Raw genomic sequence first — 57,671 nt, 5'->3', positions numbered from 1 at the left:
GCACTTACCTTAACTTTTCGTTGTTTTTTCCCACTTTTCTTCTTTTTAATATACCCTTGCTCTTGTAATTCCAGTTTGATCTCTTGAATATCAGCGGGAGCAGCTAATTTAATCTGATTCTCAATATTTTCAAAGTATTTGATTTCATCGTTTGTCAATTTTAGCTGTTCCCTTACATATTCGACAGAGGTTTTGAGCTTATTATACTTAGTAAAGTATTTTTGGGCGTTACGCGATGGTGATAATTCCGGAGCAAGTTTGATTTTCAGTGGTTTATTATCATCATAAAAGTTGGGAAGTTCGATTTCTTTCATTCCTGGCGTTAATTTACTAAGATAGGTAGTAAGGATTTCACCACAAATTCGGTACTGATCTGCAGTTGCTGCATCTTGTAATTGTTGTTGCAGTTTCTTTACTTTTCGCCGATCTTTTTTTAGCTCATTCTTCAGAACTTTTAACACTTGCCCAGCTAATTCTTTGGAACGATCTTGCTCTGCTTTATTAGCGTAAAAGGCATCAAGAAGAGCAGAGAGGGAGTCGAAATGTTGCAACTCACCATCAGTATTTAATGGAGGGAATACAGCAAATTGAGTCTTTCCATTAGAGTGGGTGATTAATACTGGCTCTGGATTTTCAAAGTGCTTAAGAAAGTGTTGATAGGTGGCTGGTAAATTATCACTTTGCAATAATTTATCAGCTAATTCCCGCGCGGAGTCTTTACCAAATCCTTGATATTGCTGCTGTAACTGATGACTTAACTCTACTGCATCATCGGTTTGTCTTACAAGATCAGAGTAGATTTGGTTTGGCAAATAAGGATTAACTTTATCTTGCTTTGGTGGCATGACAAAGGTTGCACCTGGTAATAACAGGCGAACCCGGTTTTGGTCTGAGCCAACATGCCTAATGGTGTCAATGATTTTACCCGTCTTAAGATTGATTAGTGAGATATTACTATGACGAGCCATAATCTCACTCACAAGAACTAATTGTTGACTATCTCCTAATTCATCACGAGTGTCAAAGATAATTTTGATAATCCGATCATTATCAACTTGTTCAATTTTGTTGATGATTGCGCCTTCAAGGTATTTCCGCATCGTCATTGTAAAATTAGTTGGAACCGCTGGATTTTTGTATGGAATCTCAGTAATTTGGATTCGTGGGTATGTTGGATTAGCAGAAATAAGTAATGGATAATTGTGCCGGTGAGCACGGATAGTAATAATTAATTCTGCAGGGTAAGGTTGACTAACTTTGGCTACCCGACCAGTAGTTAATTTTTGATCTAGCTCATGGACAATTGCATGAGTAAACAAGCCGTCAAAAGACATTAGTGTAGCCTCCTAAATATTATAATTACAAACGAAAATAGCACTATTAATTATACAGTTTTACATCATTAATGAAAAGTAATGTTACTTTAGTGGACATATTTTTGGTTGGTTTAGGGCCGTCAATGTGGTATGCTTTTTGTATTATGTGGGTGAAATCCGCGTAAAAACGCAATTATTTTTAATTATACAAATTTAGAACATGGAGTTGATAAGATGAAAATTGCTGTTGTTACTGACAGCACTGCCTACCTTTCTCCTGAAGAGGCGGCGGCTAATAATATTCATGTTGTCCCAATCCCAGTGACATTGGATGGTCAAACATACCGTGAAGGTGTCGATATTTCCACCAGTGATTTTTATGAAAAGATGGCAAATTCAAGCTCTTTTCCAACGACTTCTCAAACGCCGATCGGTCAATTGATGGAAGTTTACCAAGGATTAGCCGATGGTGGGTATGATGCTGTGATTAGCATTCATTTAACACGGGCGATTACAGGATATTTGGATACTGTTGAGCAACTTGCTGAACAAATGAAGGATACAATCAAGATCGTGCCAATTGATTCCCACTTAACAGTTAAGATGATGGGATACTTAGCCTTAGAAGCAGCTAAATTAGCTAGTGAAGACGATGATTTAGATGACATTGTTAAAAAGGTAAAGGAATATCGTGATACCTTTAATAATGTATTTGTGGTAGATGACTTGCAAAACCTTGTTCGTGGTGGTCGTTTATCAAACGCCTCTGCCTTTGTAGGCTCAATTTTAAAAATCAAACCTCTCTTGACTATGCATACTCCAACGCATGCCATTGAAGCGTTTGAAAAGGTGCGGTCGATGAAAAAGGCTAAACTTCGCTGTGAGCAAATCTTTGATGAGGATATTGCTAAACTTGACTATCCAGTTAGAGCAATGGTTATTCATGCCAATGTTCCAGAAGAAGGGCAAAAGTGGCTTGATAAACTTCAAGCAGATCATCCTGATATTTCGTTTGAGTTAAGTTACTTTGGTCCGGTAATTGGCTCCCACTTAGGAAAAGGTGCGCTGGCCTTAGCATGGATGCAAGATACAGCAAAGAAGCCTTTAGCATGAAAAAACAAACTTTAATTAAAATCCTTTTGGCAATTGCTGCAGGTATTTTAATGATATTAATATCATTTACTGGCTTTCAAACAATTTTACCGACCGGTGAGGCGTTTATGCCCTTAGCTGGTGTGATTGCAGTTGGAACGGCGGTCGCATTAGGAATTAATATTGCATTTATTGTAACGCTTGTTAGTGCCATAATTATGATTGTTCTTGGAACTGCCGACTGGGTAATATTAGTCGATTTTATCGTTATTTTGATTGTGGTTGGTTTGATTTTACGCAAACAGGTTCCGTTATCTATTGATCTCAATCATTCACAATTACTATGGCTTGCTATTTTTACCGGTCTAGTTCAATTATTCTTTATTTCAATCTTTTATGGACTAATTGGACTAGCTTTAACGGGGACGCCAACAGGTGGATTAACATTCGTTCAACTAATTATTCCTAATGCATTACTGACAGGATTATTATATGGCTTCCTAGTAGCACCAATCTCATTAATTTTTCGGTGGGTAGCGCGCAAAGCATTGCATATTGATAATAATCATCATAATGATTCAGGTAACTCTGCAGGCGATAAGCAGGGTGGTTCGATTATTGTCGACTTAAGAAGTGCTAAAAATAAAAAAGATGATAAGTAAGCAAAGAGAGTGGAAAATAACCTCCTCGACAAGGCGGTTGGCGAAGCTAGTTCCACGTTATCTTTCTATTGTTCATAAAAGTAGTTGAGGCTGAGAGAAAACAAAAGTTTTCTCCCAGCCTCTTTACTATTTCTCTAAATAATTTACATCTTTGCATCCCATTCGGCATGAAACTCGTCAAGAAAGTCGAGCATTACTTGTTGACGGTGATTTGCAATTTTCTTGGCAGTTTCAGTGTTCATCATGTCCTTTAAGTGTAAGAGCTTTTCATCAAAGTGATTAATGATAGTTTCATTTGCTAAATTACGATATTCTTCCCGGGACATATTATGACGAGGTTTAATAGCCGGATCGTATATTTTTTCATGATGACCACCCCCATAATAGATTGCGCGGGTGATGCCAATTGCGCCGATCGCATCTAACCAGTCTGCATCGCGTACTATTTGCCCGATGATTGAGAGTTTTACTTCCTCTTTGTCTAATGTATGAGCAAAAGAAATATTATTGATGACATCCATAATTGTTTTGACTTGTTCATCACTAAAGTCATTTTGCTTTAAGTAATTAATCAACTCTTGTTTAGCTGTTTCAACATTATCAACTAATTTCTCATCAATTGTATCGTGAAGGTAAGCCGCCACAATGGGTAGAAATGGGTCAACTTTTTCGCCCATAGCTAACCGTTTACTCATTTTTACTACGCGGTTAATATGGTCCATCCCATGCCCGGTCTTATCCTGACCTAATTTTTGAATGGTGTACTCTTTAATGGCAGCTAATTGTTCCGCTTGTTTCATCAAAAAACCTCTATTCTTGATTGATTCTTTAATAATATTAAATACTGAATCGCAATCCACGTCAACGTTTTGTAAAATAAGATGTAAGGAGTGTAATGAAATGAATTTATTATTTTCAATTAACGACAAATTTGTTACGCAATTAGCGACCGTTTTATTATCAATTAAACTAAATACGCAAGCACAAGAATTTAACGTATATGTCTTACAAGAGGACAAATTGAAACGAACTGATGACTTGGAAAGAGTTTGTGAGCAATTAGGAATGAACTATTTTCCGATCAAAGTTAATAATCAATTATTTAGCAAAGCACCAGTTACAGACCGCTACCCGACAACAATATATTATCGTTTACTAGCACACCGTCTTTTACCTCAAGATTTGCATAAGATTTTGTATTTAGATGCTGATGTATTGTGTATTAATGATCTTTCAAGTCTGTATGAGACTTCATTAGATGGATACCTATATGCTTCCGCCATCCATACAAATCTTACGAATACAACAGAGGTTATTAATAAGATTCGTCTGCAAAACTTTGATGCTGACGGGTATTATAATTCTGGCGTTCTCCTAATGAACCTTGATACTATCCGTAAAACAGTAAAGGATACGGACATTTTTAACTATATCCGTACCCATACACTTTTACTCCCTGATCAAGACGTCTTGAACGCCTTATATGGGCGCTATATTAAGTCTGTCCCTGATCAATTATATAATTTTGATACTCGTAAAGGTGGTATTTACGAAACGATTTCTTTTGGTGAATGGACAACCGATTGGGTAATGCGTAATACCGTGATTCTTCATTATTGCGGACGAGACAAGCCCTGGCTACCAACTAAAAATAGTGGACGCTACACTGCTTTATACAAAAACTACTTTCAAATGACTAATAAGCTTATTAGCGCAGCATTATTACTTTCTCCAGAAAAAACTGATTAAGATTTTATTGACTTGCGGATTATGATGAAGTAATTCGTGTTTAGCATTTGGTCCAGTAATCTTAACTTCGCGGTATGAACGTGCGCGGTTGTTAATAAGGTACTTAAGAGAAAGACAGGAAGCGTTTGAAACTTGGCTATCGTTGCTATCTTTTAAGTCACCGTAAATATTCATTAATTTAATTTGCTTTGGATAACGGTGACGTAATGGGAGTAACTTTTGATAGGAATCATTCATTGCGGAAGGTTTTCCCGTCTTTTTATTCACTGTTAGATTAGCAGGTTCATTCCAGCCAATTGCACCATCAAATGTTCCAGCCATCGCAACTTGTTTTTGAATTTGCGGAAGGTTATGGTTGCCGGCATTAGCAAGGAGAAAATACATAACTGCCATGTTTCCCATGGAGTGCGCTTCAATATTTACCTTTTTAAAATGATATTTAGCTTGTAGTTCTTCAAGAACGTTCTTAACCCATTGACCTTGTAATTCATAATTTGTACTATGGTTATCATTGAAATTGACCATTACGAGCGGATTAACAGCGTTATGAGGGATATTTCCTTTAAGAGTAACGGTCCCATCACCAGCAACATCTGCAGTGATAACCGTTTTTGACACGCCTGCCTTCATAATTCCATTTACCATATACTCTTCTGCATGGGCGCCGCTTCCGTAGCCATGGAAAAAGAGGGTGGGGGTAGTAGAATGAATATATTTATTGGAAAGGTCTGCATGAACTGGATTTGCTGCTAGTCCATAAATAAATGTTAGGAGAAATGCAATAAATATTGTTAAAGTAAATTTAATAAATTTGGTCATATAGAAGCCTTCTTTTTCTTTTTAGTGCTATCATAGCATATTGAAGGGGTAACTTTTAATAGTTAACAGTTGTATTTAAAACGTAAAATATGTTACAGTATTAGGGTTGTTAAACGAATAACACATCTAATTAATGTAATGAGAAGGGAAGGTAATACGATGCAAATCAAACAAGCTAAAATGGATGATTTAAATCAAATTATGGAAATTCTGCGAGATGGTCGAAACCAATTAGCTGAACAAGGGATCGATCAATGGCAAGGAGATTACCCGAACGAAGAACATATCAAAGAAGATATTGAAAAAGGATTTGCATACCTTGTACAATCACAAGATGATGAAACTGTTGGTGCATTATCAATTGTTGAAGCACCAGATCACTCATATGATGAACTTGACGGTGATTGGTTAATTGACACTGATCATTATGTTGTTATTCACCGTGTGGCAATTCACTCTAATCATGCTGGAAAAGGGTATGCCTCAGCATTATTCACTAGTGTAATTGATTACATTAAGAATAATCGGAAGGATATTAAGACTATTCGGATTGATACCCATGAAGATAACAAGATCATGCAACACTTGATCGACAAGAATGGCTTTACTAAAGTTGGTGAACTTCACGGGGTTTACCGTCCAGAAGAAAATTCATATGTTTACGCCTTATTAACAGGTAATTAAACACTAAGATAGCGGGAGACTAGGGATTCCTAATCTCTCGCTATTCTTTTAAAATTAATTTTTGAAACTATGAATTGGGGCGGGAATAAGTCCACCACGGTTAATCATGGCGGTACTTGTGGCTTTGTTGACCGCCATTACCGGGGCATATCCTAACAAACCGCCGAATTCAACCGTATCACCAACTTTTTTACCAGGTGCGGGAATCACGCGGACAGCAGTGGTTTTATTATTAATCATTCCAATCGCCGCTTCATCAGCAATCATTGCGCTAATGGTTTCTTTTGGTGTATCACCAGGGATGGCAATCATATCAAGACCAACGGAACAAACTGCAGTCATTGCTTCTAATTTAGAGATATTTAGCGTTCCAGCGTTAACTGCCTTAATCATGCCAGCATCTTCAGAGACGGGGATGAATGCGCCTGATAAACCACCAACATGACTGCAGGCCATAATCCCACCTTTTTTCACGGCATCGTTTAACATAGCTAGAGCAGCGGTGGTTCCGTGAGTTCCAACCTGGGCGACTCCAATTTCCTCTAAAACTTCCGCAACTGAATCACCAGCGGCAGCAGTTGGTGCGAGAGAAAGGTCCACGATCCCAAATTGAACGCCCAGTCTTTCCGCGGCAACAGTTCCTACTAATTGACCCATTCGTGTAACCTTAAAGGCAGTTTTTTTGATCGTTTCAGCAACGACGTCCATTGATTCACCTTTAACTTTTTCTAGGGCGGTTTTGATAACTCCAGGACCTGAAACACCAACATTTATTACTACATCTGGTTCACCAACACCATGAAATCCGCCCGCCATGAAGGGATTATCTTCAACAGCATTACAAAAGATAACTAATTTAGCATTTGTCATCATATCAAGCTTTGAGCCAGCAACGACTACTTCACCCATTTGCGCAACGGCATCCATATTGATTCCGCTACGAGTAGAACCAACATTTACTGATGCACAAACAAAATCAGTTTCCGCCAATGCTTCAGGGAGGGAAGCGATTAACGTGCGGTCACCAGTCTGATATCCCTTTTGAACGAGGGCACTGTAACCACCAATAAAGTCAATCCCTAATGTTTTAGCAGCTCTGTCCAAGGTTTTAGCATATTTAACATAGTCGTGGTCTTGAGAGGCAGCGACAATGAGGGAAATAGGGGTAACAGTTACTCGCTTGTTAGCAATCGGAATCCCATATTCAGCTTCAATTTGTTGGCCGACTTTAACAAGGTCCTTTGCTTTTGTCGTAATTTTGTCATAGATCTTTTGACATGCAACCGTACTATCACTATCGATACAATCAAGTAAAGAAATTCCCATCGTGATTGTCCTCACGTCGAGGTTTTCATTAGAAATCATGTGGCTAGTTTCATAAATTTGTTGTGAATTCATTAAGGGATATTCCTCCTGTACATATTAAAGATTATGCATGGCATCGTAAATTTTGGCATTTCTAAGGTTAATTTCAACGCCAATCTCTTTACCGAGTTCTGTAAATTCATTAGTTAATTGATAACTATCAAGGTTTTCAGGAATCATCACAGACATCATCATTACGAAATTGCCATCCATAATTGTTTGGGAAACATCTAGAATATTAATTTGTTTTTGAGCAAGAAGGGCACTTACCTTAGCGATAATTCCAACTTGGTCTTCACCTAGAACAGATACAACAGCTTTCATTAAAGAATCCTCTCTTTCTTTTAATGATTTTAATTGTAGTATAATAATATGAACATTTCTAGAAAATTTTGGATAATAAAAAGGGCATCACTTATTTAGAGGTGCCCTTTATGGTAAAAAAATATGAAATTGGTTGGATCTAAAATGCGCCCGGCTTACCAATATAGTCATCTACACCGTCAGGATTTCCTGACCACTTAAACTTATCATACCAGATAGAATGCTTTTCTTGATCTAACTTGTCGATTTGCTTCATTTCATCTGGTGATAGGGTAAAGTCAAAAATTTCTGCATTTTCTTGCATACGTTGAGGATGAGTAGTCTTGGTAAGAACTATAAAGCCTTGCTGAATTTCCCAGCGCAGAATAACTTGGGCAGGACTCTTTTGGTGCTCGTCTGCGATTGGCTTAATAACGTCATTAGAAAGAAGACGACCATTACCTAGTGGTGACCAGGCTTCAAGCTGAATATCATTTTCTCGACAAAATTTTACAATCTTAGATTGGTGAATTAGGGGATTGAATTCAATTTGATTAATTGCGGGTTTAATTTTGGCATGGTTGAGCAAATCAGTCATTCGTTCAACATTAAAATTGCAAACACCAATTGATTTTGCTTGACCATCAGCATAAATATCTTCGAGTGCCCGCCAACTTTCATTATATTTATCATTGACTGGCCAATGAAGAAGAAGGAGGTCGACATAATCAGTTTGAAGCCTCCTAAGTTGTGCTTCTACTGCTTGCCGAAGTTTATTATAATCTCCTTGATCACCATTGAAAATTTTAGTAGTAAGGAAAATACTGTCACGCTTACGACCAGTTGCTGCAAGACCGTCCTGTATACCTTGGCCGACAGCAGTTTCGTTACCATACTGTTTAGCAGTATCGATCAAGACATAATCATTAATAATAGCTTCTTTAACCATTTTCCGTGTTTCCACAAGTGAGGCTTTCCAGACCCCTAAGCCAAGTTGGGGGATGAGGTGACCATTATTTAATTTTATCTTTGGTTGTAGATTTTGGTTCATTTATATCACCTTTATTGTTCTAACTAACTTTATGCACACGTTAATCATAACACTATATAAGATAATTTGTATACTGAAATGTATTAAATAATTGACATGGTAAGTCAAAATTATATAAAATTGATTTATTATAAAATTTTGGAGATATATGAGAATGAACGATAAAGTAACAATAAAAACAATTGCAAAGATGGCAAATGTTTCCCATACAACTGTATCAAGAGCATTAAATAATAGTCCGTTAGTTAAAGAAAAAACCAAAAAAGAAATTAGAGAACTCGCAGAACGATTAAATTATTCGCCTAATTTAAATGCTAAAGCTCTTGTTGAGCATCGTTCATTTATTATTGCCGTTTATTTTACTGATTTAAATAGTGGAACCTCTCCTAGTTTTATGTCAGAAATGCTCCACCAAATAAAAGAAATGCTCCCAGCTGGTTATGAAATAGCGGTCGACAGTTTTGCTGGCCTGCGTCGGGCAAATCAGTCAATCAATTTACGGTTTGATGGGGCGCTAGTTGTTAGTCAATCTTCAAGCGATGATGTGTACATTGATCAATTGGCTAAAACAGGTAAGCCCGTTGTAGTTTTAAATAGGGAGATTGAGCGTGATGATCTCTTTAATTATGCTTCTGATGATTATTCTGGAACTGTAACTGCAATTGAATATCTCTTACGAATGGGGCACAAAAAAATTGGAATTATTTCGGGAAAAGAGGAGTTTGCATCATCTCAAAATCGGTTGAATGCTTTTGTTGATGTTTTGAATAAGCATAATATTAATTTAAATGATAATTGGATGGTAACTGGAGACTACAGTGTTAAATCGGGATATAATGCTATGGAAAAAATCTTAAATGCAGGCGAGCTTCCTACTTGTATTTTCGCCTCTAACGATGACATGGCGATGGGAGCTATTCGAGCATGTCAAGATTATGGATTTAATGTTCCGGATCAAATCTCGTTTGTGGGATTTGATGGCAGTGCATATTCTAATTATTTTATTCCGCGATTAACAACGATTAAAAAGCCAATGCGTGAAATTACTAACAAAGGGCTAAAAACGTTAAATAATCTTATTAATAATAAGAATATTACACCTATTGAATTTATGAATATAAAACCATCACTAGTAGTCCGTGAATCAGTCAAAAAAATAAATTAGTTATTTTTTTCACAAAAATTGTTAACGTTTTCAAAAATGTGTGGTATTATACAATCGTTAAGGAAATCGCTTATAGTTTTATAAGGCATCCTTAGCGATTGCAATCATTCACAGTAATTACTGTTAAAAAAGTTGCGTTATAACGCAGCTATTAATTTTATAGATAAATGTTCACGTGTGTTTTTTGCTCTTGAATATTAAGGGAGGTCATACCGTTGGATACTACATCTGCTAAAACTCCAAATGACACTAGTTCAGTAGGAGAGAAAACAGTAACGAAAACGGATAACTTTAATAAACAAATTCCTACTCATCAGAAAATCTTTTATGGTTTTGGGGACTTCGGAAATGGTTTTATGTTTGATTTAGGTCAAGCATATTTAACAAAATTCTGGATTGATGCTGCAGGAATAGGTGCGGGTGCCGTTGCTGGAATCTTTGCTTTTACTAAAATATTCGATGCTTTTATGGACCCTATTGCTGGTTCTTTTGTCGATGGGAGAAAAAATATTGGTAAAAGGGGTAAGTTCCGCCCCGTTATGATTGTTTCAGCAATTATTTTAGGTATTATGACTGTAATTACTTTCACAATGCCAATGGGGTTATCAACCACACAAAAGATTATTTACGCTTATGCTGTTTACATGATTTGGGGTGTTGTTTATTCATTTACTAATGATCCGTATGGGTCGCTAGCGTCTGTTATGTCGCGGAATCCGCAAGACCGAAGCTTTATGGCAACAACTCGTCAAGTAGGATCAGTCGGTGCTCAGTTTATTGCGGGAGTTGCCTTCATTCCATTGATGGAAATGGTCGGCGGCGGAATGAGCAGTAAAGATCAGTTACACGGATATTTTGTAGCTGCTGCCGTATTTGCCGTTATTGGTGTTGCAATGTTTGCGGTTTGTTATTTCGGAACCAAGGAAAATGTTAAGGTACACCGTGATAAGAATGCTAAACGTGAAGGGTTCAAAGACTATATTAAAGTAGTCTTCACTAATGGTCCTTTGGGTGCATTGATTTTAATGACATTATTTACTATTTCTGCCATGAATACTAATAATCAAATGATGGTATTTTATGCTCAATATAACTTAGGTAACATTGGATTACAGCCAGTTATTAACGCTGTTATGATGGGGTGCTCAATTGTTGGGGTCTTCATGATTCCAGCATTAACAAAAAAGTTTGGTCAAAAGCGGACAGCAATGTGGTCATTTGTTGTTGGTGCTGTTGCTAACATCTTAAATTTCTTCCTCCCTACTAACGTCATTACTTTTATTGTTTTGGTCACGATTGGGTATACTGCTCTAGCAATTCCAAATGGTATTACTTGGGCGATGGTTTCTAATGCAATTGATTATGGAGAATGGCATACCGGGATGCGGAAGGAAGGTATTACTTATGCTGCCTTTAACTTCTCACGAAAAATTGCTCAATCTCTTGCGGCGTTAGTTAGTGCAGGGGTGCTAGCTGTAACAGGTTATGTTGCTAATGCTCACCAATCTGCTCGTACTTTACAAGGGATTAAAGCTGCAATGACGCTTTACCCTGGCTTCTGCTTAATTATGGCTGCTGTTATTATTGGATTCTTATACAAGATTAGTGATAAGAAATTCAAACAGATTGCTACTGACCTTGATAATGGTAAGTGGGAACATGGTGTTATTGGTGATGAAGATGTTAAAGCTGATAAGTAGGTTGGTTGTATTATGAAACTATAAGGAGGAATTATCATGACGTTACTTGGTAAAGATTTTTTGTTAACAAATGAATGGGGTAAAAAGTTATTCTTTAATTATGCTAAGGATATGCCAATCATTGACTTTCACTGTCATTTGAATCCAAAAGAAATTTATGAGAATAAGAACTACGCTAATATTACTCGGGTTTGGATCAATGAAGAACATTATGGAGATCACTACAAGTGGCGTTTAATGCGTGCTAACGGTGTTCCTGAAGACTTAATCACTGGTGATGGTGATGATTATGAAAAATTCTTAGCTTGGGCTGGAACGATTGAAAAAGCTGTTGGTAATCCGGTATATGAATGGACACACCTTGAATTACGGCGATTCTTTGGGATTGATGAGCCTTTAACGCGAAAGAATGCTCCAGAAGTTTGGAAGAAGGCTAATGAGTTGCTGCAAACTGAAGACTTCAAGCCTCGTAACCTTATCAAATTGTCAAATGTTAAGGCCGTCTGCACTACTGATGATCCTGCCTCTGACCTTCATTATCATAAACTTTTGAAGAAGGATGAACGGGAAAATGGCTTCCGGACACTTCCAGCTATGCGACCAGACAATTTAATTCAAATTAATAAGCCAACATTTGCTGAATATATCAAGAAACTTAGCGAGATTTCTGGTGTCGAAATTAATTCATTCCGTGACTTGATCAAAGCAATGGATCAACGTTTCCAATTCTTCAGCAAAATGGGTGGACGGTTATCCGACCATTCATTGTTGACTTACCATTATGCCGAAGCTACTGATGATGAATTGGACGCTATCATGAAGAAGGCTGAAGCTAATGAAGAAGTAACCGGTGTCGAATATGATAAATGGCTTACAATGTTCCTCGAAGAAATGATGAAACTTAATACTAAGTATAATTGGACTATGCAATTCCATATCAATTCTATTCGTGATCTTAACCATCCTATGTTTAAACAACTTGGTCAAGATACTGGTTACGATGCAATGGGAACTCAACCAGATATTGTTGCTCACATGCAAAAGCTTTACACTAAGATGCGTGATACAAATGATATTCCTAAGACAATCTTCTACTCCCTTAATCCAAATGATTGGATGCAATTAGTAACATTAATGGGTTGCTTCCTTGAAGGTGGAAAGCAACGAATGCAATTGGGTGCTGCATGGTGGTTTAATGATACTGCTGAAGGGATGACTACCCAATTACGTGATTTTGCTCAACAAAGTCTTTTGCCAAATTTTGTCGGAATGCTAACTGATTCACGGAGCTTTCTTTCATATCCACGGCATGAATATTTCCGTCGTGTATTATGTAACTTCATTGGTAGTTTAGTTGAACAAGAACGAGCACCTGAAGATGAAGAATACCTTGGTAAGATCGTTCAAGATATTGCCTATAACAATGCTTACAATTACTTTGGATTTTTTGACGATGCTACACCTGCAGAATTATTTGCAAAGCATGAAAATCCATTTCAATATTAATGATTAATTATTGAGCGACGACAAGAGGGTCATCGCTCTTTTTTATCAAAAGGAGAAGAATAATGAATTACACAGGTGAGCCACTAAATATTTTGCATACGATTGGCCTTAAAGAACTTTATCCCCTTATTCGAATTAGTTTTGTTGTAAGTAATGATTTTGATCTTACACATTTTAAGCAAGCAATTTTGCTTTGTAGTAAGACTGTCCCAGAACTTTTTTGCAAATATGTGCTAAATAATAACTCTTTCGTTCCAGTAACGGATGATCTATCGGACATTTTATTTACTGATCAAGATCCTGATAATGCTATTGGACAATGGGACTTATTTTCTGATCCTCAACTGCGAATATTTCTCAATAAGGTTATAAATGGGTATAGGATAACAATTTATTTAAGTCATATTTTAACTGATGGCGCAGGTGGCAAGCAGTTCTTGTATTTATTATCTAAAGCATATAATACGGGTGAATTTACCGAGAAAAATCACCAAGAGATTACCTGGATTCGTAAATTACTTAAGAAACACCCAGTAAAATCGGATCCGCACGTTGATCATCCAGGTAAGCCATTGTCTATGCCGGTATTAGCAAATAGTAAAAATAAAAGGCGTCGAACGGTAACTTATCGTTTAAGTAAAGTAGAGACAAATAAGTTGCGTTATGCTGCTCACCAAGCAAAGGTGACCTTAAATGATCTTTTTATGGCAGCTTTCGGGTGGGCGGTTCAACGTTATTCTGATACAGATGAAATATCGTTAGCTTGCCCCACTGATATGCGTCAATTTATACCGGGAAAAAAGGAGTTACGAATTGCTAACCATACTTCCCGATATAACATTTCGGTTAAATCAAGCTTAGATCAACCATTTGAAAAAGTAATAAATACTGTCCATCAAGCGATGAATAGAAACAAAGAACAATTTCAATGTTTTCAATCAATTCAAGAATTAGTTGCTAATTATGATAATTATTCATTATCGGATCTTCAGAAAATAGTTGAAGAGAACTATCACGTTCGCAATATTTCTTACACTAATTTTGGTATTATTGATAATCAAAAATTTTCTTTTAAAGGCAGTAAAATTAATAATTTTGCAATGCTCGGTACGTATCGTAAGTATCCGATGTTTCAAGTAGCCGTTAGTACTTATAGTGGGCAAATTAATTTTTCGTTTGCAATGCTTGGTAATGATGAAGAGGAAAGGATGGGAAAGACTGTTATTCTAACCATAATGGACCTATTGCGCAATTTTCTTCAAAAAGCAGCATAATTGAATAACTATTGACATTATTAATGAAAGCGATTACGGTATATAATATACTAATATATCAGTTGGAAAATAAAACAAACCTCTTGCATAACAATATTGATGTAGTAAAATACAGAATGTCGATTCACTGTTCACGTGAACATAAAATGTGAGAGGAGAGAATTTGATGAGTCTTATAAAGAGTTTAATTGTTGTAATCGTTGCTAGTATCTTATTAGCAGGTGGAGTAAGTGCGAGTTCGATTTATGCTGCCCATCAAAATGTAAATAGTCATAGTTTAAGTTACCAAATGACTAATGTTGTTACTAAGAACAAAGAAACAATTGATTATCAATTAAACAAATAGAAAGCATATATTATAAGGCCAGCGGTATTGAGTTGGTCTTTTATTTCAAAGTAATTTGATCAATCCTAAACAATCTTAGAGATGCTATTGAAATTTTCACGTTAACATTTTATAATGAAAGAAAGTTGAGAGCGCATTCATACGTTGCCGTTATCATCATAATGAGTACGCGTTCAATCTTTTGGCTTGATTTGCGAGAAATTACACATCAACCTTTCACTGGTGTAGCTGAATTTAGCAAATTGAACTGATAACGTAAAATAGCTAGTTAAATTTGGAGGGTTTTAGGATGGAAAGTCTTAACAATAGTTTTCGTAAATTATCACAGTATCCCAATAAGGTTATTCAATTTGGTGAAGGAAACTTTTTGCGTGCATTTATTGATTGGCAAATTCAACAAATGAATAAACAGGGATTGTTTAAAGGTGGAGTACAGATTGTTCAACCACTTCCTACTGGGCGTGTTAAAGAATTAGATGTACAGGATGATCTTTATACTGTATTACTTGAAGGTATTTTAGATGGTGAAAAGATCCAAAGCCATGAAATCATTGAATCAGTAAATGGAACTGTTAATCCATATACTGATTACGATAAGTATCTAGCACTTGCTGAAGATGACAACATTGAAGTTATCTTTTCGAATACTACTGAAGCAGGAATTGCGTTTGATAAGAATGATACCCTTGAAAAAATTGAAAATGGTAAAAAGAGTTCATATCCTGCTAAATTAACCGCTTTACTTTACCATCGATTCAAACTCGGTAAGAAAGGTTTCTATATTATTCCATGCGAGTTGATAAATCACAACGGTGACGCATTGAAGAAGACTATTTTACAATATGCTGATTTATGGAATCTCGGCCAAGACTTTATTGATTGGATTAATAATGATAATGAATTTTACTCTACATTAGTTGATCGGATTGTTCCTGGCTATCCACGTGATCGTGCTGCTGACTTAGAAAAAGAGTGGGGTTATAAAGATCAAAATATGGTTAAGACTGAGCCATTTTTAATTTTCGTTATTGAAGGTAATAAAGATATTGAAAAAGTATTACCCCTAAAGGAAGCAGGTATTAATCTTATCGTTACTGACGACATGCAACCATATCGTAATCGGAAAGTCTCCATCCTTAATGGACCTCATACAACAATGTCACCAATTGGTCGTTTAGCAGGTTTACAAACTGTTGGTCAGGTAATGTCTGATAAGGATTTCTATAAGTTTATTGATGATGAAATGCATAAAGAAATTATTCCAGTTGTTCCATTGCCAAAAGAAGAATTAGAGAGCTATGCCAAGGGAATTCAAGAACGTTTTGAAAATCCGTATGTCAAACACCAACTAAGTGCTTTAGCGTTAAATAGTATTTCTAAGTATCGTGCACGGCTTCTTCCAAACTATAAACGCTATTACGAAAAGTATGGTGAACTACCAAAACGGATGACATTAGCTTTAGCAGCTTATCTTTGGATTTATAACGGTAAATCTGAGTTTGAAATTAATGACACAGCAGACATTGTCGAAGGTTTTGCCAAGATTAAGGGAACTGATGGTTATATTCATGCTGCTCTTTCTAATCCAGACTTTTGGGGTGAGGACTTAACAAAGATTCCTGGCCTCGAAGAATTAGTTACTAAGTATTATAACGAGATTGGTAAAAATGGAACCCGTGAAATTGTTCAAGAAATTAATGCAGAGGAGTAATTTTATGGAAAAGCTACTTATCCTAAATCCTAACGATAATGTGGCCCTTGCTACTGTTGATATTCCTGCACAAACAATAGTAAAAGTTAATAATAAAAAAATTACGGTACAAGATGATATTCCTGTTGGTAATAAGGTTGCCTTAAACGATTTACAAAAGGACGCCAATATTATTAAATTTGGTCAATCAATTGGTCTTTTAACAGCTAATGTGGCTACAGGGGCTTTGATTAATAAGCAAAATCTTGTAACAAATCAAAGTGACAATGTAGTTAATAATGTAGAGATAAAGGTTGATCTTCCTGATATTGATCGGAAGACTTTTATGGGATATCGCCGTAAAAATGGTAAAGTTGGAATTCGCAATGATCTTTATATCGTGCCGACAGTCGGTTGTATCACGCCATTGATGGATGTAATGGTTCAACAATTTAAGGCAAAACATCCTGATAATGGGTCATTTGACAATATTATTCTTCTGAAGCATCCATATGGTTGTTCACAGTTGGGAGATGACTTTGAGCAAACCCGCCATATCCTTTGTGATGCTGTCTTACATCCTAATGCTGGTGGTGTATTAGTATTTGGCCTTGGTTGTGAAAATAACCAGATGGACGGGATGAAGGCTGAAATTGAGCAAATGAAAGGCATTGATAAAGATCGGATGAAATTCTTAGTTGCGCAAGAAGTCAAGGATGAATTTGCTAATGCTCAGCAAATGTTAGAAGAATTAAATGAAGCAGCGGCTAATGACAAGCGCACACCAGTCCCGTTAAGTGAATTAAAGGTCGGCTTGCAAAGCGTTCGTCCTGATGGATTAAGTACAATCACTGCTGACCGCTTAATTGCCGACGCGGCAAGTTATTTAACTGCCAATAATGGAACGGTCGCATTAACTGGAATACCGGTATTATCAGGTGCTGAGCAAGAAATTGTTAAGCGCACACCAGATAATGACACGGCTGCTAAAGTAATGACAATTTTTGATAACTTTAAGCAGTATTATGAACATTTTGATTCAGCTATGCATAAAGTACCAAGTGCAGTAGAGGATAAAATTGGCATTTCAACAGCAGAAGAACGAGCCTTAACGCTTCTTCGACTTGCTGGTAACGGTGAAGTTAATGATGTTTTGCCATATGGACATAAATTAACAAAGAGTGGAATTAATATTATTGAAAGTCCAAATAATGACCTAATTAATTCTTCAGCCGAAGCATCAGCAGATTGTCAAATGGTTATTGTCAGTACCGGTAAAGGGACTCCATACTCCACCTATGTTCCAACTATTAAGGTTGCCTCTAATTCTGCTTTAGCTGAGAAGAAAAAACGCTGGATTGACTTTGACGGTGAAAAGGTTGCGCAAAGTTTACATGGTAGTGAAGAACTTATTAACTTTATCTTGGATGTTGCTAATGGTGAAAAAACTAGCAATGAGAAATCGGGTCTTCATGGCTTAGCGATCTTTAAGATTGGTGTTACCGAATAGGGGAAGATTAAAATGCAAATTATTGAAAATAAGGAGTTTCGTGCTGAAATTGATGAACATGGAGTGCAATTAACTCACCTCTATAATAAAAAAGCCGGTTTTGATTATATTTGGAATGGCAAAGAATGGGGTAAGCATGCTCCCGTTTTATTTCCATCAATCGGACGGTCAAATGAAGATGAGTATGTGTTAAACGGACAGACATATTCTATGCCTCAACATGGATTTGTTGCAGGTGAAGACTTTACGGTTAGTTCTCATGAACCTAATATTCTTACTCTAAGTCTTCGGGCCAATGATCGAACTAAAGGGATGTATCCTTTTGATTTTGAACTAAAAATTACGTTTACGCTTTTAAGTACTGGTCTTTCACTTAGTTTTAATGTTATTAATCATTCGTCAGGAATAATGCCATTTTCACTCGGCTCACATCCAGCATTTAATGTTCCAATTAATGGCATTGGGAAGTTTGATGATTATTGCGTGGATTTTGTAGGTGCTCAGGAATCACTAAATGTCTATGAGATTATTAAGACACCGGCACCTTACCGGACAGGAAAACAGGAATCATTGACAGGTTCAGATGGATCATTACTTCATTTGAATTATGAAACGTTTAAACCAGGATTACGGATTGTAACTAGTCATGATATTAAGAGTATGCGTTTGTTCTCACCATTAACGAGTCATCAAATTCAACTGGATGTTGCACAATTTAATAATATTTGTTTATGGACAAAAGAAGATGAAGATTGTTCATTCCTTTGTATTGAACCATTTAACGGTCTGCCTGACGTGTTAGGTGAACCAATTGATTGGGAAGATAAGGAAGGAAATCTGTTCTTGAAGCCAAATAGTTCACAAGTTTATCAATATGAAATGCATCTTTCATAAAAAGGAGATTAATTAATTATGTTACCTAAATTTGAAGCATTAGAAGCAGTAAAAAATGCTGGTGTTGTTGCTGTTGTTCGCGGTCGGAGTGAAGAAAACTCTTATAAAATTTCAAAAGCAAGTATTGAAGGGGGCGTAAAGGCAATTGAATTAGCATTTACATCACCAAATGCGGACGTTACAATTAAACGCTTAAGTGAAGAATATGCTGATGATCCATCAGTAGTTGTTGGGGCGGGAACTGTTCTTGATCCTTCAACTGCCCGGATGGCGATGATTGCTGGTGCTAATTTTATTGTTAGTCCTTCTTACAATGCTGAAGTTGCAGAAATTTGTAACCTATATTGTGTTCCTTACATGCCCGGTTGCTTTACACCAAGCGAAGTACAAAAAGCTTTGGAAACTGGTGCTGATGTTATAAAGATCTTCCCTGGAGCAATTGCTACACAAAAGATGATCCCAGAACTACAAGGACCATTCCCACAAGCTAATATTATGCCTAGTGGTGGAGTTTCCCTCGATAATATGGCTGGATGGTTTAAAGCTGGTGCATTCGTTGTGGGTGCTGGAGGTAGTTTGGTTGGTCCTGGTGCTGATGGTAATTATGATCAAGTGAAGGATAACGCTCAAAAGTTCCATGCAGAATTTGAACGGATTCGTAAAGAAGTAAAGTAATCGCTGAATTTTACTTCAATCATAAGAAGGAGTTTGATACTATTGAACAATTTCATTATTCTAGACGATCATGATATTGTTGCCGTTGCCCTTCAAGATATCAAAAAGGGGTCAGTTCTAAAGACTAAGGATCATGGGGATGTTGCGATTTTAGAGGACATCACTCGTGGACACAAGATTGCTCTTGAAGATATTGCTGAGGGAGAAGATATCATTAAATATGGGTATCCGATTGGTCATGCAACAAAGCCGATTAAGCGTGGTGATCATGTTCACGTTAACAATATTACAACTAATTTATCTGGTGAATTACAGTATCATTATGACCCAATTAAGATAGAGTCAAAAGTCCAAAAGGATCAACGAACTTTTATGGGATATAAGCGTCCTAATGGGAAAGTCGGTATTCGTAATGATTTATATATTATTCCAGTAATAGGTTCAGTTAGTGAAATGCTGGACCCGTTAGTAGAACAATTTAAGGCTTTACATCCTGATGCTGGAAATTTCGATAATGTAATTCCGTTAAAGCATACATACGGTTTTGATACGCCAGAGGATAACTATGAACATGCCCGTAAAATTCTTATTGATGCTGCCTTGCAACCTAATGCAGGTGCTGTCTTAATTTGCGGACTTGACTGTGCTGATGATAGTGAGCTTGAAAAGATGAAACAAGCATTGATCGAAGCAGGTGGTTCGATCAACACTGACCGAATTAAGTTTCTTTCATCAGCTGATAGTGATGATGAACTGGCAGACGGTCTAGATATGTTAGAAGAACTAAATCAGGCAGTTGCTGAAGATCAACGGACGCCACAACCATTGAGTGAATTAAAGATTGGTTTAAAGTGTGGTGGGTCAGATGGGTTATCTGGGGTCACTGCTAACCCATTACTTGGTCGTCTTTCTGACTTTGTTGATGTCCAGGGAGGTACCACAGTCTTATCCGAAGTTCCAGAAATGTTTGGTGCAGAACAAATTCTAATGTCACGGGCGCGTGATAAAGCAACTTTTGATAAAATTGTCAACTTGATTAATAACTTTAAGGCTTATTTTGAAAGCTTTCATCAACCAATCTATGAGAATCCTTCACCAGGTAATAAGGCGGGTGGGATTTCCACTCTTGAAGATAAATCATTAGGGTGTACCCAAAAATCAGGATCTTCAGCTGTTAATGACGTTTTGCAATATGGTGACAAGTTGAAGACAAAGGGATTGAACTTATTGCAAGCACCAGGAAATGATTTAGTTTCCTCTTCAGCAGAGGCATCGGCTGATTGTCAGATGGTATTATTTACGACTGGTCGTGGGACACCATTTGCGACGTATGTTCCAACGGTGAAAGTATCGTCAAATTCTTATATTGCTAACTTAAAACCAAGGTGGATTGATTTCGATGCGGGTCGCTTAATGAATGAATCAATGGATGACTTAGCAGACGAGTTTATCCAATTCATTATTGATGTGGCAAGTGGTAAAAAGACCAATAATGAAAAATATAATGTTCATGGTATCGCAATTTTCAAAACAGGAGTCACTGAATAGTAAAAGGGGTGGCATAAAATGAATAAAATTGTAACATTTGGTGAAATGATGATGCGGTTGAAGCCAACTGATAAGAAACGCATGCTTCAGGCTGATCAATTTGATGCTAATTATGGTGGCTCAGAAGCAAACGTTGCTGTATCGCTAAGTCTCTTTGGCGATCAGGCAGCTTTCGTTTCAAAATTTCCTAAAAATATCTTAGGGCAAGCAGCAACTGATAAACTTCGTGAGTACGGTGTTGATACATCATTACTCCAGTATGGTGGTCCGCGTCTTGGAATATACTTTTTTGAAAAAGGTGTCAGTGTCCGTTCAACGAAAGTAACATATGATCGGGCCGGAAGTTCATTTGCACTGTCAAAGAGTGAAGAATATGATTGGCCAACTCTGCTTAAAGGTGCGGACTATTTCTATTTCAGCGGTATTACGGCGGCTCTTTCTGATGAAATGCGTAAGACAATTTTAGCAGCATGTGAGTATTGTAAAGAAAACGGAATTAAAGTTGCTTGCGATTTAAACTTCCGCGGAAAACTCTGGACACCTGAAGAAGCACAATTCTATATGAAGAAGATCATGCCATATTTAACGGTTTGCTTGGTTAATGATGAGGATTTTGAGCAAAGCCTTGGCATTTATGCTTTTGATGGGGATATGTCGCGTGGAATTGAGCAGAAAGATACCTTTATTAACGGGATGAGGGAAATTGTCAAACAGTATCCGAATATAAAAGTTGTAGCGAGTGTATTGCGGAACATTCAGTCTGTTGATAAATCGACCTGGATGGCATTAATGCTTAAAGACAGCAAGATTTATGAAAGTCCTGCATATAATATTGATGTTCTTGAAGGCGTTGCCGGGGGAGATGCCTTTGGAGCCGGACTAATGCATGGGATCTTAAACGGTAATGCTCCACAAGAAATCATTGATTACGCGATTGCTGCGAGTGTTCTCAAACTAACAGTCCTCGGTGATCTAAACGTTTCAACAAAAGAAGATGTTGAAGCAGTTATGCAAGGCGGAGCCGGAACACGAGTTGCACGGTAGAAAAATAATCCATTCAATGAATATTTCTTCACTGAATGGATTATTTTTTTATTCAATATTTGAGAAATAATTAGGGAAAGTCTTAATTAGTGAATCTTCCTCATCAAGCATCCGGTGCATGTGATTGGCAGTCAGTCGATCTGCTTCATTGACATCATTTGCTTTAATTGCTTCGTAAATAGCAATGTGTTCTTCAATTAAGCCTTGCCAAGAAAGCTTTTGCACTTTTAAACGCAAGAAACGAAAACGATTGAACTGGATGTTTATTTTTTTAAGCCAGTCCCAGACACGTTGATGATTAGTAATTTTATAGAAGTATTCATGAAAAATATCATCACTTTCTAAAAAGGCTGGGAAATCATCATTTTCACGGGTTATTTTTTCGTTTTGAATGATTTGATCAAGGTTTGTGATTTGTTCTTCGTTTAGGTTAATTGTTGCTGCTTCTCGCATAATACGACGCTCGACACTCGCCCGGGCAAATCGCGCGTCTAAAACATCTTTTAAGTCAATCCTTGAAATATAGGTTCCAGACTGCGGGATTACATTAATAAGACTTTCCTGTCGTAGCTGTAATAGTGCTTCTCTAACAGGGGTACGACCAATTTGTAAATCTTCTTCAATCTTTTTTTCAGAAATTTTCTGACCAGGTTCGTATTCGGCATCAATAATCTTTTTTAAGATGAGATCATAAGCTTGCCCAGTTAAGTCATTTCGTGAATAATTTGGCATTGTAATAACGTCCTTTCTAGTGATTTAATTATAACTCTTTTTATTTCTGAAAATACAATTTCTGGAAAATCATTGACAAAAGCTTTGAAAGCGTTTACTATAAAGGTAACTGATATATTAGTATATTACTTGGAAGGGAGAGATAATTTAATGGTGAAATTAACTGATGACTATCTCAATAACCCAGCACCATTTGAAAATACGGGAATTAAGCTACCGCAGTTTAATCAAAATGAAATGGTCAAGCATACGAATGAAGCGCCTGTTTGGGTTCACTTTGGCGGTGGTAATCTTTTTCGGTGCTTCCATTCTGTTATTGCACAAGACCTAATTAATAAAGGGGAGTTAGATAGCGGAATTGTTGTTGCTGACACTTATGATGATGAAGTAATTAATAAGGTATACAAACCATATAATAACCGGTTCTTAACAGTTGTTATGAAAAAGAATGGCTTTGATAAAGAGCTGGTCGCAAGTGTGGCTAATAGTATTTATGCTAACAGTAAAAATAAGGCTGGCTTAGACGAACTTAAACAAATATTTGAAAAGCCTTCACTTCAATTTGCAACATTTTCAATCACTGAAAAGGGATATGCGCTAAAAGATATTGACGGAAACCTAACTAAGGAAGCTGAACACGATATTAACAGTGATCCTGATGAAGCAGTTACAAATATGGGAATTATTACCAACCTCTTGTTAACTCGATATAAGGCCGGTAAATTCCCAATTGCGATGGTTAGCACTGATAACTTCTCACAAAATGGGAAGCGGCTTGAAGAAGCAGTATTATTAATTGCTAATGGCTGGCTGAAAAACGGGATTGTGGATCAAGGATTCGTTGATTATCTAAGCGATTCTCAGCAAGTTTCATTTCCATGGAGTATGATTGATCGAATCACGCCAAATCCCTCTGAAGTAGTTGTTAGACAGTTAGCAAATGATGGAATTGAGGATGCGGTAATTATTCACACTGATAAGCATACAAATATTGCACCGTTTGGTAATACCGAAGAAACTCATTATTTGGTAATTGAAGATAGTTTCCCCAACGGCCGACCTAAGCTTGAAGATGCTGACGTTCTAATGACTGACCGAGAGACGGTTAATGACGCTGACCAAATGAAAGTAACAGCTTGTCTTAATCCACTGCATACGTCTTTAGCAATTTTTGGTTGTTTACTTGGCTTCAATTCAATTGCTGATGAAGCGGTCGATGAAGATTTATTCAAGATGATTAAAAATCTTGGCTATGGAGAAGACCTGCCGGTTGTTAAAGACCCCGGTATTATCAATCCAAAAGAGTTTATTGATACTCTGATCGAGAAACGGTTACCGAATAAAAATATTCCTGATACTCCGCAACGAATTGCTTCTGACACTTCCCAAAAGGTTGGTATTCGATATGGGGTAACTCTTCAGCATTATGTTGATGACCCTACACTGAATCCAGCAGATCTTGAGTTTATTCCGATGATTATCGCTGGTTGGTGCCGTTATTTGATAGCAATTGATGATGAAGGAAAGGCATTTGTTCCAAGTTTAGATCCTTTATATGATCAACTACATAAATATGTAAAAGATATCAAACTTGGTGACGAGCTTAATGTACATGAAAAACTTGAACCAATTTTAAGTAATAAATCAATTTTTGGAAATGATCTTTATGAAATTGGTCTCGGTAATAAGATTGAAGATTATTTTAGACAAATGATTGCTAAACCTGGTGCAGTCCGTGAGACAATTCATCGAACGGTAACAGAAAAAGGTAAGTATTAATTAAAGAAGGAATTAAAAAATGAAGAACATGGGATTTCGCTGGTATGGCGATAACAATGACTCAATTAAACTGTCAGACATTCGTCAGATTCCAGGAACGACACAAGTGGTGGGAGCACTATTTGATATTCCGGTCGGAGAAGTTTGGCCGAAAGAAAGGATAGCAGCTCTAAAACAAGAAGTTGAAGACGCAGGGTTGAAGTTAGAAGTAATTGAGTCAGTTAATATTCATGATGATATCAAGATTGGCCTGCCGAGTCGGGACAAATATATTGAAAATTATAAAGAGACCATTAAGAATTTAGCAGCTTATGGTATTAAGGTTATTTGTTACAACTTCATGCCAATATTCGATTGGGTACGAACAGATCTTCATTATCCATTGCCAGATGGGTCAACTGATATGGCTTTTCAACATAAATATGTCGAAGGATCGCCAGAAGACATCATTAAATCAGTTGAAAAGAATTCTAATGGTTACGTTCTTCCTGGTTGGGAACCAGAGCGATTAGCTGAAGTTAAGCGGTTATTTGAAGCTTATAAAGATGTTGATGAAAACAAGCTTCGAGAAAATCTAAGATACTTCCTTGACGCTATTATGCCAACCTGCGAGAAGTATGATGTTCGGATGGCGATGCATCCAGATGATCCGCCAATGCCATTATTTGAATTGCCACGAATTTACAAAAATAGAGAAGATATGCTCAAAATTGAGCAAATGCATGAATCAAAATATAATGGCTTTACAATTTGTACAGGAAGCCTTGGCGAAAATCCAAACAACGATGTGCCAGCCATTATTCGAGAATTTGTAAAGAAGGATCGGGCACCATTTATTCATGCACGTAATATCAAATTTATGGGAAATGGCGATTTTCATGAGTCCGCACACTTATCTTCTGAAGGCTCATTAGATATGTACGAGATCATGAAAGCCTTGTATGACACGGGATTTGATGGCTATATTCGTCCAGATCATGGCCGTGATATCTGGGGTGAAGAAGGTCGCCCAGGATATGGATTGTACGATCGTGCTCTTGGAATCACTTATTTAAATGGCCTTTGGGAGGCAATTCAAAAGGATAATAAATAGATAAGAAAGATTAGTGTAAAAGCTAATCTTAATTTAAAAAATATTTTTGAAAGCGTTTTCTATAAGGAGTGAGAATAATGGATAGTAAACTTTCAAATGATAAAGATCAAAAAGCTACTTCATCGATAATAGGTGAAATTACGAATGCTAAGGTTAAGGATTCTGAACAGCCTAAACTACCTTGGATGATTTCTTCCGCAATGTTTTTAGCACCGCTTTGTTGGTATGGACCTATTGGCTCGACTAGAAGTGTTTTAATTCCACAATTATTCAGTCAAATTGATCCAGCTAATAAAGTATGGGCAGTTGGTATTTTAGCAACTGTTGCCTCAATTACAGGAGCTATTGCTAATTTGCTTTTCGGTGCTTTTTCAGATGTTACTCGAACGCGTTTTGGTAAACGTAAACCTTATATTGTATTAGGAACTTTAGCAATAGCAATTTCACTATGCATCATTGCTAATATGAAATCTGTTGTAGGTATTATTTTAGTATGGATTATCGCAGCAGCAGCGGAAAATGCCATTGCTGCAGCTATTTACCCACAAATCTCAGATAGAGTGGCACCAAAATGGCGTGGAACTGTATCAACATTTTATGGTGTTGGTTTTACAATTGCCCAACAAGGATTTGCGCTATTGGCTGCTCAGTTCTTAGGAAATGTTAAATTTGGTATTTATGTTATGGCTGGGTGTACTGTTGTACTTGCAATTATTCACGAGTTATTAATTCAAGAAAAGGGTAATTTAGATGAACCTAAAGTTAAGTTTGATAAGCAATCGTTAAAGAAATACTTCTTCTTCCCAACTAAAGGTGCACGTGATTTTTACTTTGCATTGTCAGGTAAGTTCTGTATGGTTGTTGGCTCAACTATTGTTACTACTTTTGAACTTTATATTTTTACTGATTATATTGGGCAGAACACGCAGGACGCTGGACATTCAATTTCAATTTTCTCAATGATTATGTTAATTATTGGTGTTATTTTTGCCCTTATCGGAGGTCCTCTTGCTGATAAAATGAAGCGGGTTAAAGGACCAGTTGTTTTAGCTACATTTGCTTTAGGCGTCGCTGCATTATTCCCATTATTTGTTGCAAAGCCATGGGCGATGTTTGTATATGCTATTATCGCGGCTTTCGGTAATGGACTATATAATTCGGTTGATGGTGCTCTTAATATGGACGTGTTACCATCAGCTGATACAGCTGGAAAAGATTTGGGATTAATTAACCTTGCCAATACTTTAGGTCAAATGTTGGGTGCTATGTTTGCTTCAGCAGTTGTTGCTGGTTTTGGTTACAAGTCTATCTTTATTTTTGCCGTAATCATGGAAATTGTTGGTGGTTTCTTAATTTGGTCAATTAAACGTGTTCGTTAAAGGGGTGAGAACTTATGAAATTTAAGAATGAATTTTGGACAGCTACTTCTGGAGATCTAACAGAAAAGCGGCAAAAAATTAAAATACCTATTAGTACTAAAAATCCAGGGACTGGTAGCCAGATTATAATTGATCCTTCAATAAAAAAACAGCATTGGATTAGCGCGGGCGCAGCAATTACTGATGCAACGGCTTCATTAATTTGGAAGCAGACCTCTGAACAACGCAATTCTTTACTTCATGAATTGTTTGATCCTAATGAAGGAAACTTTTCTGCAATTAGAATTCCAATTGGATCATGTGATTTTGGATCTGGAGAAGTTTCAGAAGAAGAATATTATAGCTATGATGATGTTCCGTTTGGCGAGCATGATTCAAGCTTAAGTAAATTTTCTATCGGTGAAGGAAAACCAGGAGCTGAAAATGCAACAAAGGATCTCAAGTACATCGTTCCGGTAGTTCAAGAAATTTTAAAAATCAACCCAGCGGTTAAAGTTCTTGCTTCTCCATGGTCGGGACCTGCTTGGATGAAAAATACTGGTAATATGAAAATGGGTGGTCACTTAAGATTTGATGAATTTACCGGAAATGGGTCTGCAACTAAAGATCGTTTCGAGGGTGTATATGCTAATTATTTCATTAAATTCATTGAAGCATATAAAAAATTAGGTATCCCTATTTATGCATTGACTATTCAGAATGAACCATCCAATGCTGCTGCATGGCCAGCGATGATTTGGAACATCAAAGAATTAGCTCATTTTGGTTATAAATACTTACGACCAGCATTAGATAATTCATTTCCCGATACCCAATTATATTTCTGGGATGGCAGTTTAAACGTACTTAATGATCCATTAAGTAAATTCATGAGTATTGAAGAAGCTAAAGCATTCGACGGATTTGCTTTTCATACTTATGATGGTCCCTATACCAATCTTTTTAATGCAACTCGGTTTAATCCTAATTGGGATTTAGCAATGACAGAACGCCGGTGTATGTTAGAAGAATCAGTTGATGATGCCTCACATATTATGTTTGGCTTAATTGGGAACTGGTTAGTACGACAAGGCTTATCATCGATTTATTTATGGAACCTTGCACTAGACGAACGTGGCCTTCCTAATATTGCTGGATCTACAGGCCGGCGTGGCGTTATAACTATTGATCATAAAACAGGAAAGGTCCAACGAAATCTTGAATATTATATGTTACGGAATTTTACACAAGATATTGATACTGGATCAGTCGTAATTGGATCGAGTAATTATACTCAGGATGGTTATTCAGGTGGTTTAGGATCAGTAGCATTCATGGGTCCTACTGGTTCAATTACAGCTCATATTTATAATCCAACTGATTCTTCACTGACAGCAACAGTAAAAATTAATAGTTATGATACAGGGTGGCAGACAGTTAATGTACCCGCTTATGGAACTGTTACTCTTCATAAATCTAATGAGAAAATAAATGAAAGTAGCCCTCGGAAAGATGAAAAATTTAAACTAAATCCTCGTCCGGCTGCCTTACAAGATGATTGGGCACCGGGAAAAGGTATAAATAAATAGGGAGGATACATTATGACTAAATTTAATAATGAATTTTGGACTGTTACTTCAGGAGATTTAAAACAAAAACGTGAGCATCTTTCGACTCCTAAGTATCATTTAAACAATGGTGAGGGATACAAAATTGTAATTGATCCATCAATAAAAAAACAAAATTGGATTGGAGCTGGAGCGGCAATTACTGATGCAGCAGCCTCTCTTATTTGGAAGCAAAGTCCAGAACAACGGAACAAACTTTTGCATGAATTATTTGATCCTAATGAAGGCAATTTTTCAAATATTCGTATACCACTTGGTGCTTGTGAGCCATCTAGCCAACCTTATTATAGTTATGATGATGTTCCATTCGGTGAGCATGATTCGAGCTTAAGTAAGTTTTCTATCGGTGAAGGAAAGCCTGGTGCTTCAGATGCAACTAAGGACTTAAAATATATTGTTCCTGTGGTCCAAGAAATCTTAAAGATTAATCCGGCAGTTAAGATTATGGCTTCTCCATGGTCTGCCCCAGCTTGGATGAAGAATACTGGTAATATGAAAATGGGTGGTCACCTGCGGTTTGGCGAATTTACCGGGAATGGATATGATACTAAAGATCGTTTTGAAGGTGTATATGCACAATACTTTGTTCGATATCTTGAGGAATATAAGAAACTTGGTATTCCTATCTATGCTATTACCATTCAAAATGAACCATCCAATGCTGCAGAATGGCCGGCAATGATTTGGAATATTAAAGAATTAGCTTATTTTGGCTATAAATATTTACGACCAGCGTTAGATAATTCTTTCCCTGATACTAAACTTTACTTCTGGGATGGTAGCTTAAATGTATTAGATAACCCATTGAGCGATTTTGTTACGCAAGAGGAAGCTAATGCGTTTGATGGATTTGCCTTCCACACTTATGACGGTCCATATACAAATTTTTTTAATGCAGGTCGTTTTAACTCTAAGTGGGATTTAGCAATGACAGAGCGTCGTTGTATGCTCGAAGAAACTGTTGATGATGCATCACATATTATGTTCGGACTAATTGGTAATTGGTTAGTACGACAAGGTTTGTCTTCTATCTATCTTTGGAATATGGCGTTAGATGAACGTGGATTACCAAATATGGTTGGTTCTACTGGGCGTCGCGGTGTTGTTACAATTGATCATAAAACCGGTAAAGTTCAGCGGAATCTTGAATATTATATGTTACGTAACTTTACTCAGGATGTTGTACCAGGATCAATAGTAATTGGTTCAAGTAACTATACTTCAGATGGCTATACAGGTGCATTAGGATCAGTTGCATTTCTTGGACCAGATGATTCTATAGCAGCGCATATCTATAATCCAACAGACAAACCTCTTAAAGCCACAATTATAGTTAATGGCTTTGATAATGAATGGCAAGATGTTATCGTTCCCGCTTATGGAACTGTAACTTTACATAAAGCAAATGAATCAATTAACGAAAGTTCTCCACAGAAAGATGAGAATTTTAAATTAAATCCTTATCCAGCAAACTTAATGGATGATTATGCACCAGGTAAGGGGGTGAATAAGAAATAGTCTCAACAATATAAATTGAATATCTTACACTTAGGGCTCATTAAATTTTTATATTAATATTTAATGAGCTTTTTGTATGTAAAATACACAAGTAAAGGGAGACAATTAAAATTTCACTAATGGGCAAAAACTTCTTATTAACTAATTAATGGGGTAAAAAACTATTTTTTGATTACGTTAAGGATATGCCAATAATTGATTATCATTGTCATTTAGTGCCTAAAGAAATTTATGAGAATAAGAACTATAAAAATATAACACGAGTATGGCTAAATGATGGGACTTATGGTGACCATTACAAATGGCGTTTAATGCGAGCAAACGGTATTCCGGAAGAGCTAATAACAGGGGATGCAGACGATTATGAAAAGTTTCTAGCCTGGGTGGAAACAATCGAAGAGGCGGTGGGAAATTCTGTTTATGAATGGACTCACTTGGAATTAAGAAGATTTTTGGGGATCAATGAACCATTGACACGAGAAAATGCTCCTGAGGTTTGGAAAAAGGCTAATACATTACTTCAAACAGAAGATTTTAAGCCTCGTAATCTTATTAAACTTTCTCATGTTGTGGCGGTATGTACTACTGATGACCCAGCATCTGATCTTCATTATCACAAACTTCTAAAACAAGAAGAACGTGAAAATGGCTTTCGTAGTTTACCTGCAATGCGTTCTGATAGTTTAATCTATATTGATAAACCAACATTTGGAGAATAGCTTCAAACTCTTGGAAAGATATCAGGAGTTGAGATAATTACATTTGCAGATATTATTACAGCGCTGGACCAATGTTTTAGTTACTTTAATGATATGGGAGCACGCATATCTGATCATTCACTAAGTACCTATCATTTTATTGAAGCAAGTGATGCAGAATTAAATGCGATCATTGAAAAGGGCATTAATAATGAGCAAATTACCGAATAAAAAGTATAATTGGACAATGCAATTTCATAATAATGTTTTGCGAAGCATTAATCACCCAATGTTTAATAAAGTTGGTTCAGATACAGGATTTGATGCGATGGGTACCCAACCAGATATGATTGCTGAAATCCAAAAGCTATTTACAAAGATAAAAGATCAAGAGAGCTTACCTAAGATTATCTTTTATTCTCTGAATTCAAATGATTGGATACTTTCAAGAAGGTGGTAAGCAACGGATGCAATTAGGTGCTGCATGGTGGTTTAACGACACAGCAGAAGGAATGCGAACGCAGCTACGTGATTTTGCCCAACAAAGTCTTTTACCCAACGTATATTCTTCTTTGGTGAACTGGTAGAACAAGACCGGGCACCAGAGAACAAAGAATGCCTTGGAAAGATTGTCCAAGATATTACTTATAATAATGCACTAAACTATTTCAACTTCTTCCCAGATGAGAAGCCGGATGAACTTTTTCCAAAATGTAATAATAAATTTCAATTTTAGTTAAATATAATACCCGCCAAATATCAGTATTGATGTAAGGATTACATTAAATTACCATATTTGACGGGTATTGTTTAGTTTTATTTTCATCAAGATCAATCATATTAATATAATTTCCGAGAACAGAGATTTATATTCCAGCTTACTTAAACTTTTGATTGATTTCGTTTAATAACCCTGGAGAATAAAATGCGCTATCTGTTATTAATTCCTTAGGCAAAAATTTGAATGGCACGCATTGAACATTATTTAACCTGTAATTATGAGTTACAGCAAATAAATGTTTAAAAGTATGTTCGTTGGCATCGTGAGCACGAAGCCCAATACTCATTCTCATCACCTTTGAATCTATGTTATCGCTTTGTGCATTATTTAGAAACACTTTATTGAAAACGCTTATAAAAATGTCATTAATACTATAACCAAAGATTAATAAGGAAATATCATTTCTAATTGAGAAACGGAGGGGTAAATAAAATAGGCTTTAAGATGGTAATGCGGTATGCTCATAGTCCCAAAGATATCCAGCATTATGATATGAAGGAACTGCGAGACGAATTTTTAATGAATAAGACTTTTTCACTTGGTGATATCTTACTAACATATACTTATAATGATCGAATGATTTTGGGCGGAGGTACTCCCAAAGCCGGTGAATCCTTAGAAATTAAACTGGATAAGGATCTCGGCGTAGATTACTTCTTGCAGCGTCGTGAATTAGGTTTTATTAATATTGGCGGTTCTGGATCAGTAACGATTGATGGTAAGAAAGATTCAATCGTTAAGCATGATAGCTGCTACATTGGAATGGGGGGCAAAACATGTTGTCTTTGAGTCAGATAATTCTAATGATCCAGCAAAGTTCTATGTTGTATCAACTCCTGCTCATAAGACTTATCCAAATAAAAAGCTTCCATTCAAGAATGCAGTTGCAATGTCTATGGGCAAGCAAGAGGATATGAATAAGCGGACTATCATAAGTACATTGATGCATTAAGTATGGACACATGTCAGCTCCAAATAGGATATACAGTGCTTGAACCGGGAAATGGCTGGAATACAATGCCTTGTCATACTTATGCACGGCGAATGGAAACTTATATGTACTGCGAATTTGATTCTAAAAACACCCGTGTATTTCACTTCATGGGTAAGCCTGACGAAAGTGAGCATATTGTCATCGAGCCAGAACAAGCAGTTGTTAATCCTAGTTGGTCAATTCATTATGGTGTTGGTACTACCAGTTATTCATTTATTTGGGCAATGTGTGGTGAAAACCAGAGCTATGACGATATGGATATGGTCGATATGCATGATTTGACGTAAAGAAGGTATTTTTATGGCTCAATCACAAGAAGAGATTAAGTAAAATGAAGCTGATTTAGATTAAGTTCAAAATGTCAGCTTTTGATTTAAGTGGTAAAGTAGCAATTATTACTGGTGGAAATACCGATTTAGATCAAGAATATGCAGTTATCTTAGCTGAAGCTGGTGCTGATATCTTTATTCCGACATGGAACTCAAGGTTGGGATGACACCTGCGAGATGATTGAGAAGCGCGGATGAAAAGTCGAATTCATATAAGTTGATTTGATTGTTCCCGGCATTGCTCAAAAAGTAGTCGATCAAGCTATAAAGACTTTTGACCATATTGATATTTTAATAATTTCCAGCTGAATATCATTAAAAGCACGCCAAATTCTTGACTATATTGCAAGCGATTTAGAAACGTTTACACTGCGGAAACTTGACGCTCACCTTGATATTTCAAAGCCTACGATTTATAAAAGCCTAAAAACCTTAGAATACTGTGGCTATGTTCGAGTAGAAGGGGAAGATAAGCACTACTACTTAGGAACCATTTTTCTTCAATATGCCCAAGCTGTTAATAATTTATTTAATATTGAAGAAATTGCTAAACCATATTTAAAAGAGCTTCGTGATGCGACCAATGAGACGGTTAACCTGGGAATTATAGAAGATAAAAGTGTTGTCCTACTTTCAAAGCTAGAAAGCACTAATAGTATTAAATTAGTATCATATATCGGCGGTAAAATGCACATGTATTCTTCGGCGATGGGAAAGGCAGTTTTAGCTACCTACAATGATAAACAGCTATCAACATAATTAACTGGTATCACTTTTGAAAAGCTAACTCCTAATACAATTGATAATGAACAAGCGCTTTTAACGGTACTAAATGAAACTAGATCTCAAGGATACTCCATTGATGATGTAGAAAATCAGCCGGGGGTATACTGTCTCGGCTTTGCCTTAGTAAAAAATGGTCATACATTTGGAGCATTTAGTATTAGTACCCCGGAATACCGGATGAATCCGCAGAAAAAAGAGCATGGCCAACAGACGCAGCAAAAAATTTTAAGTGTGATCTATGATTCTTGAATTTGCTCGTTAACAAACTGAAGAAACTTTTTGATTGCTGGAGATAAGATGGTATTTTTACGCCAGGCAAGGACATTCCCTGTCGATTTGTTAGGTACAAGGGGAACAAAAACAAGGTCAGGATCGTGGAAGTTATCGTATACCCCTTTAATTGTCAAACTATAATAATAACTATTTCTTAAAAGGGAAACGGTATTTCCAGGTAAACTGGTTGTTGCACGGATATTTAAACGCGTTTGATCTAATTTTAAAATGTCACTAACTTCATCACGGACAATACTACGATGGGGAAGAATTAGGGGGATTTTGTAAAGATCTTCTTTTGTAATGGTAGAATACTTGGCAAGTGGAGCCTCTTTTTTCATCATTACTCCCCATTCTTCACGGACTGGTAATTCGAGAAAATTATATTTAGCAGCCTCAACAGGTTCAAGGAGGCACACAAGGTCATTGAGTCCTTCATCTAGTTGTCGGCGAAGGACATCGCCATCTCCATCAGATAAATTAAAGATTACGTTCGGGTAAAGCTTTTGAAATTCAAAAATTAGTTTCGTTATATAAGGAGAGACACTCGAAACTGCTGAGCCGAGATTAATTTCGCCTGTTAATGCCTCTTCTTGTTGATGAAGGTCGTTTTCAGTTTGGTCCAAGAGTTGTAGCAGGGTCGTTGCTCGCTGTTGAAATAGAATGCCAGCTTTTGTGAGCTGAAGGCGATGATTTTCCCGATTGAACAACTTTATGTCTAATTCGGCTTCTAGGTCCATTATTTGCCGGGAAAGGGTCGGCTGCGTAATATGTAATTGTTCCGCAGCCTTTGTGATATTATTAGTTTGTGCAACAGTTAAAAAGTATTTTAATACACGTGTATCCATGTAGTATCCCTCATTTTTATTTATATTAAGGAGTTATTGATAATGGCAAAACAAGCATTGATTTTATATTATTCTCAATTCGGAAATACTGCTAGACTCGCTAGTAAGATTCATGAAGCAACCGGTGCCGATATTGTAAGCGTTAAGGTTCCTAATGATACTTTTCCACTAGATATGGAAGAAACTGGAAAAATTTATCAGCAGCAACTTAAGACGCATACCTATCCCAAACTAGTAACGACCCTACCTGATTTGTCATATTACGATTTGATTTTAGTTGGTGGACCAGTCTGGAATGGGAAAGTTGCCTCACCAATCATTTCCTTACTTCAACAACTTCAAGGATTTACTGGTAAAATTGCGCCATTTAGTACAGGTTGGAGTGACACAGGTGATTATCAAGAGGACTTTATCAACTATGCTGGTAAGTTAAATGTCACTTCCGGCTACCATATTCTTACTCATGGTAGTCCAGCTTTCAATGAAAAGTCATTATTTTCATGGCTGCGAAAATTATAATTCATTTTTTGAATAACTCACCATTTATAATAAGCTTTTTACATTCTTAATACTAGAGTTTATTATTAAACCAACAATTAATTGGAGGTTAGTAATGATGGCTAAGAATGAACATGAAGTAAAAAATGACCTTTTTGGTTTCGGTGATAAGAACGTTGCATTTGCAAAATACTTTATTGGAACAAGTTATCTTAATGGGTTAGTATCTCCTGATGATAACATTGATGTAAATGTTTCAAATGTTAATTTTGAACCCGGTTGTCGTAACAACTGGCATATTCATCATGATGGTTTTCAAATCTTATTAGTAACTGCTGGTGAGGGTTGGTACCAAGAAGAAGGTAAACCAGCGCAGTTGTTAAAACCCGGTGATGTTGTAGCAATTCATGAAGGTATAAAGCACTGGCACGGCGCTACTAAGGATAGTTGGTTCTCCCACATTGCCATTACGAAGGGAACTAGCGAATGGTGTGAAGAAGTAGATGACGCTACTTACAACCGCCTTTCTGAATAGTTATTAGTCAGCTTTCTTTGTCCTCGTTCTCAACTTTGATATACTAGATAACGTTTGAGGAGGAGATTAAATGGAAAGCTGGCTCTTTTTAGCTTTAGTATTATTAATTGCAATCTTTGGTCATAACTCGTCACTGATTATTGCCACGGTAGTAGTGATGGCCTTGAAACTGATTCCTTATACTGCCAAATGGTTGCCCCTGATACAACACAAGGGAATTAATTGGGGTGTGACAGTGATTTCAGTTGCGATCTTAATCCCAATTGCGACGGGTCAAATTGGTTTTAATGATTTATGGGCTGCTTTTAAGACGCCGGCTGGCTGGATTGCAGTCGGCATGGGTATTGCAGTTGCCATCTTATCGAAGTATGGCGTCAACCAGTTGGCAGCTGTTCCGCAAGTTACGGTTGCCTTAGTACTTGGAACGATTATTGGAGTGGTTGCGTTTAAAGGAATTGCTGCCGGTCCAGTTATCGCGAGTGGGATGACATATTGTATTGTAACGCTATTGAATTTGCATTTTTAAATAGCAAAAAACCAAGCGAGGTCAAAATGGATCTCACTTGGTTTTTGTTTTACGCATTTTCTAATTGCTCTTGCGAAGAAATTTTATGGTATAGCTTAGTGCTAAGGTATAGGGAAGTTAATAGCAAGCATAAGCATAGAAGGAAGCCGGCTTGAATACCGAGGTGTGAGGACGGGTTGTGAACTAAGTGGTTAACAATACCAACAATTGAAACGATGAGGGCAGTTCCAAAGGCAGCCGCAATTTGTCGTAACGTATTAAAGGTAGCAACCGCATCGGGAACAATCTCATTAGGCAGCAACGATAATGCCTGAGTTTGTAATGGGATTAACATTGTCACTAATCCAAACTGTCGAATTGTTTGGAAAAGAGTAATCATGAGAACAGAACTACGCGCACCGATTGCGGCTTGGCCAATTGTTCCAATGATATCGATTATAAGACCAGTCCCAACAAGAATCTTAATTGGATAAATGTCATAAAAGCGGCCACTCGTTGTCGATAGTAGGCCCGTTAATATTGCCCCCGGAAGGACAGCAATGGCTGAAACAACCGTGCTTTTGCCCAAAACAATTTGTACGAGCAGGGGAATCAAAATTGCATTGCCATACATTGTTGATGTAATTAGCATATTAATAACAGTGGCAAAAACAAATTGTTTATGTGAGAAGATCCCAAAGTTGATTAACTGACGATTACTGTGACGTTGGTTAAGAAAGAAAAGGAAGAGAAAGACTAAGCCAATAAGGACATACCCTGCGACATTAAATGAAAGCAAGTGATTGTTCGAAACATTTGATAAGCCCATTAATAATGACCATAATCCGCCTGTGATTAGAATGAGAGCCAATGTATTAAAACGGGGATGTTCATTATGAGGGATTTTAGGAAGTAAGAAGAATGAAAGTAGTAATGTAATTACTGCAAAGGGAATAATTAATAGGAAAAGGTATCGCCAAGAAAAAAAGTGCAATAGAAAGCCTGAAATAGCAGGTCCTAGGATTGGTGCACAATTAAAGGCAAGGCCAATAATGCCCATAATTTGCCCTTTTTTACCCGGCTTTGCATAACGAATTGCTAAGACATTTACTAGTGGCATCATCATCCCTGCGCCCAAGGCTTGAATCATCCGAGCAACCACAACTAGATTAAAGCTCCACGCGATCGCTCCAATAATGGTTCCTAAAAGAAAAATTCCGGCGAAAATAATAAAGAGATTTTTGAAGGGGAATCTTTTTATAAGAAATGAACTAACAGGAATCATTAGGGCATTGACAAGCATGTACCCGTTTGTCACCCATTGAACTTGGGCCTCACTGATATGAAAGACATTCATAAAGGTTGGGAGAGCAATGTTCATTAAGGTTGAACAGAGAAGACCGAAAAATGTACCAAATACCATGATTACTAATGCATGGCTAATGCGTTGATTTTTCATTAGTAGATATAGCGCTCCTTAAAATTAGTCAAACAGTATTGAGTTTACTAGCCAGATTATTAATGTCAATATGCATTGGGAATTTGCAAGTAAGTAAATTAATGATAAAATATAGTTATGAACAATTTACATATGTAAACGCAGGAGGGATTAGATGAATATTAATTTAGAGATAACTCCCGCTGAATGGCAAATTATGCGGGTGGTTTGGAGTCTAAGGCAAACGACCAGTAGCCAAATTATTGAAATTTTACAGAAAAAAGTTGACTGGAAACCGGCAACGATTAAGACTTTACTTCGACGCCTGGTTGATAAAAAAGCCTTATCTGCCACTCGTCAAGGACGTGGATTTATCTATGAGCCCTTAGTTCCTGAACAACAAACAATGGACCAAGCAGCAGACAACCTATTTAATAATATTTGTGAACGACATGTTGGAAGCACCCTTGAACATGTGATTAATAATGTAACCCTTAGTAAGGATGATATTGTTAAGTTACAAGAATTATTGGCAAGTAAAGCAACTGATTCACCGGACTACGTCAAATGTAACTGCATCCCTGATATGCAGATGAACTGCTAATGAAAAGCTCCCCGCAACTAGGAAATCTTTCCTAAATTGTGGGGAGCCTTTTTAGTCTCTATTTTTCTTTGCTTTGATCCTCATCAGTTGATGATTTCTTCTTTTTAGGCTTAATGTAAACTACCTTGAATTTATTAACATAGGCATTCTTCAAATCAAGAGGTGTGAATGAGAAATTATCGACTCTAATTGGTTGGCCAACTTTTAAGTCATACTGCCGTTCAAGGAAGAATCCAGTTAAGGTTGTTACTTCAGAGTTATCAAATTGCTCGATGTTTGTATCAAAGTAACGTTCAAAATCATCTAGTGGCATCTTACCGGATACTTCGAAGGTAGGATTACCCTTGCTATCAGGATCCTTCTTTTCAATCATGTCAGAGGTAGCATGATCAATTTCTTCGCCAACCGTTCCGAATAATTCTTCATAAATATCCTTATCAGTAATAATCCCAGAGGTACCACCATATTCATCTTGGACAACGACAATTGGCACTTGTTTTTTCATCATCTCAGCAAGGACATTGGTGAGTTGTTCATTTTCGTAAACGATTGGAATTCGGCGCATGATTGTGCGAACTGATTGTTGCGGGTTAATTTGGTTTTGCCGCATAATATCATATGCAAAAATGTAACCAAGAATGTGGTCTTTGTCATTATTAGCAACAACTGGGAAACGCGTGAATTTCTTTTCAAAATAAAGTTTGGCTGCATCTTCAATTGAAGCCGTAATATCAATAACCGCTAACTGTGTCCGATCAATCATAATATCCTCAGCAACTTTATCATTCATTTCAAAAGCCCGTTGCATGAAGATAACGTCTTCTTTATCCATTTCCCCAGCTTTTTCCGATTGTTGGGATAAGGTCATGATTTCATTTTGTGAATATGTGTCTTCTTCTGGCTGAACATTGTATCCTAACATTTTCGTAATTGCCGCAGCGACTACTGCAAATAACCAAACGAAGGGATAAAAAACAGTATGGAAGAATTGTACCGGGTGAACAATTGATAAGAGAATTGGTACCGGTCGATCAATCGCCATATTTTTCGGAACTAAATCAGTAAATACCGCGTGGAAGAATGTAAAAATTAAAACACCGATAACTGGTGCAATCGCTTGAAGAACATCGTGCGGAATAATATTAATCTTTAGCAACAGATCTGTGATAAATTCATCACCTAACCAACCTAAAACTAAAGAAGTCATCGTAACACCGACTTGAGCTGTTGATAGGTACTCATTAAGATTTGCTACCATGTGTTCCGCGCGTTTAACTTTTCGCGTTTGCCGGAGCTCCTTTAACTCACTAGGCCGCACTTTAACAACTGAATACTCCAGCAATGTAAATAAAGCAGCTAACAGCAGAATTAAAATAATGATAATTAATTTAAACCAATATGAATCCCATAAACCATTCATCGTTTAAAAATTTCACCTAAACTTTCTTAAAAAATTTATCGACTACTATTGTATCAGTAAAATGTAGTGAAAGGGGAGTTTAATTATTTTTTTATAAGTGAAAATGCTAAAATAAAGGAAAATAAGTAGGAGAAGACATATGACGACTAATGAAGAAGAAATTAAGAAGTCAGCACGCTTACGTAAGATTATGCAAGTGATGCGAAAATATCATTTTGTTAGTAATTTTTACCATCAAACTAATCCACAAGCTATTTGTCAGGCGCTGCAAGAACTAGGGCCTACTTTTATTAAACTGGGTCAAATATTATCAACCCGTCCAGATCTTGTATCACCAGCATATATTAAAGAACTTCGCCACTTGCAAGATCAAGTTAAAGCTGATAGTTTTGCGACTGTAGAGCAAACCTTTGAAGAAGAAACCGGGAAGAAAATTAATGACGAATTTGCTAGTTTTGCGGAAAAACCTTTTGCTTCGGCGTCGATTGGGCAAGTTCACCATGCAACGCTTAAGGATGGGACCCCGGTTGTTGTCAAAGTTCAACATCCAGAAGTGGGTAAGCTTGTCAATACTGATTTAGCCCTGTTAAGGAAAGCAGTCGTCTTATTTAAGTATGTTCCACAAGACATTGCAGTAGTTGATTTGGATAAAGTAATTGATGAACTCAGCACTTCATTATTAAGTGAGGTCAATACTCTGGAAGAAGCAAAAAATGGGGAAGAGTTTTATACATTAAATAATGGTGACGGACCCATCTTAGTTCCTAAAGTATATATGAAGTATTGTGCACCTAAGATTCTTGTCAATGAGGCGATGGAAGGAAAAAGCATTCGGTATCGTTTTAAGCAGCCGAATGATAATGATCAAGAGGCAACGACCGTTAATCATGAAATTGCTACTACGCTCGTTAATAACTTTTTAAAACAAGTTTTTGTTGACCATTACTTTCATGCGGATCCGCATCCGGGAAATATATTAATTCACGAATTGCGTCCGGATGAGCCAGCAAAGCAATACACAACGACCAAACACCATGAAAAGACCATTTATAATACAATCTTTAGTTATGATCAACAGGAGGCATTACCAAATTACCGAATCATCTACCTTGATTTTGGAATGATGGGAAGGCTAAGTCCAGCTATGGCCAATAGTATTGCGAATATTGTAATTACTATCAACACAAAGGATACGCGAAAAATCGGAAAAGCAGTTTTAAATGTTTGTAATCGGACCGGGGAAGTTGACGAAAACGCGTTTTATAAAGAACTTGGCGCCTTTATTCAACCCTATTTTTCAACTGGCCTTGGCAATATTGATTTCGTGAAAATGCTGTACCAAATTGTCCAATTATGTAAGAAAAACCATCTTCAAATGCGGGGAGAGGTAACGATGCTGATTAAGGCATTTGGTACTCTTGAAAGCTCGGTTGCTAAACTTGATCCTGAAATATCAATGCTTGAAGTTGCCCAATCATTTGGACGGCGTTATTTAAAACGAAATTTTAATTGGCGTTCTGCTGTTGATAATAACCTCATCAATCTTTTCCTTGCTAGCAAAGCAATGGGGAAGATGCCGGAAAGAATTAATGAGTTAATCGATACATTTGTCAGCGGGGATGCCAAAGTTGATCTACAATATAAAAATGAACAACGAGTTCTAAAGCAGATAGAACGGTTAATGAACCGCTTTATGATTGCAATCATTTTGGCAGCAGTAATCTTAGGATCATCATTATTAGTCCAGAGAACACCAGCTGATTCGCATATCTATCATTTAGGGGTATCTGGCTATATTATTGCAATCGTAATTATTATTCTTTTAGTTGTTACGGAGATTATCCATCGATGGCGAAATTGGCGAAGGAAACGATGATTAATGATCTATTTAAACTTAGTTAATGAATTAATATGTGCGCTATGCTGGGGGATCACTATTAGACTAATTTTGATCCGCCATTTAAATAGTGAGACAAAGGTAGCTAGATTCAATACGTTTGCGTTTGTTTTGATGGTGCTCAACTTGGCAGTAGTACTGCCTATTTTTGCTTTTTTGCTTAAAAATTTACCTAGCCAATCAGTAAGTTGGCAAAGTGCATTAATAGTAACAACTATTGATGTTTTAAGTACCTTTAATTTAATTTTATTTTGTGTTTTCAGTTGTTGTACGCGGCTGCAAAAATGTCCTTCTACAGTTCAGGACTTTCTGGTTTTAGGGGCAGCTGTTAAACATGGCCAAGTCCCACCAGTTTTAGCTACTCGCCTTGATAAAACCATCAACTGTTGGAAAACTTATCAATCGGCAAAAATTATTGTTTCAGGGGGAATAGTACAGAATGCAAAAACATCTGAAGCAGAAGTCATGGCTGCTTACTTAATTGCTCACGGAATCCCAGCAAGAAAAATAATTTGCGAGACCCAGGCACTTAATACATGGCAAAATTTGGCCTTCGCTAGTCAACTTATTAAGTCGCAAGAGACAGTAGTAGTAACTAGTGATTTTCATGTTCTTCGTGCGAGGACTTATGCAAGGAAGATGGGGTTAAACTGGTCATTTGTTAGTAGCAAAACGCCTTGGCGATACTGCCCATTAACTTTTATGAGGGACTATCTCGGAATTATCCGTGACCATTGGTGGGTATTTTGCGGAAGTACGCTCCTTTTACTTTTAGTTGAATTGATTTTGAAATGAAATATGAGCGAGACAGAAGGGGAAAACAACCTTCTCTCGCTCATATTTCACTTTATTTATTCTTATATACTGCAATTTCAATCAGATTATTATCTGGATCATAAACGTAAAGCGAGGTCATTTCACCTTCTGCCCCCTGTTTTACAATTGGTCCAGCAATTATATCAATATAATAGCTATTAAGATGGTGAACAATATCGTCAATACTATCTCCGGCAACTAAACATAAGTCAGCAGAACCAATTGTCGGATTAGCCGCCTTTAGCGTAGTTGGTCGGTCAATTTTTTGTAAACGGATTAACTGATGCCCACACCGCATTGTAATTAAGTCGTCATTACTTTGTTCTTTAATTACCGGCATATCAAATACTTCGTGATAAAAGCGCATTGATTGCTTTAAATCAGTTACAGTTAAAACAACGTGATCAATTCGTCGCATTTTCATTGTCTAAGTCTCCCTTAAATTTTGAAATCAATATCATTATACAAGTTTCTAAATTGAAATAGCAAAAGTTGTATAATGAAATGATTGTAGATCTAAGGAGATTTTTTATGAATATAAAAACAATAATGAGTGTCGCAATTGGTGGCTTCCTTGGTGGAGTTATTGCCGCCATCTGTGGAATGATGATATGAAAGGAGTAAAAAATAGTGACAGAAACCATACTACCAACGCAAATTGAAGTAAAAGGTGGAAGAGTCCACAACCTTAAGAACATTGATATCAATATCCCGCTACATAAATTTGTCGCGATTTCGGGATTATCTGGTTCCGGGAAAAGCTCATTAGCAATGGGGATTTTATATGAAGAGGGATCTCGACGGTACTTAGAAGCGCTTTCTACTTACACAAGACGGCGGATAAAGTTAGGTGCTCAAGCTGATGTTACAAGTGTTAAACATATTCCTTCAGCACTAGCATTAAAGCAACGTCCCGCAATTCCATCTGAACGAGCAACCGTTGGAACAATGAGTGAGATGTTGAATGTAATTAGGCTGATCTTTTCGCGACTTGGCGAACCGGTCTGTCCAAATGGGCATCGTTTAAACCCAAGTCTTGAAATTGCGGAGGTAATGAGTAAGAGCGGCGATGAGATGGGACAATTAACCTGTCCTACTTGTGGTACAAAGTTTTATGCCTATGGAGCAGAAGACTTTGCATTCAATTCTGACGGAGCCTGCTTACGATGTCATGGAACAGGAAAAGTTCGTGAATTGGATGAAAGTAAACTTATTGGGGATGAAAATCTTAGTTTGGCTGATGGAGCTGTTGCTTCATGGCATTTGCCCGGACGAAACTTTATGCCGAGTGTTGCTGAACAGGCAGGTGTTCGGATCCATATTCCATATAAAGATTTAACTCCGAAAGAAAAGGATTTTGTTTTAAATGGTCCACAAAAGAAGTTTAAGATGGACTTCCGCTCTGGAACAGGCCGTGTTTTTCATGACTTTAATGCTTTATACGAGAACGCCCATGAAGCGGTATTAGCATCTGCCAAAAGCAGTAAAAGCGAACGAGCGCAAAAACGAATTAGTGAATTTTTCCATTATTCAACGTGCCCAGTTTGCCATGGGACACGGTTAAAGCCGGAGTTATTAAACCAATTAGCTGGTGGTTTAAATATTGCACAAGTTAGTGATCTTACGCTCGGAGAGTTGAACAAGTGGAAGCAAGATGTATTAGCTGCTCTTCCTTCAGATATGAAAAAGATGGCGACCTCATTATTTAAAGAGTTTGATGATAATTTACGGCCATTACTGGAATTAGGCCTTGATTATTTAACTTTATCGCGAAATGGGAATACGCTATCGACAGGTGAACTACAACGGATTCAGCTTGCAAGAACTCTTCGAACCCAAACGACTGGTGTCTTATATATTCTGGATGAACCTTCTATTGGCTTACATCCTGATAATATTACGGGTCTCTTAAATGTATTTAAGGAATTAGTGGCCCAAGGTAATTCATTAGTAGTTGTTGATCACAATGTTGATATTATCAAAGAAGCAGATTGGATTATTGAAATTGGCCCGGGTTCTGGAGAAAAAGGTGGAGAAATTCTTACGGAGGGAACAACGTCGCAAATTGCTGACAATCCGCAGTCTAAAATTGGCCCTTATTTAAATGGGACGGCAGTATTAAAAAGTCGCCCCGTAGCAAACAAACCAGCTAGCCAAGAGATCACCTTTGAAGTAAAAAATTATTACAATCTTAAAGACGTCCAGGGAGAGATTCCAGTTAATCGGCTGACTGCTATCACTGGTTTTTCGGGTGCTGGTAAAACAAGTCTGATCCTTGATAGTTTAGTTCCCGCTATCCATGCTCAAGCAAGTGGGACTAAATTACCTTCACAAGTTAGCAAATTATCAAGTCCGTTAAAGGAAGTAGTGAGTGTTGATGCCGCACCAATCGGTAAAACTAACCGTTCAACTGTCGCAACCTATACCAGTATTATGGATAATCTGCGGAAGTTGTTTGCTGCCCAGCCCTTAGCCAAAGAGAAACATTATACACCTTCTTACTTTTCTTATAATAATAAGCAGGGAGCGTGTCCAACGTGTGGTGGCGCGGGGGTTGTAACTCTTGATATTCAATTTTTGCCAGATATGCAACAGACTTGTCCGACATGTGGTGGAAGCCGATACAATGAGGAAATTCAAAAAGTTAAGTGGCACGGATACTCAATCGTTGATCTCTTAAAATTAGATGTTCGGGCAGCGATGAGTGTATTTAAGGAAGTTCCGAAAATTGCTCGTGAACTTCAATTATTAGATGAAGTGGGCTTAGGGTACCTGCACTTAGGCGAAAGTACGCCTAGCCTTTCTGGTGGTGAGGCACAGCGATTAAAACTTGTTAAACACCTTAATCATAATCAAAGCGAAACGTTATTTGTATTTGATGAACCGACTATTGGCTTGCATCCTCTTGATGTTAAAACCCTGTTAGCAGTAATGCAGCAATTACTTGATCGGGGAGCTACAATCATTACTATTACTCATGACTTAAATTTGATTATTAACGCAGATTATATGCTTGATATGGGTCCGCGTGGTGGTAGTAATGGTGGGAAAATTGTTGCTCAGGGGAATCCGTTAGCCCTTATTCAAAAGCCAGAAAGTTTAACCAGCAAATATTTGGCAGAATATTTGGCACGATTTAATTAAAATTAAAGGCTCCAAACATTCGGATTTTCCAGACGTTTGGAGCCTTGTTTTTTCTTAAGTTAATTATTTTGTAACTGCTTTTTCTTCATGGTTTTGCCAGATTTTGCGAACGAGTAAGTAACAGCCAATTAGAATTAAAATGGCAATCGCAACACCGATCAGTCGTCTAATGTTACCCTTGAAAATAGCATCACCACCAAAAGCATAGAGGAAGGATGTTGGAGCCATTCCCACGGTTACCATCGCCAAGTAGTGTTTCCGACTAACATTTAAACGAGCACCAGCATAATTTACAAGTACACTAGGAATAACCGGAATCATAAAACCGATGGTAAGGGCGATTAATGGATGCTTTTGCTGCAAGAGGTAATGAAGAATCTTGTTTTTCTTTACCCGTTTAGAGAGATCAATTTTACGAATTATACTCATTACAGTAGAGTTTCCTAAAATATTTCCAACCCAATTGATCAGAAAACCAACAAGTGGTCCATAACATAACCCGGCAAAGATACAAACAACGGAATTAGACATTCCTGGAATCGCATTTAGGATGCCAATTAATGCTACAAGAAGGAAGATATCGGTAAAACCATGACTTCTAATCATATGGAGAAGCTTGGCCTTATTATGAGCATTAAAATCTAGCAACAGGTTAATTTCTGGCTTATATGTTCGGTAAATGAAGTAGAGAACGATGACAGCGAGGATAATTGCGCCAACGATCAGCCATGTTTTATTTAATTTACGCTCTTTCATAATTATTTTTCCTCCTTTGGTAGCGTAAACCCAGCCTTCTCAAAAAGGGAGGTAAGAGAATGTCGTAAAAGCGGATCATGAGCGTAAAGATAAGTTCCATATACACCACGCTTGAATAAAACGTTCAAAGAATTCATAATCATTCTTTTTTCTAAACTCTTAATTTCAGCTGGATCAGTTAGGTCAGCACGTTTTTTGAATGCTTCAACATCTGTATAACGATCTAAATTAACTTGAAGTTGGGTTGTTTGAGGCGTTTGACTAATCGGCGGACCGATAATAATACCGGTGTAATTTAAGTCAAACCCTTGGCAAGTGTAGATTGAGCCAACTTCATCAATAGTTTGAGGCAGTTCTGCCCAGGGAGTAACTGTATAGTTATATTGATCCCACGGCATTTTAAATCTGCCTTCCTCAATGTAATGTTTACCACCATCGAGCGTTGATGGATATCCAGACGTTGAAAGGATGCGGGAAAGGCCTACTTCTTTATTACGTTGAACAATTGCCTTCCTCATTTCCTCGGCATCACTGTAAATACGAAAATCATAATGATCACGGGCGGATGCTGGTAAAGGGGTTAATTTATAGTCAGTGAATTCATTAAACCACTTAACTAATTCATCGCTCGCATTCATGCGAAACATGTGGGTTAAGTGGTAATCCTTATGGGGATATTGGTTCGTAATTGCTTGAAGCCGCTCAGGGGTCCAAAGGCTTTTCATCCGTAAGACTTGGTATTGATCAAAGACAATTATAACAACTTTAGCGCGTTTAATAATCTCGACAAGCTGATTATCATGGTAAAAATTATTATAATGATCGGGTTTGGATAATAAAAGATGAGCTTCATCGATAACAGCAACATCAATAGTTTGCTGCTGTTTATCCAATTGATTAATTAATGAGGTCGGCCGCGTAAAGTCTTTTTTATATAACTCTTTTATTGGTCCGGCAATCTCTTTATAGACTTTCAGAATTTCCGGATGGTTAACAAGAAAATAATTATTAGTATGATAAAGGACAGAATTTTGTTGTGTCCGTGCTTCTTTTTGGATGCGGACGAATAATTGTGATAAAATTACGCTTTTTCCAGTACCTGCATCCCCGTAGACTGTATATATTGCAGGATAATTTTGTGTTAGGTGATGTTTAGTAAATGAAAGAATATCATTGACGAGTTGTTCTTGCTCTGTCGTTAATTTTTTAAATGGTGAAATTTTGTTAGTTGCAGCGTTGTCTATATTTTTCATAACTGTTTCCTTTTTAACGAATTACTCTATTTAATGGTATCGAAATGCATGAATTTCGTCAATTTGAACTTGAGAGTAATTTACGCAATGCTTTAGAAAGTGTTAAAATAATAAAAGCAATAAGTATTACTAATTATTAAATGTAAAATTAAGAAGGAGTGGAATAGATGAATCTGCATCCTGATTACCTCTTAAATGAAGTTAATGAACCAAGTGATATTAAAGACATGTCACTTGCCGAATTAAAACAATTAGCAACAGAAATGCGTCAACTTGTTCTTGAACGTGACGCAAAAATCGGTGGACACGTGGGCCCTAATCTTGGCGTAATGGAGCTAACGATTGCTTTTCACTATGTCTTTGATTCGCCCCATGATAAAGTTATTTGGGATGTTTCCCACCAGAGCTATGCCCATAAAATGCTGACAGGTCGGAAGTTAGGTTTTCTTGATCCTGATCATTATGAAGATGTTACCGGATTTACGTCACCAGAAGAAAGCGTTCATGACTTTTTTGAAATCGGCCATACTTCAACGTCAATCTCCCTTGCAGTGGGGATGGCTCAAGCACGTGATTTGATGAAGCCGCAATCACATAATAATGTTATGGCAGTAATTGGGGATGGATCCTTAAGTGGCGGATTAGCTTTTGAAGGGTTAAACAATGCTGCTAAGCTTAATTCTAACTTAATTATTCTCGTTAATGATAATCAAATGTCAATTGATGAGGATCAGGGTGGCCTGTACAAGGGGCTAAAAGAACTACGAGATACTAACGGTGAATCTCCCAATAATATTTTTAAGTTTATGGGCCTCGATTACAAGTACGTTGCAGATGGTAATGACTTGCAGACGATGATCGACACCTTTAAGGAAATCAAGGATATTGACCATCCAATCGTCCTCCATGTTAATACCTTAAAGGGAAAGGGGTATAAACCGGCCGTTAAAGAAAAGATGAAGTATCATTGGCGCACTCCATTTGACCTGAAGACTGGCGAAGATAAGGTTAAGGCAAGTGGAGAATCGTATAGTGATGCTGTTCTTGCGGAATTAGATAAGCAAATTGCAGATAATAAGCCAGTTGTTGCAATTAATGCTGGAATTCCTGGTGTTTTTGATCTTGGTAAATTTAAGGCTAAGCACCCAGATCGTTATTATGATGTTGGAATCGCTGAACAGGATTCAATTACGACTGCTGTTGCAATGGCGCAAGCTGGCGCACGTCCTGTCGTATTTCAAAATAGCACCTTCCTTCAACGGGCATATGATCAATTAATTCATGATATGGCATTGAATGATGCACCGGTTGTAATGATTGTGCGAGGCGGATCAATTTCTGAAAGTTCGGCTACTCATCAAGGAACATTTGATATTTCAATGATTAGTGATTTGCCAAATATCGAATATTTAGCACCAACAAACGTCGAAGAAATGATTTCGATGTTACGGTGGGCAATCAATCAAACCGATGAACCAGTAGTAATTCGGCAACCAGAAAAGCCTCTTCTTCACGGGACACCAACACAAGATGACTACAGTACGATCAAGTACGATATTGCTCATCGCGGAAGTGAAGTTGCAATTATGGCTGTTGGTGACTTCTGGAAACTTGGTGAAAAGGTAAGAAAGGAACTTCAAGATAAGCTTAACATTGATGCTACATTGATTAATCCAAAGTCGGTAACTGGAATCGATTCAGATGTCCTTCATCACCTAGCAGAAAATCACGATGTAGTTGTTACACTAGAGGATGGGGTCCTTAGTGGGGGCTTTGGGGAGACAATTGCTCGTTACTATGGACCAAAGGGAATGAAAGTTTTGAACTTTGGAGCACCACGGGAATTTGCGGATAATGTTCCTACCGAAGTACTATATGAATGGTATCACTTAACCCCTAAACAAATTGTGGATGATATTGAGCAGGTTATCCATTCACTATAAGTTAACAGAGCTGTCATCGCAGGTAAGGATTACTTGTAGATGATAGCTTTTTTGATTAAAAAATGCGAATTGCTTCTTTTTACGTATATATATTAAAGAGTATACAAAAGAGGAGCGAGATAATATGATTCATTTAAACCACCATCGTATATTGCGAAACACTTACTTAGTAGGCTTAGCGACAGCGTCAACGATCCTTTCGCTATCGTTAAATACTCCACCAGTTTTAGCTGCAACCCAAGAACCAATTGTGCATTCCGTACCTAACACAAACAATCAGAAAGAACGAATCCAAATTAAACGCGTAATCTATTTTCATCTCTTAAATGAGGTTCAAAAAGTGGAACAAATGTCTTATGCTCACCGTGAAGTATCGAATGACCCAACCAACAAGGCACGATGGATTCTTGAACCCTTTGAAGAAGTTAACATCCCTGAGCAAGCTGGTTTTACGCCATCAATTGATAAGGTTCCAACTACTACAGAAATAGAGGATCTATCACAATTAAAAAGCACAATAGATGTTTATTATCGGCCACTTAATAAAGATGAAGGAGCTAGAAAGGATAGCGAAGAAAATACTTTAGAAGAAAAGAAGGGAGAGGAACAAGCAAAAGAGAATAAAGTTAATACAGGTGAGAAGGAAAAAGCGGAAAAGCAAGCTTCGCAGGACAATTCTCCCATGGAAGAAGATCCGGGGGATGATAATCAGGTCGGAGAAAATTACGGGGAGGTAAATAATACAAGAAAACAGCAAAATTTGCATCAACGGATAAAAGATATTAATAATCGACTAAATCGTTCACATCGAAATTCACGTAAAAACGATAGCGCTGACCAGCAAACACTTCCACAGACGGGAAATGAGACCGATAATTTAACAACTTTCTTCGGTTTAGGGATAATAGTAATGGTTGCGGGGATGAGTCTTTTTTCGTTAAAAAAAGCGCATAAAAAGAAATAAAACCAAAAAACTTGCTAAAAGGACTTGCATTTTTAATTTTCTAATAGTATTCTAATGTCATTGAAAAGCGAAATGGAGGAAATTAAAATGCAAATTTACAATGAATCGATTATTCATCACCTAACCTCCACCTCAACCACAACAACAATTACTGTGGTTGAGTAGTTTTAATATCTCTTAAATCTGTTAGCAATAGCTATTCAAGATGCCTCAACCACTTATCAAAAATTGACAAGGGTTGAATAGGGACATTTTGGGTAGCTTTTTTATTTAAAGTGAGGTTAGAATGATGGATAATCAGAAAAATGAAGTTAAATTAAATCGGACAATGACTCCCGGACAAATGGAAATGATTGCAATTGGTGGGACAATTGGTAGTGGTCTTTTCATGGGAGCCACATCAACTATTAAATGGACTGGTCCTTCTGTCCTATTAGCATATGCCTTTGTAGGATTAGTCCTGTATGGTGTTATGCGGGCATTAGGGGAAATGATCTATATCAGTCCAGGAACTGGTTCCTTTGCGGACTATGGTTCTAAATATATTCATCCCTTAGCTGGATACCTGACAAAGTGGAGTAACGTCTTTCAGTTTATCATTGTTGGTATTTCAGACATTATTGCCATGAGTCAATATCTTAATTATTGGTGGCCTAATTTACCGGATTGGATTTCAGGGTTAGTAATGATTGTTATCTTAACTCTTGCGAATCTTGCATCTGCTAAGGCATATGGCCGGTTGGAATTTTGGTTTGCGATGATTAAAGTTGTTACGATTATTGTTATGATCATTCTTGGATTGTTAGTAATTGTCCTTGGGTTGGGTAACAATTGGCATCCAGTTGGAATTTCCAATTTATGGTCACACGGTGGATTCTTTACTGGCGGATTCATGGGGTTCATGTTTTCACTATCTGTGATTGCTGGATCCTATCAAGGAATTGAATTGCTTGGTATTACCGCTGGTGAAGCGGCATCACCACGCCATGCGATTGTTAAATCAGTCAAATCTGTTATTTGGCGGATTTTAATTTTCTATATTGGGGCAATCTTCGTTATCGTTTCCATTTATCCATGGGACGAGTTAAAAGCAGTCGGTTCCCCATTCGTTGAGACATTTACTAAAGTTGGTATTACTGGTGCAGCTGGAATCATTAACTTTGTTGTTCTGACTGCTGCTTTGTCTGGTGCCAACTCAGGAATTTACAGTGCTAGTCGGATGCTTTTTAAGCTTTCAGTTGATGGTGAAGTTCCTAAGGTATTTAGTAAATTGTCAAAGCGGGTTGTACCGAACGTTGCTATCTTAACAATTGCATTTTGGATTTTCCTTGGGTTTATTGTTAATATGCTTCTGTCAATGTTTAATGCGGCCTCTGCTAATGTCTTCGTGATTGTATATAGTTCAAGTGTCCTTCCTGGGATGGTACCATGGTTTATTATTCTGATTTCAGAATTAAACTTCCGGCGTAATAATCCGGCTGAATTAAAGGACCACCCATTCAAGATGCCATTTTATCCAGCATATAACTACTTTAGTTTGATTGCGTTAAGTGTTATCTTACTGTTTATGTTCTTTAATCCAGATACACGGATTTCAGTTAGTGTTGGAGCAGTCTTCTTAATTATCATGAGTATTATCTATAAGTTAAGAACTCGGCGCCAAGATAAATTAGCATAAAGAATAAGTACTCTCGAAACAGATTGTTTTGGGAGTATTTTCTTTTATCGCTTAAAATGATAAAATACTTCTACGAACATACGTTTAAGAGGAAAGGTATTTTAGAAACATGCGATTTCGATTCAATAAAAAGACTCAGTATTTACTTTTAGCTTTAGTAGCGATTCTCGGCATTGGTAGTTTTTCCCAGCCATCTGATAAGGGAAGTACCTTACCGCAGGGGATCCAACGGGTAGCGTCTTGGCGCCATTCTAGCAATAATAATCGATCATCTTCTTTTACGCCGCCAACTCAAGAGCAGGCCACGAGTGTTCTTTCTAATGGCGTCCGTCAGCAGTTAGGAACATCTGATATAAAATGGAATGGTTACGGAGCATTTATTTTAAATAACAATCGGACGGCGCTGAACGCAAATATTAATAACGCACCGTACGCAGTTAATCGACGTGATTCGCAAGGTCGAGCATGGCAAGGTGACGCGTGGCTCAATCGAACAACACGACAGTACCGTAATCGAAATGAAACTGGAAACGGGGCCACTAATTGGAAGCCCGCTGGATTTTTACAAGCCCACAATTTGAAGGGCGGAATCTCCCATGCTTACGATCGCGGTCACTTATTAGGCTATGCATTAGTAGGTGGTATCCGTGGCTTTAATGCTTCGGAGTCAAACCCGGCTAATATTGCAACTCAAACTGCTTGGGCCAATGAAGCCCGAAGCAGTACATCAACTGGGCAGAACTACTATGAAGGTTTAGTGCGAAAAGCTCTTGACCAAAACAAACAAGTTCGTTATCGGGTAACTGATGTATATGATGGTAATAATTTAGTGCCTTCTGGTGCCCATATTGAGGCCAAGTCAAAGGATGGCAGTTTGCAGTACAACGTCTTCGTCCCCAATGTACAGCGTAATATTAGTATAAATTATGCAACAGGGGCAGTAACACAAGTGAATACGAATTAGTTAAGTCTATGGTGACTAAAAGTAGGACTGTAATATAAGTGCTCAAATTAAAAAGGTTCATTCGGAAACTTTAAAATTTTCGAATGAATCTTTTTAATTAATGTCTTTAGATTTAGTTGAGTACGTGAATAGAGCAAATGCCCGAAATAGCAACCACCTGTTTGTCTTTCTTTTTTGAAATCATCTACCATGAACCTATTAAAAGCTAAATATGAGTACTCAATATCTGTTGACAGATATCTATTTAGTTTTGCATTAATTACGCTCAGTTATGTTCTAGAACATATGAGCTAAGATTGGTAAGAGCCAAATCCAGAAGACACAACTCGCAGCGAAAGCAACTGTTGAAACAGCAACAGAACTAGCCCCTTCCTTGACGTAAATATTGTAACGGCTTGAAATGATAATTCCAGAAAATGCAGGTGGTAACCCCGTAGCTAAACAAAGCATAGAAATTTTTTCTGGGTCAGTTCCCATTCCGCAAATATAGGCAGCAGCAACAATTATTGCTGGAGTAAAAAATAGTCGGAAGAAGGTATTCCAGATAACTTCTCTATCAACGGAGAATTTAACAGTTGCTAAGGCGAGTCCGGCGGCAAGAACGGCTACACCAGCATTTGCTTTTGCAATTAAATCAAAAGTAGGGGCCCATGAACTTGGAATATGAATTCCGACTAAAACAAAGATAACAGCCAAAAGAGGTGCAGCGGCAACAGGTTGTTTAATAGCGTTTAGGATTGACTTTAGAGTTGAATTCATTGGCTTATGGTTAGTATTTGCATGATTGGCAATTTCGGCACGAGCTAAATCGATTTCCCGATCTAATCCCTTTTCTTCCAATGCCCTTGCTTCGGCATCGGTAACCGGTACACCATCAGGAATGGTTACCATGACTTTCTTAGTTGCCTTATGAATTCCCTTGCCAGTTACTTGTTCAACTTTTATTTTTGTACCAGGTGTATTCGTGGCCTGAGCTTTCTTCTTGGTAATATCTTGACCACGATTAATTAGTGCCAAGCCAAGAGGGATCGTAATAGCATTAACCACAATTGAAACAATCCCAATAACAAGGTTAGTAGTAACTGTGTTTCCGTAAATAGGGTCTAAAACCGCAAATCCAAGGAAACCAATTGTTGGCGATCCGGCAATTAGTGCACAGACAGCAGCTTGTTGGGTTGAACGGTGAAAAAATAATTTATCCAAGTAAAAACTAAGCATAAAAAGACCAACAACCCCGATAATTGATATTAATGTAAGAACGATATCTTGAGCGAACATCAAACGCGTTGCTTTAACGATTGAAATGAATAGCGCCGCTGGTAAAGCAATATTTAGAACTAATTTATTTAGTCCTTGCCGTTGATCATTATCAAAATAATAGAATTTACCACAAAGGTATCCTAATAGCATGATTACCAATATCGGAATAATATCATCGATAAGGATACTAACCATAATTTTCAACCTCCTTATAAAAAAATTAATTGCTTGTACACACATTTAATATGAATCATTTAACAAAAATAAGCAAGAAATAAACAAAATAATTTGCTAATTCAAATTAAAAGTTTTATAAATAAGATGTATACAATAATTCAACAGTGCACTGTAACGAAGGTTATTTAGGCTAGAGGAGGATAATTATGACAGAAAATTCTCTAGAACGAACTGGTGCAAGCCTGTTAATCAAGGCTCTCCAACAGAATGGAATTAACAATATTTATGGACTGGTAGGAATTCCAGTAACCGACTTTGCCCGGTTAGCTGAACTTCGGGGAATGAAGTACTACGGCTTCCGGCGTGAAGATTCCGCAATCGATGCAGCTGCTGCGGCTGGTTACTTAACCCAAAAGCCAGGGGTTGGTTTAACTGTTTCCGCTCCGGGATTTTTAAACGGGTTAACAGCATTGGCTCAAGCAACCAAGAATTGTTTTCCATTAATTATGATTTCTGGTTCATCTGAACGGCACATTATCGACCTTTCTCAAGGTGACTATGAAGGGCTTGATCAATACAATGTTGCCAAGCCATTTTGCAAGAAGGCATACCGGGTTGACCGGGCAGAAGATATTGGCTTAGCTGTTGCTCGAGCAATTCGGACAGCAGTATCTGGTCGGCCAGGTGGTGTTTACCTCGACTTACCAGCGGACACCATTTCTCAAGAAGCACCAACTGCTGATACTGGAATCTATAAGTTAGTTGATCCAGCACCAAAGCAAGAACCAAGTGACGAAGCAGTATCACGAGCAGTCGATATTATTAAAAACGCACAAAAGCCATTAATTATCCTTGGAAAAGGTGCGGCATATGCACGGACTGAAGACCAGGTTCAAAAATTGGTTAATGAAACAGGAATTCCATTCTTGCCAATGTCAATGGCAAAGGGTGTTGTTCCTGATGACAATAAGTATTCAGCCGCTTCTGCTCGTTCATTATCACTGAAGAATGCCGATGTCGTAATCCTAATTGGTGCCCGGCTTAACTGGATGCTTTCCTATGGTGATGCTCCTCAATTCAATCCAGATGCCAAATTTATTCAACTTGATATTGATGCTACTCAATTTGATTCTTCACAAAAGATTTCAGCACCTCTTCAAGGTGATCTTCAATCAATCTTAGCTAAACTTATTCCTGCAATTATTAAAAGTGGCTATCATACAAGTGAAGAATGGTTAGATCAAATTGCCCAAGATACGGCAAAGAATGATGCTAAGTTTGCCGAACGGATCGCTGCCGGAAAGACTAACCCAAAGTTTGGCTATTATGGAGCAATTGAACCAATCGCTGAATACTTTAAGGAACACCCTGACACCTATATTGTTAGTGAAGGAGCCAATACCTTGGATATTGGTCGGAATATGGTTGGAATGCAGTTACCACGTCACCGTCTTGATACCGGTACTTGGGGTGTAATGGGTGTTGGTATGGGTTATGCCATTGCTACAGCTATTGAAACTGGCAAACATGTTGTTGCCCTTGATGGTGATAGTGCCTTGGGATTTGATGGGATGGAAATGGAAACTATTTGCCGTTACAAGCTCCCAATTACTGTTGTCGTAATTAATAATGGTGGTATTTATAACGGGGTTGGTCAAGTAGTTTCTAACCAATTAGGTCCAACAACTCTTGACCCAACTGGCCGTTATGATTTAATTGCTAAGGCATTTGGTGGTGACAACTATTTTGTATCAAACTACCAAGAAATGAAGGATACTTTTGCCAAAGCTGTTGAATCCGGTCGACCAAACTTGATTAATGTTCAGATCGATCCATCAATGGGTAAGGAATCTGGTCACATTGGTAACTTAAACCCAGCGTTGAATTTGAAACCGCTTGAAGAAGCTGAAAGGAGCAATCATAATGACTGAAGAAAAAATAAATAATTTTGCACCGTTAAAAGGAATCAAGGTTGTTGATTGGACTCAAGTTCAGTCCGGACCTTCCTGTACGCAGCTTTTAGCATGGTTAGGTGCTGACGTTATTAAGATCGAACGGACTAATACCGGTGATCCAACCCGGAATGAATTGCTTGATATCAAGGATTCATGGAGTCTTTACTACCTTCAATTGAACGCCAACAAGAAGTCCTTAACCTTGAACATTAAGACTCCTGAAGGCCAAAAGATTATGTATGATCTGTTGAAGAAGGCTGATATTTTCGTTGAAAACATCAAGCCAGGAGCAGCTACAAAGGCTGGTTTTGGTTGGGAAAAGGTTCATAAATTAAATCCACGTTTGATCATGGCTTCATTGAAAGGCTTTAATCAAGGTTCACGGTTTGAAAATGTTAAGGCCTTTGAACCGGTCGCCCAGTCAGCTGGTGGTGCTGCATCTGCAACTGGTTGGAATGAAGGGAAGGACAACGTTCCAACCCAATCGGCTGCCGCTTTAGGTGATTCAAACTCCGGGATGCACTTAACAATCGCCATCTTGGCAGCTCTTCTCCAACGTGAACACACTGGTGAAGGGACTTACGTTTACCAATCAATGCAGGATGCTGTTCTTAATCTTTGCCGAATTAAGCTCCGTGACCAAATTATGTTAGA

47 protein-coding genes and 4 pseudogenes (2 of these 51 running past the window's edge) are annotated in these 57,671 nt (G+C 37.4%); 37 read left to right on the top strand and 14 right to left on the bottom strand.

Annotation, left to right across the window (positions count from 1 at the left end):
• Positions 1-1,334, bottom strand: the 5' portion of a protein-coding gene (locus H5S10_RS05195) for an NFACT RNA binding domain-containing protein (protein WP_182588972.1). It extends 349 nt beyond the left edge of the window; only the first 1,334 of its 1,683 coding nucleotides appear in the window; the start codon lies at positions 1,332-1,334; its stop codon lies beyond the left edge, outside the window.
• 216 nt (positions 1,335-1,550) lie between these two features.
• Between H5S10_RS05195 and H5S10_RS05190 the strand changes: the two genes are divergently transcribed.
• Both H5S10_RS05190 and H5S10_RS05185 read left to right on the top strand, forming a co-directional pair.
• On the top strand, positions 1,551-2,429 hold the full coding sequence (locus H5S10_RS05190; RefSeq protein ID WP_182588971.1) for a DegV family protein: 879 nt from the start codon (positions 1,551-1,553) through the stop codon (positions 2,427-2,429).
• Positions 2,426-3,070: a hypothetical protein gene (locus H5S10_RS05185; protein ID WP_182586728.1), complete on the top strand. Its 645-nt coding sequence runs from the start codon at positions 2,426-2,428 to the stop codon at positions 3,068-3,070. Before H5S10_RS05190 ends, H5S10_RS05185 begins: the two co-directional genes overlap by 4 nt.
• A gap of 143 nt (positions 3,071-3,213) precedes the next feature.
• Here the strand turns inward: H5S10_RS05185 and H5S10_RS05180 are convergent, their stop codons facing one another.
• Entirely contained in the window at positions 3,214-3,870 is a 657-nt protein-coding gene (locus tag H5S10_RS05180; RefSeq protein ID WP_182586729.1) for an HD domain-containing protein, read from the bottom strand.
• 100 nt (positions 3,871-3,970) lie between these two features.
• Here H5S10_RS05180 and H5S10_RS05175 point away from each other — a divergent pair, with 100 nt between their 5' ends.
• Positions 3,971-4,819 (top strand): glycosyltransferase family 8 protein, encoded by an 849-nt coding sequence (locus tag H5S10_RS05175; protein ID WP_182588970.1) that lies wholly within the window; start codon positions 3,971-3,973, stop codon positions 4,817-4,819.
• Here the strand turns inward: H5S10_RS05175 and H5S10_RS05170 are convergent.
• A complete protein-coding gene (locus tag H5S10_RS05170; RefSeq protein WP_182588969.1) occupies positions 4,793-5,638 on the bottom strand; it encodes an alpha/beta hydrolase in 846 nt (281 codons plus the stop codon). The two genes, H5S10_RS05175 and H5S10_RS05170, sit on opposite strands and share 27 nt — an antisense overlap.
• A gap of 159 nt (positions 5,639-5,797) precedes the next feature.
• On the opposite strand from H5S10_RS05170, the gene H5S10_RS05165 reads away from it, so the two are divergent.
• Positions 5,798-6,322, top strand: a complete 525-nt coding sequence (locus H5S10_RS05165; protein ID WP_035160101.1) for a GNAT family N-acetyltransferase — start codon at positions 5,798-5,800, stop codon at positions 6,320-6,322.
• A gap of 54 nt (positions 6,323-6,376) precedes the next feature.
• On the opposite strand, the gene H5S10_RS05160 is transcribed toward H5S10_RS05165, so the two are convergent.
• From H5S10_RS05160 to H5S10_RS05150, 3 genes are all read right to left on the bottom strand, one after another.
• Complete coding sequence (locus H5S10_RS05160) at positions 6,377-7,720, bottom strand: PFL family protein (RefSeq protein WP_182588968.1); 1,344 nt, start codon at positions 7,718-7,720, stop codon at positions 6,377-6,379.
• A gap of 24 nt (positions 7,721-7,744) precedes the next feature.
• A complete protein-coding gene (locus tag H5S10_RS05155) occupies positions 7,745-8,011 on the bottom strand; it encodes an ACT domain-containing protein (protein ID WP_003666221.1) in 267 nt (88 codons plus the stop codon).
• A gap of 139 nt (positions 8,012-8,150) precedes the next feature.
• A complete protein-coding gene (locus tag H5S10_RS05150; RefSeq protein ID WP_182588967.1) occupies positions 8,151-9,041 on the bottom strand; it encodes an aldo/keto reductase in 891 nt (296 codons plus the stop codon).
• 154 nt (positions 9,042-9,195) lie between these two features.
• Between H5S10_RS05150 and H5S10_RS05145 the strand changes: the two genes are divergently transcribed.
• The 11 genes from H5S10_RS05145 (at position 9,196) to H5S10_RS05095 (ending at position 22,393) form a co-directional block, all read left to right on the top strand.
• On the top strand, positions 9,196-10,206 hold the full coding sequence (locus H5S10_RS05145) for a LacI family DNA-binding transcriptional regulator (RefSeq protein WP_182588966.1): 1,011 nt from the start codon (positions 9,196-9,198) through the stop codon (positions 10,204-10,206).
• A gap of 215 nt (positions 10,207-10,421) precedes the next feature.
• Positions 10,422-11,906, top strand: a complete 1,485-nt coding sequence (locus H5S10_RS05140; RefSeq protein ID WP_182588965.1) for a glycoside-pentoside-hexuronide (GPH):cation symporter — start codon at positions 10,422-10,424, stop codon at positions 11,904-11,906.
• Positions 11,907-11,942: 36 nt separating this feature from the next.
• Positions 11,943-13,412 (top strand): glucuronate isomerase, encoded by a 1,470-nt coding sequence (gene uxaC, locus H5S10_RS05135; RefSeq protein WP_182588964.1) that lies wholly within the window; start codon positions 11,943-11,945, stop codon positions 13,410-13,412.
• 62 nt (positions 13,413-13,474) lie between these two features.
• A complete protein-coding gene (locus H5S10_RS05130; RefSeq protein WP_182588963.1) occupies positions 13,475-14,686 on the top strand; it encodes a condensation domain-containing protein in 1,212 nt (403 codons plus the stop codon).
• Positions 14,687-14,852: 166 nt separating this feature from the next.
• Positions 14,853-15,032 carry a hypothetical protein gene (locus H5S10_RS05125; RefSeq protein WP_152701163.1) on the top strand — a complete coding sequence of 60 codons (180 nt, stop codon included), beginning with the start codon at positions 14,853-14,855 and terminating at the stop codon, positions 15,030-15,032.
• A 289-nt stretch (positions 15,033-15,321) separates the two neighbouring features.
• Positions 15,322-16,743 carry a tagaturonate reductase gene (locus H5S10_RS05120; protein ID WP_182588962.1) on the top strand — a complete coding sequence of 474 codons (1,422 nt, stop codon included), beginning with the start codon at positions 15,322-15,324 and terminating at the stop codon, positions 16,741-16,743.
• Between the two features lie 4 nt (positions 16,744-16,747).
• On the top strand, positions 16,748-18,232 hold the full coding sequence (locus tag H5S10_RS05115) for an altronate dehydratase family protein (RefSeq protein WP_182588961.1): 1,485 nt from the start codon (positions 16,748-16,750) through the stop codon (positions 18,230-18,232).
• Between the two features lie 12 nt (positions 18,233-18,244).
• Complete coding sequence (locus H5S10_RS05110) at positions 18,245-19,126, top strand: aldose 1-epimerase family protein (RefSeq protein ID WP_182588960.1); 882 nt, start codon at positions 18,245-18,247, stop codon at positions 19,124-19,126.
• A gap of 18 nt (positions 19,127-19,144) precedes the next feature.
• The gene (locus tag H5S10_RS05105; RefSeq protein WP_182588959.1) at positions 19,145-19,801 is read left to right on the top strand and encodes a bifunctional 2-keto-4-hydroxyglutarate aldolase/2-keto-3-deoxy-6-phosphogluconate aldolase; all 657 of its coding nucleotides are present in this window, start codon (positions 19,145-19,147) and stop codon (positions 19,799-19,801) included.
• 42 nt (positions 19,802-19,843) lie between these two features.
• On the top strand, positions 19,844-21,349 hold the full coding sequence (locus tag H5S10_RS05100) for a UxaA family hydrolase (RefSeq protein WP_182588958.1): 1,506 nt from the start codon (positions 19,844-19,846) through the stop codon (positions 21,347-21,349).
• A gap of 18 nt (positions 21,350-21,367) precedes the next feature.
• Positions 21,368-22,393, top strand: coding sequence for a sugar kinase (locus tag H5S10_RS05095; protein ID WP_182588957.1), 1,026 nt, complete (start codon positions 21,368-21,370; stop codon positions 22,391-22,393).
• 48 nt (positions 22,394-22,441) lie between these two features.
• On the opposite strand, the gene H5S10_RS05090 is transcribed toward H5S10_RS05095, so the two are convergent.
• Positions 22,442-23,125, bottom strand: coding sequence for a GntR family transcriptional regulator (locus H5S10_RS05090; protein WP_182588956.1), 684 nt, complete (start codon positions 23,123-23,125; stop codon positions 22,442-22,444).
• A gap of 150 nt (positions 23,126-23,275) precedes the next feature.
• On the opposite strand from H5S10_RS05090, the gene H5S10_RS05085 reads away from it, so the two are divergent.
• The 9 genes and pseudogenes from H5S10_RS05085 (at position 23,276) to H5S10_RS10640 (ending at position 34,338) form a co-directional block, all read left to right on the top strand.
• Positions 23,276-24,904: a mannitol dehydrogenase family protein gene (locus H5S10_RS05085; protein WP_182588955.1), complete on the top strand. Its 1,629-nt coding sequence runs from the start codon at positions 23,276-23,278 to the stop codon at positions 24,902-24,904.
• Positions 24,905-24,923: 19 nt separating this feature from the next.
• A complete protein-coding gene (uxuA, locus tag H5S10_RS05080; RefSeq protein WP_182588954.1) occupies positions 24,924-25,997 on the top strand; it encodes a mannonate dehydratase in 1,074 nt (357 codons plus the stop codon).
• Positions 25,998-26,074: 77 nt separating this feature from the next.
• Entirely contained in the window at positions 26,075-27,376 is a 1,302-nt protein-coding gene (locus H5S10_RS05075; protein WP_182588953.1) for an MFS transporter, read from the top strand.
• 14 nt (positions 27,377-27,390) lie between these two features.
• Positions 27,391-28,944: a glycoside hydrolase family 30 protein gene (locus H5S10_RS05070; protein WP_182588952.1), complete on the top strand. Its 1,554-nt coding sequence runs from the start codon at positions 27,391-27,393 to the stop codon at positions 28,942-28,944.
• 12 nt (positions 28,945-28,956) lie between these two features.
• Positions 28,957-30,501 (top strand): glycoside hydrolase family 30 protein, encoded by a 1,545-nt coding sequence (locus H5S10_RS05065; RefSeq protein WP_182588951.1) that lies wholly within the window; start codon positions 28,957-28,959, stop codon positions 30,499-30,501.
• Positions 30,502-30,611: 110 nt separating this feature from the next.
• A pseudogene (uxaC, locus tag H5S10_RS05060) lies at positions 30,612-31,935 on the top strand (glucuronate isomerase).
• A 477-nt stretch (positions 31,936-32,412) separates the two neighbouring features.
• Positions 32,413-33,261, top strand: a pseudogene (gene kduI, locus H5S10_RS05055) (5-dehydro-4-deoxy-D-glucuronate isomerase).
• Positions 33,262-33,274: 13 nt separating this feature from the next.
• Positions 33,275-33,600 (top strand): annotated as a pseudogene (locus H5S10_RS10580) (SDR family NAD(P)-dependent oxidoreductase); the annotation flags it as partial.
• A gap of 12 nt (positions 33,601-33,612) precedes the next feature.
• Positions 33,613-34,338: pseudogene (locus H5S10_RS10640) on the top strand (IclR family transcriptional regulator).
• Here H5S10_RS10640 and H5S10_RS05035 read toward each other — a convergent pair.
• Positions 34,326-35,210, bottom strand: coding sequence for a LysR family transcriptional regulator (locus H5S10_RS05035; RefSeq protein WP_182588949.1), 885 nt, complete (start codon positions 35,208-35,210; stop codon positions 34,326-34,328). The pseudogene H5S10_RS10640 and the gene H5S10_RS05035 overlap by 13 nt on opposite strands.
• 42 nt (positions 35,211-35,252) lie before the next feature.
• Between H5S10_RS05035 and H5S10_RS05030 the strand changes: the two genes are divergently transcribed.
• The 3 genes from H5S10_RS05030 (at position 35,253) to H5S10_RS05020 (ending at position 36,769) form a co-directional block, all read left to right on the top strand.
• Complete coding sequence (locus H5S10_RS05030; RefSeq protein ID WP_182588948.1) at positions 35,253-35,729, top strand: flavodoxin family protein; 477 nt, start codon at positions 35,253-35,255, stop codon at positions 35,727-35,729.
• A gap of 97 nt (positions 35,730-35,826) precedes the next feature.
• Complete coding sequence (locus H5S10_RS05025) at positions 35,827-36,243, top strand: cupin domain-containing protein (protein WP_042746107.1); 417 nt, start codon at positions 35,827-35,829, stop codon at positions 36,241-36,243.
• A gap of 70 nt (positions 36,244-36,313) precedes the next feature.
• The gene (locus H5S10_RS05020; protein WP_042746096.1) at positions 36,314-36,769 is read left to right on the top strand and encodes a DUF441 domain-containing protein; all 456 of its coding nucleotides are present in this window, start codon (positions 36,314-36,316) and stop codon (positions 36,767-36,769) included.
• 49 nt (positions 36,770-36,818) lie between these two features.
• Here the strand turns inward: H5S10_RS05020 and H5S10_RS05015 are convergent, their stop codons facing one another.
• Positions 36,819-38,207, bottom strand: a complete 1,389-nt coding sequence (locus H5S10_RS05015; protein ID WP_182588947.1) for a DHA2 family efflux MFS transporter permease subunit — start codon at positions 38,205-38,207, stop codon at positions 36,819-36,821.
• 154 nt (positions 38,208-38,361) lie between these two features.
• Here H5S10_RS05015 and H5S10_RS05010 point away from each other — a divergent pair, with 154 nt between their 5' ends.
• On the top strand, positions 38,362-38,790 hold the full coding sequence (locus tag H5S10_RS05010; RefSeq protein WP_182588946.1) for a CopY/TcrY family copper transport repressor: 429 nt from the start codon (positions 38,362-38,364) through the stop codon (positions 38,788-38,790).
• Positions 38,791-38,848: 58 nt separating this feature from the next.
• On the opposite strand, the gene H5S10_RS05005 is transcribed toward H5S10_RS05010, so the two are convergent.
• Complete coding sequence (locus tag H5S10_RS05005) at positions 38,849-40,210, bottom strand: hemolysin family protein (protein WP_182588945.1); 1,362 nt, start codon at positions 40,208-40,210, stop codon at positions 38,849-38,851.
• A gap of 139 nt (positions 40,211-40,349) precedes the next feature.
• Here H5S10_RS05005 and H5S10_RS05000 point away from each other — a divergent pair, with 139 nt between their 5' ends.
• The gene (locus H5S10_RS05000; protein WP_182588944.1) at positions 40,350-42,086 is read left to right on the top strand and encodes an ABC1 kinase family protein; all 1,737 of its coding nucleotides are present in this window, start codon (positions 40,350-40,352) and stop codon (positions 42,084-42,086) included.
• A gap of 3 nt (positions 42,087-42,089) precedes the next feature.
• Positions 42,090-42,902 (top strand): YdcF family protein, encoded by an 813-nt coding sequence (locus tag H5S10_RS04995; RefSeq protein ID WP_182588943.1) that lies wholly within the window; start codon positions 42,090-42,092, stop codon positions 42,900-42,902.
• A gap of 52 nt (positions 42,903-42,954) precedes the next feature.
• Here H5S10_RS04995 and H5S10_RS04990 read toward each other — a convergent pair whose 3' ends face one another.
• A complete protein-coding gene (locus tag H5S10_RS04990) occupies positions 42,955-43,347 on the bottom strand; it encodes a VOC family protein (protein WP_182588942.1) in 393 nt (130 codons plus the stop codon).
• Positions 43,348-43,553: 206 nt separating this feature from the next.
• On the opposite strand from H5S10_RS04990, the gene H5S10_RS04985 reads away from it, so the two are divergent.
• A complete protein-coding gene (locus H5S10_RS04985) occupies positions 43,554-46,067 on the top strand; it encodes an excinuclease ABC subunit UvrA (protein WP_182588941.1) in 2,514 nt (837 codons plus the stop codon).
• 63 nt (positions 46,068-46,130) lie between these two features.
• Here H5S10_RS04985 and H5S10_RS04980 read toward each other — a convergent pair whose 3' ends face one another.
• Together H5S10_RS04980 and H5S10_RS04975 are read right to left on the bottom strand one after the other, a co-directional pair.
• Positions 46,131-46,823 (bottom strand): TVP38/TMEM64 family protein, encoded by a 693-nt coding sequence (locus H5S10_RS04980; RefSeq protein WP_182588940.1) that lies wholly within the window; start codon positions 46,821-46,823, stop codon positions 46,131-46,133.
• A gap of 2 nt (positions 46,824-46,825) precedes the next feature.
• Positions 46,826-48,076 carry a DUF2075 domain-containing protein gene (locus H5S10_RS04975; RefSeq protein ID WP_182588939.1) on the bottom strand — a complete coding sequence of 417 codons (1,251 nt, stop codon included), beginning with the start codon at positions 48,074-48,076 and terminating at the stop codon, positions 46,826-46,828.
• Positions 48,077-48,243: 167 nt separating this feature from the next.
• On the opposite strand from H5S10_RS04975, the gene H5S10_RS04970 reads away from it, so the two are divergent.
• The 4 genes from H5S10_RS04970 (at position 48,244) to H5S10_RS04955 (ending at position 53,625) form a co-directional block, all read left to right on the top strand.
• A complete protein-coding gene (locus H5S10_RS04970; RefSeq protein ID WP_182588938.1) occupies positions 48,244-50,019 on the top strand; it encodes a 1-deoxy-D-xylulose-5-phosphate synthase in 1,776 nt (591 codons plus the stop codon).
• A 124-nt stretch (positions 50,020-50,143) separates the two neighbouring features.
• A complete protein-coding gene (locus H5S10_RS04965; RefSeq protein ID WP_182588937.1) occupies positions 50,144-50,983 on the top strand; it encodes an LPXTG cell wall anchor domain-containing protein in 840 nt (279 codons plus the stop codon).
• A 286-nt stretch (positions 50,984-51,269) separates the two neighbouring features.
• The gene (locus H5S10_RS04960) at positions 51,270-52,661 is read left to right on the top strand and encodes an amino acid permease (protein ID WP_182588936.1); all 1,392 of its coding nucleotides are present in this window, start codon (positions 51,270-51,272) and stop codon (positions 52,659-52,661) included.
• Between the two features lie 109 nt (positions 52,662-52,770).
• Complete coding sequence (locus tag H5S10_RS04955) at positions 52,771-53,625, top strand: DNA/RNA non-specific endonuclease (protein ID WP_182588935.1); 855 nt, start codon at positions 52,771-52,773, stop codon at positions 53,623-53,625.
• A 276-nt stretch (positions 53,626-53,901) separates the two neighbouring features.
• Here the strand turns inward: H5S10_RS04955 and H5S10_RS04950 are convergent, their stop codons facing one another.
• The gene (locus tag H5S10_RS04950) at positions 53,902-55,080 is read right to left on the bottom strand and encodes an AEC family transporter (protein ID WP_182588934.1); all 1,179 of its coding nucleotides are present in this window, start codon (positions 55,078-55,080) and stop codon (positions 53,902-53,904) included.
• A 188-nt stretch (positions 55,081-55,268) separates the two neighbouring features.
• On the opposite strand from H5S10_RS04950, the gene oxc reads away from it, so the two are divergent.
• Positions 55,269-56,993 (top strand): oxalyl-CoA decarboxylase, encoded by a 1,725-nt coding sequence (gene oxc, locus H5S10_RS04945; protein WP_182588933.1) that lies wholly within the window; start codon positions 55,269-55,271, stop codon positions 56,991-56,993.
• On the top strand, positions 56,986-57,671 hold the 5' portion of the coding sequence (gene frc, locus H5S10_RS04940) for a formyl-CoA transferase (protein WP_182588932.1). The gene runs 658 nt beyond the window's last position; only the first 686 of its 1,344 coding nucleotides appear in the window; the start codon lies at positions 56,986-56,988; its stop codon lies off the right edge, out of view. Before oxc ends, frc begins: the two co-directional genes overlap by 8 nt.

It is taken from the genome of Limosilactobacillus balticus (assembly GCF_014145615.1).
GTDB classification, from domain to species: domain Bacteria; phylum Bacillota; class Bacilli; order Lactobacillales; family Lactobacillaceae; genus Limosilactobacillus; species Limosilactobacillus balticus.
This window is presented reverse-complemented; position numbering and strand designations above follow the sequence as displayed.

Excerpts from the sequence above, each read along its gene's own strand:
- H5S10_RS05190 (WP_182588971.1), top strand. The coding sequence starts at position 1,551 with ATGAAAATTGCTGTTGTTACTGACAGCACTGCCTACCTTTCTCCTGAA.
- H5S10_RS05185 (WP_182586728.1), top strand. The coding sequence starts at position 2,426 with ATGAAAAAACAAACTTTAATTAAAATCCTTTTGGCAATTGCTGCAGGT.
- H5S10_RS05180 (WP_182586729.1), bottom strand. The coding sequence starts at position 3,870 with ATGAAACAAGCGGAACAATTAGCTGCCATTAAAGAGTACACCATTCAA.
- H5S10_RS05175 (WP_182588970.1), top strand. The coding sequence starts at position 3,971 with ATGAATTTATTATTTTCAATTAACGACAAATTTGTTACGCAATTAGCG.
- H5S10_RS05170 (WP_182588969.1), bottom strand. The coding sequence starts at position 5,638 with ATGACCAAATTTATTAAATTTACTTTAACAATATTTATTGCATTTCTC.
- H5S10_RS05165 (WP_035160101.1), top strand. The coding sequence starts at position 5,798 with ATGCAAATCAAACAAGCTAAAATGGATGATTTAAATCAAATTATGGAA.
- H5S10_RS05160 (WP_182588968.1), bottom strand. The coding sequence starts at position 7,720 with ATGAATTCACAACAAATTTATGAAACTAGCCACATGATTTCTAATGAA.
- H5S10_RS05155 (WP_003666221.1), bottom strand. The coding sequence starts at position 8,011 with ATGAAAGCTGTTGTATCTGTTCTAGGTGAAGACCAAGTTGGAATTATC.
- H5S10_RS05150 (WP_182588967.1), bottom strand. The coding sequence starts at position 9,041 with ATGAACCAAAATCTACAACCAAAGATAAAATTAAATAATGGTCACCTC.
- H5S10_RS05145 (WP_182588966.1), top strand. The coding sequence starts at position 9,196 with ATGAACGATAAAGTAACAATAAAAACAATTGCAAAGATGGCAAATGTT.
- uxaC (WP_182588964.1), top strand. The coding sequence starts at position 11,943 with ATGACGTTACTTGGTAAAGATTTTTTGTTAACAAATGAATGGGGTAAA.
- H5S10_RS05130 (WP_182588963.1), top strand. The coding sequence starts at position 13,475 with ATGAATTACACAGGTGAGCCACTAAATATTTTGCATACGATTGGCCTT.
- H5S10_RS05125 (WP_152701163.1), top strand. The coding sequence starts at position 14,853 with ATGAGTCTTATAAAGAGTTTAATTGTTGTAATCGTTGCTAGTATCTTA.
- H5S10_RS05120 (WP_182588962.1), top strand. The coding sequence starts at position 15,322 with ATGGAAAGTCTTAACAATAGTTTTCGTAAATTATCACAGTATCCCAAT.
- H5S10_RS05115 (WP_182588961.1), top strand. The coding sequence starts at position 16,748 with ATGGAAAAGCTACTTATCCTAAATCCTAACGATAATGTGGCCCTTGCT.
- H5S10_RS05110 (WP_182588960.1), top strand. The coding sequence starts at position 18,245 with ATGCAAATTATTGAAAATAAGGAGTTTCGTGCTGAAATTGATGAACAT.
- H5S10_RS05105 (WP_182588959.1), top strand. The coding sequence starts at position 19,145 with ATGTTACCTAAATTTGAAGCATTAGAAGCAGTAAAAAATGCTGGTGTT.
- H5S10_RS05095 (WP_182588957.1), top strand. The coding sequence starts at position 21,368 with ATGAATAAAATTGTAACATTTGGTGAAATGATGATGCGGTTGAAGCCA.
- H5S10_RS05090 (WP_182588956.1), bottom strand. The coding sequence starts at position 23,125 with ATGCCAAATTATTCACGAAATGACTTAACTGGGCAAGCTTATGATCTC.
- H5S10_RS05085 (WP_182588955.1), top strand. The coding sequence starts at position 23,276 with ATGGTGAAATTAACTGATGACTATCTCAATAACCCAGCACCATTTGAA.
- uxuA (WP_182588954.1), top strand. The coding sequence starts at position 24,924 with ATGAAGAACATGGGATTTCGCTGGTATGGCGATAACAATGACTCAATT.
- H5S10_RS05075 (WP_182588953.1), top strand. The coding sequence starts at position 26,075 with ATGGATAGTAAACTTTCAAATGATAAAGATCAAAAAGCTACTTCATCG.
- H5S10_RS05070 (WP_182588952.1), top strand. The coding sequence starts at position 27,391 with ATGAAATTTAAGAATGAATTTTGGACAGCTACTTCTGGAGATCTAACA.
- H5S10_RS05065 (WP_182588951.1), top strand. The coding sequence starts at position 28,957 with ATGACTAAATTTAATAATGAATTTTGGACTGTTACTTCAGGAGATTTA.
- H5S10_RS05035 (WP_182588949.1), bottom strand. The coding sequence starts at position 35,210 with ATGGATACACGTGTATTAAAATACTTTTTAACTGTTGCACAAACTAAT.
- H5S10_RS05030 (WP_182588948.1), top strand. The coding sequence starts at position 35,253 with ATGGCAAAACAAGCATTGATTTTATATTATTCTCAATTCGGAAATACT.
- H5S10_RS05025 (WP_042746107.1), top strand. The coding sequence starts at position 35,827 with ATGGCTAAGAATGAACATGAAGTAAAAAATGACCTTTTTGGTTTCGGT.
- H5S10_RS05020 (WP_042746096.1), top strand. The coding sequence starts at position 36,314 with ATGGAAAGCTGGCTCTTTTTAGCTTTAGTATTATTAATTGCAATCTTT.
- H5S10_RS05015 (WP_182588947.1), bottom strand. The coding sequence starts at position 38,207 with ATGAAAAATCAACGCATTAGCCATGCATTAGTAATCATGGTATTTGGT.
- H5S10_RS05010 (WP_182588946.1), top strand. The coding sequence starts at position 38,362 with ATGAATATTAATTTAGAGATAACTCCCGCTGAATGGCAAATTATGCGG.
- H5S10_RS05005 (WP_182588945.1), bottom strand. The coding sequence starts at position 40,210 with ATGAATGGTTTATGGGATTCATATTGGTTTAAATTAATTATCATTATT.
- H5S10_RS05000 (WP_182588944.1), top strand. The coding sequence starts at position 40,350 with ATGACGACTAATGAAGAAGAAATTAAGAAGTCAGCACGCTTACGTAAG.
- H5S10_RS04995 (WP_182588943.1), top strand. The coding sequence starts at position 42,090 with ATGATCTATTTAAACTTAGTTAATGAATTAATATGTGCGCTATGCTGG.
- H5S10_RS04990 (WP_182588942.1), bottom strand. The coding sequence starts at position 43,347 with ATGAAAATGCGACGAATTGATCACGTTGTTTTAACTGTAACTGATTTA.
- H5S10_RS04980 (WP_182588940.1), bottom strand. The coding sequence starts at position 46,823 with ATGAAAGAGCGTAAATTAAATAAAACATGGCTGATCGTTGGCGCAATT.
- H5S10_RS04975 (WP_182588939.1), bottom strand. The coding sequence starts at position 48,076 with ATGAAAAATATAGACAACGCTGCAACTAACAAAATTTCACCATTTAAA.
- H5S10_RS04970 (WP_182588938.1), top strand. The coding sequence starts at position 48,244 with ATGAATCTGCATCCTGATTACCTCTTAAATGAAGTTAATGAACCAAGT.
- H5S10_RS04965 (WP_182588937.1), top strand. The coding sequence starts at position 50,144 with ATGATTCATTTAAACCACCATCGTATATTGCGAAACACTTACTTAGTA.
- H5S10_RS04960 (WP_182588936.1), top strand. The coding sequence starts at position 51,270 with ATGATGGATAATCAGAAAAATGAAGTTAAATTAAATCGGACAATGACT.
- H5S10_RS04955 (WP_182588935.1), top strand. The coding sequence starts at position 52,771 with ATGCGATTTCGATTCAATAAAAAGACTCAGTATTTACTTTTAGCTTTA.
- H5S10_RS04950 (WP_182588934.1), bottom strand. The coding sequence starts at position 55,080 with ATGGTTAGTATCCTTATCGATGATATTATTCCGATATTGGTAATCATG.
- oxc (WP_182588933.1), top strand. The coding sequence starts at position 55,269 with ATGACAGAAAATTCTCTAGAACGAACTGGTGCAAGCCTGTTAATCAAG.